This is a genomic window from Pseudomonas sp. TE4620, assembly GCF_056279045.1.
This window is the reverse complement of record NZ_JBWBQO010000001.1, coordinates 5,265,001-5,322,671: the sequence shown is the minus strand read 5'-3', so window position 1 is coordinate 5,322,671 and position 57,671 is coordinate 5,265,001. Positions and strand designations below refer to the sequence as shown.

The window sequence follows — 57,671 nt, the reverse complement described above, 5'->3', positions numbered from 1 at the left end:
GACGGCTGGGCCGCCGAAATGAACCGCTGGATGATGCGCAACATGCAGCCGGCCGAGCGCGACCTGCTGACCCAGCGCATCCTCGCCGCCTACGGCCAGCGCGGCAGCGGCAAGATCAGCAGCGACGACCTGGAAACCAGCGGCGCCTTCGAGATGCACATCAACGGCCGCAGCGAAAACCTGGTCAACCTGCCCGGCCCGATCGGCGTGCCGACCCTGACCAGCCTGGCTGGCGGCATCGCCCAGAATATCTTCGGCTTTATCGCTGAAAAGCAGCGCACCCAGGACTTCACCTGCATCTCCGGCATCACCGAAGAACAAGCGCGCTTCGAGTTCCCGGCCGACGTCAAGATCATCGCCGCGCCCAAGCCTGTGAGCCTCAAGGACAAACACTTCGACTACAGCGCCGACTATGCCCTGCAAGGCAACAGCCTGGTGATCAAACGCCGCCTGGACTTCCACAACCCGAAAGCGGTGTGCAGCGTGAAAGACTTCGAGAAGATGAAGCCAACCCTGGACGCCATGCTCAATGACCTGAACAGTCAGGTGATCGTGCAGAAGAGCTGAGGTACTGCGCCCTGCCGAATCCCTCGGGAGGTCAGCAGGGCGCCGTCGCTGTTACGCCAACGTCGAAGTCTTTGATAAACTCCGCCGCGCCCTGCGCTGCGCTGCGCAAGCGGAACTATCAAAAGGAATTGTCATGGCAATGGTTTTTTGCCGCGGTTGTGCCATGGAAATCCATGAAACGGCGCCCAGCTGCCCACAGTGCGGCGCCCCTCAGACTCCCTCTGCCACCACGCAACCTGCCGGCAAGCGCTTGTCCTGGATGGCAGCCAGCTCGCTGATCCTGTGCATCGCCTGTGTATTGACGCTGTTCGAACCAGCCAGCTGGGATCGTAACACCCTGTGGGGGATGGGCTTGTTTGCACTCACCGGGCTGGTCCTGGGCACGCTCAGCCTGGTCAAAAAAGAACCGCGAACCTACATGGCAATTACTGGCGCGGTGTTGTCAGGCATTTTGCTCATTTTGCTGATCTGGCTAGTCATGTAAGGGACAACACATGAATATGGTTTTTTGCCGTGGCTGCGCCAAGGAAATCCACAACAGCGCCGTGGCTTGCCCAGCCTGCGGTGCACCGCAACCTGCTGCAACCTTCACTGCAGCACCTGCGCCAGCCGGCATCTGGTACGTTGAACTACTGAAGAAATACGCCCTGTTCTCGGGTCGGTCACGCCGCCAGGAATACTGGCTGTTCATCCTGGTCACCTTCCTGGTGTACATGCTGGTGCCCTATCTCGACCGCGAGCTCCGTACCGGCACGCTCTTCGCTTACCTGTACAGCGTGGCGTTGCTGGTCCCGGGCATTGCCGTAGCCGTTCGGCGCATGCACGACACCGACCGTAGCGGTTGGTGGCTGCTGTTCCCGCTCGTCAACCTGATCTTCCTGTGCCAGGACAGCCAGCGTGGCCCGAACCGTTTCGGCCCAAACCCGAAAAACACCTGATCACGGCTTGATCGAGAGTCAAAGCAAAGCGGCCATCATTGGCCGCTTTGGCATTTTTGCGCCCATGACGTTTTTCAATCACATCGATGCCGCTTTCGCCCTTGCCCTGCAGCGATCTGTACACGATTCTTTAGCTATCTGCCGTCACCCACTCCCAGCATCGCAGAGGCCTCTATGAAAACCGTGGCACAGCTTCTAAAAACAAAAGCCCAGCAGCACCACCAGGTTCACACCATCGGCCCCGACCACATGGTGCTCGATGCGCTGCGGTTGATGGCCGAGAAGAACGTCGGTGCCCTGCCGGTGGTGCAGGATGGGTGTGTGGTGGGGATCGTCAGTGAGCGCGACTACGCGCGCAAGATGGTGCTCAAGGGCCGCAGTTCGGTGGGCACGCCGGTCAGTGCGATCATGAGTGCGCCGGTGATTACCGTCGACCCGCACCAGAACGTCGAGTACTGCATGAACATGATGACCAACAGTCACCTGCGCCACCTGCCGGTGGTCGAGAACGGCGAGCTGCTGGGCCTGCTGTCGATTGGCGACCTGGTCAAGGAAGCCATCGCCGAACAGGCCAACATGATTCTGCAACTAGAACAGTACATTCGCGGCGACTGATTCGCGGCACGCTCAGCGGTATTCGCCCTCCAGCTCATCGAGCTGGTGGTCGAAGCTGCGCAGGCGCGCTGACCAGGTGTACACCAGCACTTCCAGGTCGCGGTTGAGCACCGCGGCGCCGCGCCCGCTGCTCTGCTGCGAGTCGCACAAGTCCAGTTGATAACGCTCCCGGGCCATTGCAGTGGCAACCGTAGACAGCTCGCGGGCGTTGTCCAGCCAGTGGCGGCGGTGGTCATGGGTTTCGCGGTCGAGCTCGCGGCATTGGCGTTTCAGCGCTTCCAGGCTCTGCTCCAGCGGCGTGCCTTCAAGCTCGCCCATTACCTCTTGGAAGGTACGCCCGGGCTGCCAGTAACTGCCCCAGAAATAACGGTCGAAGACGGTTTCGACCCGGCGCAAGGCAACCTTGGTGTTCCAGATAGCCACCAAGGTTCGCCCTTGGGCCAACTGGCGTTTGCTCACCCGCAGTTGCTGCCAGGCAATCCACGCCAGCGCGGTCAGGGCCAGCGCCCCGATCACGCCCCCGGCGGCGTAAAGAAATACCAGAGCCTGACCCAACTGGTGGGTCTGTTTGATTCCATAGAAATAACCGACGGTCAGCAGCCCCAGGGCGGTCACGGCACACCAGAAACCGGCGGCATAGGGATCTTTCATTGGCGCTGTCCCCTTGTTGTTTTTCCTGAGCATAGCAACGCCATTCGCCGGTCGATGTGCCGCTCGGCGTTTATTTTTTCGGACGCCGCAGCGCCTCGTTCAGCTGGTCGAACGGCACGGCCCAGTCGGAGTCTTCGATAATGCTTTCCTTGAGAAATGCCCGCTGGCTCTCGGTCCAGAACGGTGCATCAACCAACTTTATTTCATTCTTGAGCGGCGAGTGGCTGGTGATGAACTGGTCAATGCCCTGGGGATCATCAGCCAGGCCCAGCTGTTTGAAGAGCTCCGAAAACGGATGAATATTTGATTCCATGCGTGACTCCTTGGGGCCAGGACGGGCATCCACGACGCCAGCCTGGCAGTGGGTTGATCATCAGCAAACCTCACGCACTTCGGCGTTCGGTACCAGTTTCAGGTATTGCGTCATGTTCATGTGGATCAGGTGATCGTGATCACCGGCCTCGACATAGATATCGCCCTGACGGGTCAGGGTCGGGTCGAGCAGCATCTTGATCGAGTAAGCATCGCCCAGTGCCGGAATGGCGCCACGCTCGCAGTCGCCGAACAGATGCGGCAGCCCGCTTTCATGGGTCATTTGCCAGGCGCCGGTGGCGCGCACCTTGCTCATGTCCAGGTGACGGTTGGCCGGTAGCACGGCCATCAGATAGTTGCCATGGCGGTCGTCGAGCATGACCGACTTGGCCACCCGCTCGGCGGGCACTCCAGCGGTACGGGCCGACTCAAGGCTGGTAGATGAGTGCGGGTGAGAAATGATGTCGTAGTCGCAGCCGGCCTTGTCCAGGCACTGCTGCAGGGTTTTTGCCATACGCATGATGCACCTCCGGATACAGCGCCCCCACTTCTGAAGTTTAGGCCGTGCTGCCGCAAGCAGCCGACTAAACTTATTGGACACGCACAGCCCGGGTGAATTCAGGTGATCGCTCGCTGGTGTCGGCACCTGCTGGTTTTATTGATGCTCGGCGCCCTGACGAGCGGTGTGGCTGCGCCCGGCAATCCGGTGCTGGTACTGAGTATCGACGACGCCATCGGCCCGGCCAGTGCCGACTACCTGATACGCGGCCTGGAGCAGGCCAAGACGCAGCAGGCGCAATTGGTGGTCATCCGCCTCGACACCCCGGGCGGGCTCGACAGCTCGATGCGCGCGATCATCAAGGCGATCCTCGCCAGCCCCGTACCAGTCGCTACCTTCGTCGCCCCCGGTGGCGCCCGGGCGGCCAGCGCCGGCACCTATATTCTCTACGCCAGCCATGTCGCAGCCATGGCCCCGGGCACCAACCTCGGCGCCGCCACGCCGGTGCAGATCGGCGGGATGCCAGGCCCGCCGAAAGACCCGGCTGCGCCCACCGGCGACAAGCCAGCACCGAGCAGCGAACAAGACACCCTGACCCGCAAGCAGATTAACGACGCTGCCGCCTATATTCGCGGTTTGGCGCAACTGCGCGGGCGCAATGCCGACTGGGCTGAACAGGCGGTACGCGAATCGGTCAGCCTGCCGGCCAACGAAGCCTTGCGCCTGAAAGTCATCGACCGCATCGCCAACGACCTGCCCGACCTGCTGCGCCAGCTCGATGGCAAAAGCCTCGAAGCCGCCGGCCAAGCCGTGCAGTTGCACACCGCCAACGTCAGCATCATCGAACGCGAGCCGGACTGGCGCACGCGCCTGCTGGCGGTGATCACCAACCCCAGCGTGGCGCTGATCCTGATCATGATCGGTATCTACGGGCTGATGTTCGAGTTCATGAGCCCGGGCTCCGGGGTCGGCGGGGTGATCGGTGGCATCTGTCTGCTGGTGGCCCTGTATGCCTTGCAGTTGTTGCCGGTGAGCTATGCCGGTGCGGCGCTGATCCTGCTTGGCATCGCCTTCATGATTGCCGAGGCGTTCCTGCCCAGTTTTGGCGTGGTCGGCTTTGGCGGCATCGTTGCCTTCGTGGTCGGCGCGGTGATCTTGATGGACACCGACGTGCCCGGCTTCGGCATCCCCCTGGCGCTGATCCTGACCCTCGCCCTGCTCTCGGCGCTGCTGCTCGGCGGCGTGCTGGGCATGGCCATGAAGGCGCGTCAGCGCGCGCTGGTCAGTGGCGATGCCGGGCTGGTGGGTAGCCTGGCGACGGTGATGGCGGTCAATGACAGCGACCCGTTCATCGGTTCGGTGCAGGCGCAGGGTGAACAGTGGCAGGCCCAGTGCCAGACGCCACTGCAGGTGGGGCAACGCGTCCGGGTGATGACACGCAAGGGCGTACTACTGGACGTCAGCGCCGAGGCACAACCACCGGCGCAAGGAGACTGAGATGTTTTTCGAACTGGGCTTTGGCGCCTTGCTGGCGCTGCTGGCGGTATTGTTGCTGTCGGCCTTTCGCATCCTGCGTGAATACGAGCGCGGGGTAGTGTTCCAGCTCGGGCGCTTCTGGCGGGTCAAAGGGCCGGGGCTGGTGCTGTTGATTCCGGGGATCCAGCAGATGGTCCGGGTCGACCTGCGCACCGTGGTGCTGGATGTGCCGCCACAGGATGTCATCACCCGCGACAACGTCTCGGTCAAGGTCAACGCGGTGCTGTACTTTCGCGTGCTCGACCCGCAGAAGGCGATCATCCAGGTCGAGGACTTTCTCATGGCCACCAGCCAACTGGCGCAGACTACCTTGCGCGCGGTGCTGGGCAAGCATGAGCTGGACGAACTGCTGGCCGAGCGCGAACGGCTGAACCTGGACATCCGCCAGGTGCTGGATGCGCAAACCGATGCCTGGGGCATCAAGGTGGCCAACGTCGAGATCAAGCATGTCGATCTCAACGAGTCGATGATCCGCGCCATTGCCCGCCAGGCTGAGGCTGAACGTGAGCGGCGGGCCAAGGTGATCCATGCCGAAGGTGAACTGCAAGCCTCGGAGAAACTGATGCAAGCGGCAGAAATGCTCGGCCGCCAGTCGGGGGCGATGCAGCTGCGCTACATGCAGACCCTGGGCAGCATTGCTGGCGACAAGTCGTCGACGATTGTCTTTCCGTTGCCGATAGAGATGCTTAAAGGGCTTGTGGATAAGTGACCCGCGATGCGAGCTACCAACCGCCACCCAACGCCAGGAACAAGCCGATCTGCCCCATAGCCACCTGGGTATTGGCCGCCGCCAGTTGCGCGCGCATCTCGGTGTAGGTGCGGGTCGCCTGCAGGTCCGCCAGGAACGACTCACGCCCGGCCTGGTAAAACCTATGGGTCTGGTCTGCCGCCAGTTGCGCCGAACGCTCGGCATCGGCCAAGGCATCGCGGCGCTCCAGCAAGGCGCTGTATTGCGCAAGGCTGGTCTGGGTTTCGCGAATGGCGTTGAGCACCACCCCGTCAAAATGCGCCAGCGCCGCCTGGGTCGAAGCTTGCGCCTCACGGATGCGCGCCCGCGAACCGTTGGTCGGTACATTCCAGGTCAGCAGCGGGCCGAAGCCCCAGCGGTTGGTCGCAGGTTTGCCGAGGTTTTCCAGGATACCGATGGTGCCCACCTGGGCACCGATGCTGATGTCCGGATACAACTGCCCGGTGGCTACGCCGATAGTCGCCGTGGCCGCGGCCAGGCTGCGTTCGGCCTGGCGGATATCCGGACGGCGCTTGAGCAGCGCGGCGCCATCGCCCACTGGCAGCACCTGGGCGATATGCGGCAGCTCGGCGCAATCGGCGGTTCCGGCCGGCAACTGGTTGAGCGGCTTGGCCAGCAGCATCGACAAGGTGTACAGGCCCGCTTCACGCGCAGCCTGGTAACGCGGCAGCTCGGCGCGCAAGGATTTGAACTGGGTTTGCGAGCGGGTCACCTGGGTTTCGTCACCACGCCCGGCATCGCGCAGGCGTTGGGTCAGGGTCACGCTCTGCTGCTGCAGGTCCAGGGACTCATGGGCGATATGGTATTCCTCGTTGGCCGCGCAGACCTGGGTGTAGGCACGTACCACGTCGGCCACCAGGGTGATGCGTGCGGTATCGGCGGCGGCCTGGGTCGCGTCGGCATTGGCCTGGGCGGCCTCGACGCCACGCTTGAGGGTGCCCCACAGGTCGAACTGGTAAGACGCGCTGATGATCGCCTCGCCGATGTTGGCCACCGGCACTTTCTCTGGTTGCAAAAAGGCTTCGCCAGACTCCTGCAAACGCTGGGCACCCAGCTTCACACCGCCGTTCAGGCCACCCTGGGCTTCGGCCTCTTCGACCTGGGCACGGGCCTTGGCGATGTTCGCCGCCGCCACACGCAGTTCGCTGTTGGCCGCCAGGGCCTGGCGCACCAGCTCATTGAGGCGTTCGTCCTGATACAGGTGCCACCAGTCTTTCGGCACGGGCGCCGAGACCACGCTGCTGGCGTCCTGGCGCAGTTGGCCCTGCAAGTCGGCGCGCTGGATCGCGGCATCCTCGGGCACGTTGTAGTCCGGCCCGACCATCTGGCAGGCCGACAGCAGCAGGCTCAAGCCGAGCAGTGACAGCCGTTTCATTGGCCCTTGTCCTCAAGGATCGACACCGTCGCCGTACGCCCGGCGATCATGCGAAAGTCTGCCGGCACCTCATCGAAGGCAATCCGCACAGGGATCCGCTGGGCCAGGCGCACCCAGCTGAACGCCGGGTTGACGTTGGGCAGCAGGTTGGCGCCGCTGCTGCGGTCGCGGTCCTCGATACCGGCGGCAATGCTCTGCACCCGCCCGCTCAGGCGGGTGTTGTCGCCGAGCACGCGGATATCCACAGCCTGGCCGATGTGAATGCCGGCCAGCTTGGTTTCTTCGAAGTAGCCATCGACGTGGTAGGAGTCGCTGTCGACCACCGACAGCACCGGCCGCCCGGCACTGACAAACTCGTGGGCACGCGGTGCGCGGTCGTTGAGGTAGCCATCAACCGGGCTGCGCACCACTGAACGGTCGAGGTTCAACTGCGCAGCATCCACCGCCACCTGGGCTTCGGCCAGGGCCGATTCGGCGCGGGCCTGGCGCGACTGGCTCTCTTCCAGTTGCTCGGCGGCCACCAGGTTACCCAGGCCACGATTACGCCGGGCTTCGCGCTGGGCCTGGGCCAGGGTTTCCTTGCGCTCGGCCAGGGTCGCCTGGGCCTGGCGCAGGGCCAGGTGGAAGCGGTCCTGGTCGATGGTGAACAGCACGTCGCCACGCTTGACCACCTGGTTGTCGCGTACCTCGACCTGCTGGATCAAACCGGAAACATCAGGGGCGATCTGGATCACGTCGGCGCGGATGTGCCCATCCCGGGTCCAGGGGGCGAACATGTAGTACATGACCATCTGCCAGACCAACACGGTCGCCAGCGTCACTACCAGCAGGGTCAGGACCACGCGGCCCAGGGTCAACAAGGGTTTTTTCATGGCAGCATCAGGTTTCGGCAAAAGTGATCGACCGTGCCGAGCAGCACGGCGTAAAGCGCAACGTTGAACAACGCCCGGTGCCAGACCAGGCGGTAGAAATGCACGCGGTTGAGCAACGCGTGCACACCGAGAAACAGCAAATAGGTGACGACCATCATCACCAGCAGCGTGGGCAGGAACACCCCGCTGATATCCAGATCTCCGATCACAGCGGCGCTCCATCGATGCCATAGGGCAGTTGTTGCTGATCGTCGGATGGCTCAAGCACCACCTCGACCCCCGGCAACAGCGCCAGGCGCAGGCCGCTCAAGGCGTGCAACAGGTGCACCCGGGCCTCGGCGCTGTCGGCCAGGTCGTTGAGGTTGAGGGCGCGACGGGCGCGCTCCATGCTCTGCAACAGCACCTCGGGCGCGTGCAGCCGACGGCGCGCGTCCAGGCAGGCCTGAAAGTGTTCGCCCACCTCTTCCACCACCCGCTCCAGCAACTGGCGCGGCTGCGCGCCGACCCGTGGCATATAGGCCAGCAGGTCGAGCAGGTTCAGGCCCACGCGCAGGTCTCGCAGGGCGGTGCCGGTGTCCTGGCCGGTCTGGGTCAGGCGCGGCAGTTGCTGCATCAGCCGGTCGAGCATCTGCACGCCCAGGTGCCGGTGCTCAGCCAGCGTGGCCGGCTGGGTCATGCCGACGATGTCGTGCCAGCTGAAACGGGTCAGGCGCTTGGCCGCAAGCTCAACGCCGAACGGGCGCACCACCAGGGTCCAGACGAAGGCGAACAGCAAGCCCACCGGCCCGGCCAGGTTGGCGTTGATGAAGGTCAGGAAGTTGGCGTCGTAGGCGCCCTGGATGCTGATGAACGAGGCGGTGTTGACGATAGTCAGCAAGGTGCCCAGGTAGAAGCGCGGCTGCACGGTCAGGGTGCCGACGCAGATGCACGGTATGGCGAAGGCCAGCACCAGCATCGGAAAGTCATGCAGGTTGGGCAGCACCAGAAACAGGTAAAGGCTGGCAAACAGCACCGACAGCGAAGTCCAGAAGAAGAACCGGTAGATCTGCGGCGCCGGATCGTCCATGGCGGCAAAGAAGCTGCAGGCCACGGCGGCGAGAATCACCGCGCTGCCGCCGTCGCCCCAGCCGAGCAAAATCCACAGGGTGGTGGCAACGATGATCGCGCTGACGGTGGAGAACACCGAGTAGAGCATCAGCCCCCGGTCGAAGAACGGCGTCAGCCGGCCCAGGCGCCAGTGCCGATACACCGCGCGCCAGGGCGAGAGGTCTTCGTTGCGGATGGCGTGCTGCAGGCTGCAACAGTCTTGCCACAGGTCGGCCCATTCAGCCAGGCGATAGAGCGCGTTGGACAGCAGCAGCGAGGCGCGCTCATCAAGGGCGGCGGCGCTCGGTTGCATATGTTCGATGTGCGCACGCAACGCCGACCAGCGTGCCGGCGATGGATCCTGCGCGGTGCCCTGCAGCCAGGCGCGGGCTTCGCTCAGCAATGGCTGCAGCTGTTCGCTCTGGACCGGGGCACGGCCTTCGAGGGCGAGCAAGGCGTCGTCGAGGGCATCGATCACCGGTAGCAGGTGGATCATTCGCCCACGTAGCTCGCGGGCATTCTTCACCGTTTGCGGCCGTGCGCCTTCATGGGACAACTGGCCGATCATCAGCTCCAGCGAGTTGAAGGTGGTGACCATCGAGACACGCAAGCCGCCGACTTTATCGGCAGTCGCCTCGCGGGCCAGGAAGGTATCGCTGTAGCGGATCGCCTCGTTGAACCAGTTGCCAGTGGCGCCAACCAGCACCGGGGTCAGGCGCCGTGGCCAGAAGATCGCTCCGACCACTGCCGCACAGACGATGCCCAGGCAGATCTCCTGGGCCCGCGACGAGGCAATGTCGAACACTGCCAGCGGGTCGTCGACCACCGGCAGGGCGATCATCGGCAGGGTGTAGCCGGCCAGCATCAACGCATAGCTGTTGGCGGTGCGCAGGTGCAGCGAGAGGAACAGCAAGGTGCCGGTCCACAGCGCCACGGCGACGGTCAAAAGCACTGGCGTCTGCACCAGCAGCGGCACCAGGAACACCGCCCCGGCAGCGCCGAGCAAGGTGCCCATGGCGCGATACAGGGCCTTGGAACTGGTGGGCCCGACGAACGGGCTGGAGACGATATACACCGTAGCCATGGCCCAGTAAGGCCGGGGCAGTTGCATGAGCAAGGCGATGTACAGGGCGATCATCGACGCGGCGAAGGTGCGCACCCCGTAGCACCAGTCGCGCGCCGGCGGCATCGAGCTGAAAAAACCGTTCACGTCGGCACGCCCGGGGTGCGCTGGGCAGCGTCTTCGAAGGCGCGCAGCACACGCAGGGTGGCCAGCAGGTCGGCTTCGTCGATGCCCTGTAGCACTTCGCGGCGCAGGCGCACCAGTTCGCCTTCGATGGCTTCGGCCAATACCCGACCGCTGGCGGTCAGGCTCAGAGCCTTGGCCCGGCGATCGACCGGATCTTCCGTACGGCAGACAAAACCTGCATTGCACAGCTGGTCGAGCAGGCGCACCAGCGACGGGCTTTCGAGCCCCGCCGCCTGGGCTACGGCGACCTGGTGCACGCCATCGCCCAGGCGCACGATCATCAGCAAAGGGACCGCGCAGGCGTCGGAAATGCCGTAGCCGGCCAGGGTCGCCTGGCAGATGCGCCGCCAGTGCCGGCCGGCCACCACCATGCCGCTGCTGATGTTGAGTTGCAGTGCGTCGAGGGTCATGAAGGGAGGTTCGTGGCTATATTCATAGTTTGCTAACTATCAATATTCTTCGATCACCGCCCCTGCCGTCAATAGTGGCTGACAAACGTCATGTTCAAGGTTGCAGTTGATCGTCCAGCTTCATGTTCAGCGCCAGCTTGCTGCCCAGGCTGATCGCCTGCTCGCGCCAGAACAGGTAACGCAGGGCGTTGTTGACCTCGCTGAAATGCACCGCCAGCTCTTCGGCAGCCTGCATCACTCCGGCCACGGCGGCCAGTTCCAGCCAGTACACGGCGGCCTTGCTGTCGACGTTGACCGTCAGCCCATGCAGCAGGCGATAGCCGACCTCGAAGCGGCAGCGTGCGTCACCGCGCTGGGCGCCGCGCAGGAACCAGCGGTAGGCCTGCTGCAGGTCGACCTGCCAGTCCTGGCTGTCGCTGTCACAGATTTCTTCTTCGTAGAGATCACCCAACGCCGCGGCGGCGTGTTCCAGGCCACGCTCGAACGCCTGCTGGTAGTACTCTGCCGCACTGGCATAGGCGACCTCCACTCCCTTGCCGAAGTAATGCTGCTGGCCGAGGTTGAACCAGGCTGCGGCACTGCCCTGCAGGGCCGCCATACGCAGCAGGTGCCCGGCCAGGGTCGGGTCGGCGCGCCAGTACTTGCCATTGAGCCAGATCCAGCCCAGGTCGTTGAGCGCGCCGACGTTGCCTTCCAGGGCCTGGGCGCGCAGGTCGTCGTACACCGCCTGCAGGTCGCTGGCTTCGTCCAGGCGGCTGATCAGGGCGAAACTCTCGCCCAGCACTGCCCGCTGGCTGGGCATGCCGACCCCGGCGTACAACCGCTGCAGGCGGCCAGGGCGGCCGGGCGCAGGGATGATCCGCTCGGGCAACAGGCGCTCAAGCAGTGGGTAGATGTTGCTTGCAGCTGACATGTTCGTCCTCATTGAACTACCCACAGATCCAACAGCGGGAGTGATGAGGCGTGATTCTGCGCACGGCCACGACAAAACCTGTCGCGAACGATTCAGTTAGGGCACTCAACTGCTTCATCCTTGATCTGGATACATAAATGGCTAATTGCCATATCACTGCGCTGGCGCCATGCTACAACCGCAAGCCTAGACAAGGACGCCACCTTTTGCCCTCCGCCACGACACGCGCCACCCTCAGCCGCCAATGGGAGTTGCTGCGCCAGTTGCCCAGCCGCTCACCGGGCATTACCAGTGCCGAGCTGGTTGGCCGCCTGCAGGACGCAGGATTCACCATCAGCAAGCGCAGCATCGAACGCGATCTCAACGAGCTTTCGCTGATTTTTCCGCTGGAGCGCAACGACAAGAGCATCCCGTACGGCTGGCACTGGGCAGCCAACGCCTGCATTGAATTGCGCGGTATCAGTGTCAGTGAGGCGCTGAGCCTGGCGCTGGTGGAAGAGGCGGTACGCCCGCTGTTGCCGGGGAGCATGCTCAAGGTGTTGGACCCGCGCTTCAGCCATGCCCGGCAGAAGCTCGAACACCTGTCGGGAGCGAACAAGGTGGCGCGCTGGCTGGACAAGGTCGCCAGCGTACGCCCGGACATGAACATGCAGGCCCCGGAAGTGCCCGACAGTATCCTCGAGACCGTGCAGCATGCGCTGCTTGAGGAATACCAGCTGCACTGCCAGTACTACTCGGCGCACAACGATAAGCTCAGCGAACTGACCCTCAACCCGCTGGCGTTGATTCAGCGCGGCCAGGTCAGCTACCTGATTGCCACCGCTGCGCCCTATACCGACATTCGCCAGTTCGCCGTGCATCGCTTTCGCAAACTGCGCATTCTCGACAGCCCCACCGAAGGCCTGCGCGCCTTCGACCTGCAAGCGTACCTGCGCAGCGACGCCCTGCAGTTCGGCGATACCGACAAGATCGAACTGCAGGCCTGGATCAGCGACAACCTCGCCCGCCTGGTGCGCGAGACGCCGCTGTCGGCCGATATGCACCTGACCCCGCTGGACGCCGGGCACCGCCTCAAAGCTACCGTCAGCAACAGCTGGCAGCTGCGCTGGTGGCTACTGAGCCAGGGTGACGGGCTGATCGTCGAGCAGCCCCTGAGCCTGCGCCAGCAAATTGCCGAAACCCTCAACAATGCTGCGGCGCAGTACCAAAGCGCCTGAGCCGCTCAGCGCTGCATGCCCCAGCGACGCACAGTGATGCGCTCCAGGGTGTTGAACACAAGGCTCTCGACCAGCAAGCCGATCAAGATCACCACCGCAAGGCCAGCGAACACCTTATCGGTGTACAGCTCGTTGCGGTTCTGGAAGATGTACCAGCCCAGCCCGCCCTTGCCGCTGGTGGCGCCGAACACCAGCTCGGCGGCGATCAGCGTGCGCCAGGCAAAGGCCCAGCCAATCTTCAGCCCCGAGAGGATCGACGGCAGCGCCGCCGGAATCAGGATATGCACGACCAGGCGCAAGCCGCGCAGGCCATAGTTGCGCCCGGCCATGCGCAGGGTCTCGGAGACGCCGAGAAAGCCGGCGTAGGTATTCAGCGCCAGGGCCCAGAGCACCGAGTGCACCAGCACAAAGATCAGGCTGTTGTCGCCCAGGCCGAACCACAGCAGCGCCAAGGGCAGCAAGGCAATCGCCGGCAAGGGGTTGAACATCGAGGTCAGGGTGCTGAGCAGGTCGCGGCCGAACTGGGTCGACACCGCCAGGCTGGTCAGGCCGAACGCAAGCACGATGCCCAGCAGGTAACCCTTGAGCAGCACCACCAGCGACACCCCAACCTTGGCCAGCAACTCGCCGCTGAGCAGGCCGTCGTACAGGGCCGCGGCGGTTTGTAAAAAGCTCGGCAGCAGCAGGTCGTTGCCCTGATAGCGGGCGATGGCTTCCCAGGCCAGAGCCAGCAGAATCAGGATCAGGCCCTTGCGCAGCCAGCCCTGTTGCCAGAGGCGCTGGCCGAGCGGCAATTGGCGCTCAAGCGGAACGCTGAGCAGCGGTTCGAGAACGACTTCGTATTCCTGACGCGGCGTAACAATCGTGGTCATGGCAAAACTCCCGGTCAGTAGGCAATGCGAATGTCGGCGAAACCCAACGCCGGGTCGTGCTCGACCTGGGCATCATCGTCGAACAGCAAGCGGTGGATACGCCGCGCCGAGGCCTGGAAATCACTGGCGCCAAGGCTTTGCAGGTTGTACTGGTGGCTGTGGATTTCAGCGCGTACCCGGCCCGGATGGGGCGACAGCAGGAGGATGCGGTTGCCGACCACCAGCGCCTCTTCGATCGAATGGGTAACGAACAACAGGGTGAAGCGCACCTCTTCCCAGAGCAGCAGCAGCTCTTCCTGCATCTTGCGCCGGGTCAAGGCGTCGAGGGCGGCGAAGGGTTCGTCCATCAGCAGGATCTTCGGCTGCATGGCCAGCGCCCGGGCAATCGCCACGCGGGCTTTCATGCCGCCCGACAGGGTATGCGGATAGGCATCGGCGAAACCCGCCAGACCGACCTTTTCCAGGTAGTGCAAGGCGCGCTGCTCAGCCTCCTTGCGCTTGAGCGTGCCCGAGGCGAGCAACGGGAACATCACGTTGTGCTTGACGGTTTTCCACGGCGGCAGCTGGTCGAATTCCTGGAACACCACGATGCGATCCGGGCCCGGGCCCTGCACGGCCTGGCCCTGCAGGCGGATCTGCCCTTCCCGGGGCTCGATGAAGCCGGCCACCGCCTTGAGCAGGGTCGACTTGCCGCAGCCCGAAGGCCCGAGCAGGACAAAGCGGTCGGCTTTGTCCACTTCGAAACTGACCTGGTGGGTAGCCCGCACCACGCGCTGCGTGGTGCGGTATTCAAGGCTTAGGTTATCTACCTGCAGCAGCGGCGGCGTGGCGACGCTGCTCAGCTTGCTGACCGTGTGGCCTGGCAATGGGGTGTTCATCCGGTCAGCTCCCTTGCAGCGGTTTCTCGTCCTGGAAGAAGTAGTCTTTCCAGGATTCGGGTTTGTGCTTGATCGCGCCCACGCGGTAGAGGAATTCGGCCAGCGGGTAGGTGTTTTTCGGCGTCACGCTGAACTCGTACTGCGGGTTGTCGATGATCTTCAGCAACGCCTCGCGGTCGATCTTGGCCTTGGTCACGCGAATGTAGGTGTCAGCTGCGGCTGCCTTGTCGTTCTGGGCAAACTCGGCGGCTTCAGCCAGGGCATCAACAAAGGCCTTGTAGGTCTTGGGGTTGTCGTTGCGGAATTTTTCGGTGGCGAACAGCACGGTCGGCGAGTTCGGGCCGAGCAGGTCGTAGGTGTTGAGCACCACGTGCACGTCCTTGTTGGCCAATACCTGGTCCTGGAACGGCGGGTTGGAGAAGTGCGCGTTGAGCTCGGTGCCGCCGGCCAGCAAGGCCGCAGTGGCATCCGGATGAGGGACGGCCAGGGTGTATTTGTCGAGGCGGTTGTATTCCTTGTCGCCCCACTGCTTGGCGGCGGCGTACTGCAAAAAGCGCGACTGCACCGAGACACCCACCGCCGGCAGGGCGATGCGGTCTTTCTCGCTGAAGTCGGCAATGGTCTTGACCTTGGGATTGCTGCTGACCAGGTAATAAGGGAAGTTACCCAGCGAAGCCACGGCTTTGACGTTCTGCCGGCCCTGGGTGCGGTCCCAGATGGTCAGCAGCGGGCCGACGCCGGCACCGGCGATGTCCACCGAGCCTGAGAGCAAGGCGTCGTTGATCGCAGCGCCGCCCGACAATTGCGTCCAGTCGACCTTGATGTCGATGCCCTGCGCCTTGCCGTGTTTTTCGATCAGGTTCTGATCGCGCACCACGTTGAGCAGCAAGTAAACGATGCCGAACTGCTCGGCAACGCGGATTTCACCTTCGGCCTGGGCCGTGGCCGGCGCCACCAGGCTGCCGGCGAGCAGGCTGGCACCCAGGCCGATACTGGCCGCCAGGCGGCTGATTGATTTGCGCATGCTGTACTCCTCGAAAGATCAGAACGGGGCATCGCCCTGGATGGTGGTGCGGTACAGCTTGCGGCGCAGGTGCGCAGGGCAGCCGCTGGCCAGGTGGATCAACGAGCGGTTGTCCCAGAACACCAGGTCATGGGGCTGCCATTGATGGCGGTAGATGTTCTGCTCGAGCACGCTGTGGGCGTAGAGCTCGGTCAGGATCTGCCGGCTTTCATCGTCGGGCAGGCCAACGATGCGGGTGGTGAAGCCTTCGCTGACAAACAGCGCCTTGCGGCCGTTTTCCGGGTGGGTGCGCACCACCGGGTGAATCACTTCCTGCACCTGCGCCAGTTGCTCGGCAGTCAGGGTCGGGCGCCAGTTGCCTTCGAACTTGGTCTCGCTGTAGCGAGCGGTATAGGAATGCGCGGCGCTGCGGCCTTCAACGGCTTTGCGCAGGGCCTCGGGCAGGCCGTCCCAGGCTTTGTGCATGTCGGCGAACAGGGTGTCGCCGCCTTCGCTGGGCAGCTCCTGGGCGTGCAGCATCGAGCCCAGGCTTGGCAGTTCCTTGTATGACAGGTCCGAGTGCCAGAACTTGCCGGCGTCGCCCAGGCCAATGTTCTGCCCGTTCTCAACGATGTTGGAGACGATGAGGATTTGCGGGTGGCCGCTGAGCAGGAACTGCTTGAGCACGTGGATCTGCAGCTCACCAAAACGGCGGCTGAAGGCGATCTGTTGTTCGGGGCTGATGCGCTGGTCGCGAAACACCAGCACATGGTGGTCGAGATGAGCCCGGTGGATCCGGGTGAAATCTTCGCCGCTGACGGGTTTGCTCAGGTCCAGGCCGATGATCTCGGCGCCGACGGCACCACTGAACGGCAGGATTTCGAAGGCTTGCTGCTGTGCGCTGTCGATGGACGACAAGGCGTTAGAGGCCGCTGACATGATTCACTCCCACGCAGAGCGCGCCCAAAGGTGCGCGCATCGATCAGAAACTCACGGTGTTCCGTGTTGGTTCGGTCGTGCGGCGCGCCGATTGGTCGGCAGGTACGCAGGGGATCGACTATAAAGTCATAAGAGGAAGAATTTAAATATCTTTAGTGCATAAGCATATGGTGAGGTTGCGGGCCTCTTCGCGGGGCAAGCCCGCCCCTACACACCCCTGTAGGAGCGGGCTTGCCCCGCGATGCTGTCAACGCTCGCGCAGCGCTTCGGCCCGGGCGCGGATGATCGGCTTGAGCAGGTAGCTCAGCACGCTCTTCTTGCCGGTGATGATGTCCACCGAAGCGACCATCCCCGGGATGATCAACAGCGGCTTCTCGTCGGTGCCCAGGTGGCTGCGCTCGGTGCGCAGCTTGATCACGTAGAAGGTGTTCTTGTCTTCGTCGGTGATGGTGTCGGCGCCGATCTGTTCGAGCTTGGCCTTGAGGCCGCCGTAGATGGTGAAGTCATAGGCGGTGAACTTGACCATCGCCTCCTGCCCCGGGTGCAGGAAGGCGATGTCTTGCGGGCGGATGCGCGCTTCGACCAGCAGGGTGTCGTCCAGCGGGACGATTTCGACCAGGTCGCTGCCCGGCTGGATTACACCGCCAACGGTGTTGACCAGCAGCTGCTTGACGATACCGCGCACCGGCGAGGTCACCAGGGTCCGGTTGACCCGGTCGTCCAGGGCCTTGCCGGTGGCCTGGGCCTTGCTCAGGTCGGTGCGCGCCTCGTTAAGCTGGGTCAGGGCTTCGCTGCGGAACTTGCCGCGGGTCTCGTCGATCTTGCGCTCGACTTCCTTGATCGCCGATTCGGCCCGCGGGATCGCCAGCGAGGTGGCATCCAGCTGGCCGCGGTTTTCAACCTCGGCACGCTTGAGGCGCAGCACTTCAACCTGGGAGATTGCGCCCTGGGCCACCAGCGGCTCGGACATGCTGATCTCCTGGCGCAGCAGCTGCAGGCTGTTGCGGTACTGGCCCTGCTTGGAACTGAACTCGCGCAGCTCTTGCTGGCGCTGTACCAGTTGCTCCTGCAGGCCGCCGATTTCGTCTTGCAGTTGCTGGCGACGGCTCTGGTACAGGGATTCTTCGTTGGCGGCCTGGCTTGGCGCAGCCTTGCGGATTTCTTCGTCGATCTTCAGCGGCCGGTCTTCAACCTCGGCGCTCAGGCGCTCGACGCGCAGGGCCATGGCCAGGCGATCAGCCTCAGTCTCGCCGACATTGGAGACAAAACGGGTGTCGTCCAGGCGCAGCAAGGGGTCGCCGACTTCGACGATCTCGCCTTCTTTGGCGTAGATCTGCGCGACGATGCCGCCTTCCAGGTTCTGGATCTTCTGCAGTTTCGACGACGGAATCGCCTTGCCTTCGCCACGGGTAACTTCGTCGATAATGGCGAAGTTGGCCCAGAGCCCGAGGAACAGGAAGAATCCGATTACCCCCCAGATGGTCAGGCGCACGATGCGCGGCGCATCTTCGATCAGCGCCTTGTTGACCTCGGGCAGCGGCTGGCCGCTGAGCGATTCGGAACCTTTGAAATACCTGCGCAGGCTGTCCTTGATCTGGCCCATATCCATCTTAAGCAACACTGATCTGCCCCTTCTTCAGCGCATCCATGACGGCGGCTTTCGGGCCATCCGCGACTATCTGCCCGCGATCGACAACTATCAGGCGGTCGACCAGTGACAACAGCGAAGCCCGGTGCGTCACCAGGACCACGGTCTTGTTCTCGATAACCGCTTGCAGGCGTTGCTTGAGGCGTTCTTCACCGGTGTTGTCCATGGCGCTGGTCGGTTCGTCGAGCAGCAGGATCTGCGGGTTGAGCAACAAGGCGCGGCCCAGGGCAACGTTCTGCCGCTGGCCACCGGAAAGATTCTGGCCACGCTCGCCGACCTGCAGCTCGTAACCTTGCGGGTGCAGCCGGGCGAATTCGTGAACCCCGGACAGCTCGGCCGCCTGCAGGACCATTTCGTCCTCGACATAGCGCGCACCGCTGACCAGGTTGTCGCGCAGGGTACCGGCCAGCAGTTGGATGTCCTGGGGCACGTAGCCGATGTTGTGGCGCAACTCGCTGACGTCGATCTGGCGGATGTCGACGCCATCGACCAGCAACGAGCCGGCATCGGCTTCATAGAGGCCGACGATGAGTTTGGCCAGCGAGCTCTTGCCCGAGCCGCTGCGACCGATGATGCCGATTTTCTCGCCGGGGCGGATCGACACATTGACGCCCTTGAGCGCCAGGTTCTGCTGGTTGGGATAAGTGAAATCGACGCCGCGAAACTCGATGGCGCCCTGCAGTACCTGACGGCTCAGCGGGCGCTCTTCGAAGTTGCGCTCTTGCGGCAGCTCCATCATCTGGTCGGTGGAGACCATGGTCACCTTGGCTTGCTGGTAACGGGTCAGCAAACCGGAAAGCTGGCCCAGCGGGCCGAGGGCCCGGCCACTGAGCATGTAGCAAGCGATCAGGCCGCCCATGCTCAGATTGCCGGCCATGATCTGGTAGACGCCAGCACAAATCAGCGCCACGCCGGCCAGTTGCTGGATCAGCAGGGTAATGTTCATCGCCAGGCCCGAGAGCACCTTGACCCGCAGCTCGAGGCGGCTGAGGGTGCCGATGGTCTGCTCCCACATGTACTGGCGTTCGCTTTCGGCGTTGTTGACCTTGACCGCATCGAGCCCGGCGAGGGTTTCGATCAGGCTCGACTGGCGCTCGGAGGCCAGGGCCATGGTCCGCTCCAGGGTCGCCACCAGCGGCTTTTGCAGGGCGTAGCCGATACCCAGGGCCAGCGGGAAGGCGATGATCGGAATCCACACCAGGTGCCCGCCAATGATGGCGATCACCAGCAGGATCAACAGGGTGAACGGCAGGTCGATGAGGCTGGTCAGGGTCAGCGAGGCAAGAAAATCGCGCAGGCCCTGGAATTCATGAATGTTCTGGGCAAAGCTGCCGACCCGTGCCGGCCGGTACTTCATGGCCATGCCGACGATGCGTTCGAACAGCGTCGCCGAGATGATCAGGTCGGTCTTCTTCCCGGCCAGGTCCAGGCACAAACTGCGCAGGCCCTTGAGAATCAGATCGAAGATGTAGGCACCGGAAATCCCCAGGGCCAGGACCCACAGGGTCGAGGTGGCCTGGTTGGGCACCACGCGGTCGTAGACGTTCATCACGAACAGCGGCGCGGCCAGGGCGATCAGGTTGATCACCAGGCTTGCGGCGATGGCGTCGATGTACAGCCAGCGGCTGCGCTTGAGGGTGTCACGGAACCACGAACGCGCACGCGGAATCAGGTTGCCGTGGTTGACGTCGAACTTGTGCTGCGGCTGGGCGAAGAACACCCGGCCACTGTAGTCGCTCAGCAACGCTTCGCGGCTGACGTGCACCTCGCCGCCGTCGCTCTCGCTGAGCAACAGGCGCGCGGTGTCCTCATTCTCCCAACCGAGCAACACCGTGCTGCGACCGTCCTTGAGCAGGAGCATCGCCGGCATGGCGATGCTCGGGATCTGCTCCAGCTTGCGTTGCAGCAAGCGCCCCTGCAGGCCGGCACGGGCCGCCGCACGCGGCAGCAGCTCCGGGCTCAGGCGCTGGGCCGGCAACGGCAGGCCGGTGGTCAGCATGGCCCGGCTGGCGGGCTTCTGGTGCAGCACGCAGAGAGACAGCAGGCTGTCCAGCAACGGATCGTCGTGCTGACTGCGTGGATCATGGCTGAGCTGGACTCGACTGACTTCTGATTCCACGCGGGCTCTCTTAACGGTTGCGGTTGGCTATAACAGTGAACCTCAGTTCATGCCTGGCAGGTTCACTTTCGGTTTAAGGTCGTTCTGCACCACGGAGGCCATCGGTGCGACAACACCCTGGCTCTTGAGCAGTTGACCAATGGTCGCTTTGATTCGGTACTGAGTAAACACTTGACTGTTCTTCACTTCAGCCAGACGGCGCTGGGCAGTGAAGAGTTCATTCTCGCTGTCGAGCAAGTCTAGCAAGGTACGTTCGCCCAGGCTGAACTGCTTCTGGTAGGCGCTGCGCACACTGTTGCTGTGATCGACGTATTGCTGGGCGATCGGCACCTGCGCATTGGCGTTGTCCATAGCGTTCCATGCCAGGCCGAGCTCCTCATTGAGCTGGCGCAAGGCATTGTTGCGAATGTCCAGCGCCTGGTTGGTCAGGTACGACTTCGATTCCAGGTCGGCCTTGTTGCTGCCGCCGGCATACAAGTTGAAACTCATACGCAGCATAGCCTGCCATTCGTTGTTGTGGCCGTTCATGCCATCCAGATCGTTATCGGCCGTCCGTCCGAGTTCTGCATCAAAACGCGGATAGAAAGTAGACTTTGCAGCCTCGTATTGCTTCTCCGCCGCGGCGATATCGGACTCTGCCGAACGCAGGATCGGGCTGCTCTCGACCATCTGCTGACGGGCTTCGTCGAGGTTGGCCGGCAACAGGTCGACAAACGGCGCAGGGCTGCTTAACTCGTCCGGCAACTGACCGACCACGCTCAGGTAGTTGGTCTTGGCATCGGCCAGGTTGGTCTGCTCGGTGATCAGGTTGTTGCGGGCCTGGGCCAGGCGCGCTTCGGCCTGGTCAAGGTCGGCCAGGCGGCCGACACCACGGGCAGTGCGCAGCTTGATCTGGTCATAGATGCGTTCGTGGCTGCGCAGGTTGTCTTCTGCCAGGCGGACCATCTCGCGACGGGTCAGGACGTCCAGGTAAACCTGGGCAACGGTCAACGCGGTGCGCTCGGAGGCGCCCAGCAGCGAGTAGGCGCGGGAGTTGACGGTGGCTTGCTGACGGCCAACTTCACTCGAGGTGGCAAAACCGTCGAAGACCATCTGCCGCAGGCGCACGCTCGACTCACCACGGTTGAGGGTTTCCCAGCGGTTGCCGGTGCTCGGGCTGTCGGTACCTTCACGGCCATAACCGGCGAGCACATCGACACGTGGCAGGTAACCACCCTTGGCGGCGCGCAGTTGGTAATCGGCAGCGATTCGGCTGTTGACCCCGGCCTGGATTTCCGGGTGTACCTCGAGGGCTTTCTGCATGGCCTCTGGCAGGCTCTGTGCTTGAACGAAACTGGTGGCGAGGACGAAAGGAAGAGCAGTGAACAGTGACGCGCGCATTTAACTTTTTTCCCAGGGACGTCTTGTCCCAAATCACAGCAGAAATCGTTGCTGCATTAGAAAATGGCAACCGGAATGACCTTATGTCGGAAACTTCCGAAGGGGTACTTGGTTCGTACGGAGGAAGAGTGGCAGCCGCTCAAATATCAATGTGACATTACGGTGCTGATTGTTTAGGATGGCAGCAGGAAGGTCAATACTTTGGCATAAACTTAATAGCCAACAGTTATCGACAATATATTGACGTCAAAAGCACCAAACATACTATTGAAACATTCCATCAGAAAGCGGCAATTCAGCGCCGGCTGGCATGGAAGCCAAATTGAACGGGTAGCCCGGAGAGTCCAATGAGCAGTGTTGTTGCCATCGTCAAAAGCATTGTTGGCCAAGTAATCGCCGTATCCCCAGAAGGGATTCAACGTGTACTCATCGAAGGTGACCGCCTGTTCGCTGGCGAGCAGGTGCTCACTGGCCTGGCCGGCGCCGTCACCCTGGAACTGGCCGACGGCCGCACCCTGGATCTGGGCCGTGACACCCAGTGGAGTGCCGAGGCCCCGGACAGCAGCACTGACCTGGCGGCAGCAACCGCCCAGGCTGCGCCTTCGGTCGAAGAGCTGCAGCAGGCCATCGCCGCCGGCGCTGACCCGACCACCGAACTCGAAGCCACCGCAGCAGGCCCGTCGGCCGCCGGTAGCGGCGGCGCGGCCGGTGGTGGCCATAGCTTCGTCATGCTCGACGCCACGGCAGGCTCGGTCGACCCGACCATTGGCTTCCCAACCGGCCCGATCGGCTTTGTCACCGGCGCTGCGACCCAGGAACTGGGCGGCCTGGACGATGCCAACAACCCCAACACCACCACGCCTACACGCGAATCCGGCCTGAGCCTGAGTGCCACGCCGTCGATCACCGAGGCGGGTGGCGTAATCATCTACACCGCCACCCTGGGCCAGCCACCGCTGACCGACCTGACCGTGACCCTGTCCAACGGCCAGGTCATCGTCATCAGCGCCGGGCAGACCAGCGGCAGCGTCAGCGTGACCATCCCGCCGAACGACACCGTGTACCTGGACGGCAGTGAGATCTCCGCGACCATCACCGGCACCACCGGCGGCGCGGGCCTGATCATCACCCCGGACACCACCCCGGCAGTGACCCAGATCACCGACACCATCGACACCACCACGGTCAGCCTGACGGCCAACCCGAGTGTCACCGAAGGCGGCGTGATCACCTACACCGCCACCCTGACCAACCCGGCGCAGACGCCGGTGACCGTCACCCTGTCCAACGGCAGCACCATCACCATCGGCGCCGGCCAGACCACCGGCACCGTTGATGTGCAGACGCCGCCGAACGACGTCTACAACAACGGCAGCAGCGTCAGCACCACCATCACTGGCGCCACTGGTGGCAACTTCGAGAACCTGGTACCGAACCCGAACCCGGCGGTCACCACCATCACCGACTCGATCGATGACACCGGCCTGAGCCTGAACGCCACCGGCAGCGTCGCCGAAGGCGGCTCGATCATCTACACCGCGACCCTGACCAACCCGGCCGGCACCCCGGTGACCGTGACCCTGAGCAACGGCGCGGTGATCACCATCGCCGCCGGCCAGACCGAAGGCAGCGTCACCGTGCCGGCGCCGAGCGATGACGTGTATGTCGATGCCGGCAACGTCAGCGTCAGCATCGACAAGGTCGATGGCGGCAACTTCGAAAACCTGGTGGTCAGCAACCAGCCGGCGGTCACCGAAGTTACCGACACCATCGATACTTCGACTGTCACCCTGACCGCGAACAGCAGTGTTGCTGAAGGCGGCGTGGTCACTTACACCGCTTCGGTTACTGCGCCGGTGACTGGCTCTGCGCTGGTTATTACTCTGGCCAATGGTCAGCAGATCACTATTCCTGTTGGTCAGAGCACTGGCTCGGTTGAGTTTGTTGCGCCGAACAACGTGCACACTACCAATCCGGACCTGACCAACAGCATCACTGGCACCACCGGCGGCAACTACGAGAAGCTGGACACTGCCGGTAATCCGGTGACTACCGTTACTGATGGTCCAGGTACTGACGACACTACCGGTCTTAAGCTGACCGCTACCGGCTCGGTTGCTGAAGGTGGTTCGATTGTTTATACCGCCACGCTGACCAACCCGGCTGGCACCGAAATGAAGGTGACCCTGAGCAATGGTGAAGTGATCACCATTGCTGCGGGGCAGACTGAAGGCAGCATTACCGTTGCTGCGCCTGCCGATGATGTCTACATCGACGCCGGTGAAGTCAGCGTCACTGTTACCGGCACCACTGGCGGCGACTTCGAAAAAGTTGCTGTAGATGGCACTCCGGCTGTAACGCAAGTTACTGACACCATTGATACTTCGACTGTCACTTTGACAGCGAACAGCAGTGTTGCTGAAGGCGGCGTAGTTACTTACACCGCTTCGGTGACTGCGCCGGTTACCGGTTCTGCGCTGGTTATTACTTTGGCCAATGGTCAGCAGATCACTATTCCTGTTGGTCAGAGCACTGGTTCGGTTGAGTTTGTTGCGCCGAACAACGTGCACACCACCAACCCGGACCTGACCAACAGCATCACCGGCACCACCGGCGGTAACTACGAGAAGCTGGACACTGCGGGCAACCCAGTGACCACCGTTACCGACGGTCCAGGTACTGACGACACTACCGGCCTGAAGCTGACCGCCACCGGCTCCGTCGCTGAAGGCGGCGAGATCGTCTACACCGCCACGCTGACCAACCCGGCTGGCACCGAAATGAAAGTCACCCTGAGCAACGGTGAAGTCATCACCATTGCCAAAGGCCAGACCGAAGGCAGCATTACCCTGCCGGCGCCGGCGGATGACGTGTACGTCGATGCCGGTGAAGTTAGCGTGACCATCACTGGCACCATTGGCGGCGATTTCGAGAAAGTCGAAGTCGACCCGGCTGCTGCCGTGACCGAAGTCACCGACACCATCGACACTTCGACCGTCACCCTGACCGCTACCCCAAGCGTCACTGAAGGCGGTGTCGTCACCTACACCGCTTCGGTTACTGCGCCAGTGACTGGCTCTGCGCTGGTTATTACTTTGGCCAATGGTCAGCAGATCACTATTCCTGTTGGTCAGAGCACTGGTTCGGTTGAGTTTGTTGCGCCGAACAACGTGCACACCACCAACCCGGACCTGACCAACAGCATCACCGGCACCACCGGCGGTAACTACGAGAAGCTGGACACTGCGGGCAACCCAGTGACCACCGTTACCGACGGTCCAGGTACTGACGACACTACCGGCCTGAAGCTGACCGCCACCGGCTCCGTCGCTGAAGGCGGCGAGATCGTCTACACCGCCACGCTGACCAACCCGGCTGGCACCGAAATGAAGGTCACTCTGAGCAACGGTGAAGTCATCACCATCGCCAAGGGCCAGACCGAAGGCAGCATCACTGTTCCGGCTCCTGAAGACGACGTGTACGTCGATGCTGGCGAAGTCAGCGTGACCATCACTGGCACCACTGGCGGCGATTTCGAGAAAGTCGAAGTCGACCCGGCTGCTGCCGTGACCGAAGTCACCGACACCATCGACACCAGCACCGTCACCCTGACCGCGACTCCAAGCGTCACCGAAGGCGGTGTCGTCACCTACACCGCTTCGGTTACTGCGCCAGTAACTGGTTCGAACCTGGTGATCACTCTGGCCAACGGTCAGCAAATCACCATCCCGGTCGGCCAAAGCTCGGGCACCGTGGACTTCGTTGCACCGAACAACGTGCACACCACCAACCCGGATCTGACCAACAGCATCACCGGCACCACCGGCGGTAACTACGAGAAGCTGGATACCGCTGGTAATCCGGTAACTACCGTTACTGATGGCCCAGGCACCGATGACACTACCGGTCTGAAACTCACCGCGACTGGCTCGGTTGAAGAAGGTGGTTCGATTGTTTACACCGCCACGCTGACCAACCCGGCGGGCACCGAAATGAAGGTCACCCTGAGCAATGGTGAAGTCATCACCATCGCCAAGGGCCAGACCGAAGGCAGCATCACCCTTCCGGCGCCGGCTGATGACGTGTACGTCGATGCCGGTGAAGTCAGCGTTACTGTGACTGGCACTACCGGTGGCGACTTCGAGAAGCTGGCTGTGGATAACACTCCAGCCGTGACCGAAGTCACCGACACCATCGATACTTCGACCGTCACTCTGACCGCGACTCCGAGCGTGACCGAAGGCGGCGTTGTCACCTATACCGCTTCGGTCACTGCGCCAGTGACCGGCTCTGCGTTGGTGATCAACCTGGCCAACGGCCAACAGATCACCATCCCAGTCGGCCAAAGCTCCGGCACCGTGGACTTCGTTGCACCAAACAACGTGCACACCACCAACCCGGATCTGACCAACAGCATCACCGGCACTTCGGGCGGTAACTACGAGAAGCTGGACACTGCAGGTAATCCGGTGACCACCGTTACTGATGGTCCAGGTACTGATGACACCACCGGTCTCAAGCTGACCGCGACGGGTTCGGTTGAAGAAGGTGGTTCGATTGTTTACACCGCCACCCTGACCAACCCAGCCGGCACCGAGATGAAAGTCACCCTGAGCAATGGTGAAGTCATCACCATTGCTGCGGGTCAGACTGAAGGCAGCATCACTGTTCCAGCTCCAGAAGACGACGTGTACGTCGATGCTGGCGAAGTCAGCGTGACCGTGACCGGTACCACCGGTGGCGACTTCGAGAAGCTGGCTGTGGATAACACCCCTGCTGTCACCGAAGTCACCGACACTATCGATACGTCGACCGTCACCCTGACTGCGACTCCGAGCGTGACTGAAGGCGGCGTTGTCACCTACACCGCTTCGGTTACTGCGCCAGTGACTGGCTCCGCGCTGGTGATCAACCTGGCCAACGGTCAGCAAATCACCATTCCAGTCGGCCAGAGCAGCGGCACCGTGGACTTCGTTGCACCGAACAACGTGCACACCACCAACCCGGATCTGACCAACAGCATCACCGGCACCACCGGTGGTAACTACGAGAAGCTGGACACGGCGGGCAACCCGGTGACCACCGTTACTGATGGTCCAGGTACCGATGACACTACCGGTCTCAAGCTGACTGCGACTGGTTCGGTTGAAGAAGGTGGTTCGATTGTTTACACCGCCACGCTGACCAACCCGGCGGGCACCGAAATGAAGGTCACCCTGAGCAATGGTGAAGTCATCACCATCGCCAAGGGCCAGACCGAAGGCAGCATCACCCTGCCGGCGCCGGCTGATGACGTGTACGTCGATGCCGGTGAAGTCAGCGTTACTGTGACTGGCACTACCGGTGGTGACTTCGAGAAGCTGGCTGTGGATAACACTCCAGCCGTCACCGAAGTGACTGACACCATCGATACTTCGACTGTCACTCTGACCGCTACCCCAAGCGTCACCGAAGGCGGTGTCGTCACCTATACCGCTTCGGTCACTGCGCCAGTGACCGGCTCTGCGTTGGTGATCAACCTGGCCAACGGCCAACAGATCACTATCCCTGTGGGTTCCAGCTCGGGCACCGTGGACTTCGTTGCACCGAACAACGTGCACACTACCAACCCGGACCTGACTAACAGCATCACCGGTACCACCGGAGGTAACTACGAGAAACTGGACACTGCGGGCAACCCGGTGACCACCGTTACTGATGGTCCAGGTACCGATGACACTACCGGTCTCAAGCTGACTGCGACTAGCTCGGTTGAAGAAGGTGGTTCGATTGTTTACACCGCCACACTGACCAACCCAGCCGGCACCGAGATGAAGGTGACCCTGAGCAATGGTGAAGTCATCACCATCGCCAAAGGCCAGACCGAAGGCAGCATCACCCTGCCGGCGCCGGCGGATGACGTGTACATCGACGCCGGTGAAGTCAGTGTCACTGTGACCGGTACCACCGGTGGCGACTTCGAGAAGCTGGCTGTGGATAACACTCCAGCCGTGACCGAAGTCACCGACACCATCGATACTTCGACCGTCACTCTGACCGCGACTCCGAGCGTGACCGAAGGCGGCGTTGTCACCTACACTGCTTCCGTTACTGCGCCAGTGACCGGTTCTGCGCTGGTCATCAACCTGGCCAACGGCCAACAGATCACCATCCCGGTCGGCTCCAGCTCGGGTACCGTGGACTTCGTTGCACCGAACAACGTGCACACCACCAACCCGGATCTGACCAACAGCATCACCGGTACCACCGGTGGTAACTACGAGAAGCTGGATACAGCCGGCAACCCGGTGACCACCGTTACCGACGGACCTGGCACCGATGACACTACCGGCCTGAAGCTGACCGCCACCGGCTCCGTCGCTGAAGGCGGCGACATCATCTACACCGCTACGCTGACCAATCCAGCTGGCACCGAGATGAAAGTCACCCTGAGCAATGGTGAAGTCATCACCATCGCCAAGGGCCAGACCGAAGGCAGCATCACCCTGCCGGCGCCGGCTGATGACGTGTACGTCGATGCCGGTGAAGTCAGCGTTACTGTGACTGGCACTACCGGTGGTGACTTCGAGAAACTGGCTGTGGATAACACTCCAGCCGTCACCGAAGTGACTGACACCATCGACACCAGCACCGTCACTCTGACCGCTACTCCAAGCGTTACCGAAGGCGGCGTGGTTACCTATACCGCCTCGGTTACTGCTCCAGTGACCGGTTCTGCGTTGGTCATCAACCTGGCCAACGGCCAACAGATCACCATCCCTGTGGGTTCCAGCTCGGGCACCGTGGACTTCGTTGCACCGAACAACGTGCACACCACCAACCCGGACCTGACTAACAGCATCACCGGTACCACCGGAGGTAACTACGAGAAACTGGACACTGCGGGCAACCCGGTGACCACCGTTACTGATGGTCCAGGTACCGATGACACTACCGGTCTCAAGCTGACTGCGACTAGCTCGGTTGAAGAAGGTGGTTCGATTGTTTACACCGCCACCCTGACCAACCCAGCCGGCACCGAGATGAAAGTCACCCTGAGCAATGGTGAAGTCATCACCATCGCCAAGGGCCAGACCGAAGGCAGCATTACCCTGCCTGCGCCGGCGGATGACGTGTACGTCGATGCCGGTGAAGTTAGCGTGACCATCACTGGCACCATTGGCGGCGATTTCGAGAAAGTCGAAGTCGACCCGGCTGCTGCCGTGACCGAAGTCACCGACACCATCGACACTTCGACCGTCACCCTGACCGCTACCCCAAGCGTCACTGAAGGCGGTGTCGTCACCTATACCGCTTCGGTCACTGCGCCAGTGACCGGCTCTGCGTTGGTCATCAACCTGGCCAACGGCCAACAGATCACTATCCCGGTCGGCCAAAGCTCCGGCACCGTGGACTTCGTTGCACCAAACAACGTGCACACCACCAATCCGGACCTGACCAACAGCATCACCAGCACCACCGGTGGTAATTACGAGAAGCTGGACACTGCGGGCAACCCAGTGACCACCGTCACCGACGGTCCAGGCACCGATGACACTACTGGTCTGAAACTCACCGCGACTGGCTCGGTTGAAGAGGGTGGTTCGATTGTTTACACCGCCACCCTGACCAATCCGGCTGGCACCGAAATGAAGGTCACCCTGAGCAATGGTGAAGTCATCACCATCGCCAAAGGCCAGACCGAAGGCAGCATCACCCTGCCGGCGCCGGAAGACGACGTGTACGTCGATGCGGGCGAAGTCAGCGTCACTGTCACTGGTACTACCGGCGGCGACTTCGAGAAACTGGCTGTGGATAACACCCCGGCCGTAACCGAAGTGACTGACACCATCGATACGTCGACTGTCACCCTGACTGCGACGCCAAGCGTTACCGAAGGCGGCGTGGTTACCTATACCGCCTCGGTTACTGCTCCAGTGACCGGTTCTGCGTTGGTCATCAACCTGGCCAACGGCCAACAGATCACCATCCCTGTGGGTTCCAGCTCGGGCACCGTGGACTTCGTTGCACCGAACAACGTGCACACTACCAACCCGGACCTGACTAACAGCATCACCGGTACCACCGGAGGTAACTACGAGAAACTGGACACTGCGGGCAACCCGGTGACCACCGTTACTGATGGTCCAGGTACCGATGACACTACCGGTCTCAAGCTGACTGCGACTAGCTCGGTTGAAGAAGGTGGTTCGATTGTTTACACCGCCACCCTGACCAACCCAGCCGGCACCGAGATGAAAGTCACCCTGAGCAATGGTGAAGTCATCACCATTGCTGCGGGTCAGACTGAAGGCAGCATCACTGTTCCAGCTCCAGAAGACGACGTGTACGTCGATGCTGGCGAAGTCAGCGTGACCGTGACCGGTACCACCGGTGGCGACTTCGAGAAGCTGGCTGTGGATAACACCCCTGCTGTCACCGAAGTCACCGACACTATCGATACGTCGACCGTCACCCTGACTGCGACTCCGAGCGTGACTGAAGGCGGCGTTGTCACCTACACCGCTTCGGTTACTGCGCCAGTGACTGGCTCCGCGCTGGTGATCAACCTGGCCAACGGTCAGCAAATCACCATTCCAGTCGGCCAGAGCAGCGGCACCGTGGACTTCGTTGCACCGAACAACGTGCACACCACCAACCCGGATCTGACCAACAGCATCACCGGCACCACCGGTGGTAACTACGAGAAGCTGGACACGGCGGGCAACCCGGTCACCACCGTCACCGACGGCCCAGGCACCGATGACACTACCGGTCTGAAACTCACCGCGACTGGCTCGGTTGAAGAAGGCGGTTCGATTGTTTACACCGCCACGCTGACCAACCCGGCGGGCACCGAGATGAAAGTCACCCTGAGCAATGGTGAAGTGATCACCATCGCCAAGGGCCAGACCGAAGGCAGCATTACCCTGCCTGCGCCGGCGGATGACGTGTACGTCGATGCCGGTGAAGTTAGCGTGACCATCACTGGCACCATTGGCGGCGATTTCGAGAAAGTCGAAGTCGACCCGGCTGCTGCCGTGACCGAAGTCACCGACACCATCGACACTTCGACCGTCACCCTGACCGCTACCCCAAGCGTCACTGAAGGCGGTGTCGTCACCTATACCGCTTCGGTCACTGCGCCAGTGACCGGCTCTGCGTTGGTGATCAACCTGGCCAACGGCCAACAGATCACTATCCCGGTCGGCCAAAGCTCCGGCACCGTGGACTTCGTTGCACCAAACAACGTGCACACCACCAATCCGGACCTGACCAACAGCATCACCAGCACCACCGGTGGTAATTACGAGAAGCTGGACACTGCGGGCAACCCAGTGACCACCGTCACCGACGGTCCAGGCACCGATGACACTACTGGTCTGAAACTCACCGCGACTGGCTCGGTTGAAGAGGGTGGTTCGATTGTTTACACCGCCACCCTGACCAATCCGGCTGGCACCGAAATGAAGGTCACCCTGAGCAATGGTGAAGTCATCACCATCGCCAAAGGCCAGACCGAAGGCAGCATCACCCTGCCGGCGCCGGAAGACGACGTGTACGTCGATGCGGGCGAAGTCAGCGTCACTGTCACTGGTACTACCGGCGGCGACTTCGAGAAACTGGCTGTGGATAACACCCCTGCTGTCACCGAAGTGACTGACACCATCGATACTTCGACTGTCACCCTGACTGCGACGCCAAGCGTCACCGAAGGTGGCGTGGTCACCTACACCGCTTCGGTTACTGCGCCAGTGACTGGCTCCGCGCTGGTGATCAACCTGGCCAACGGTCAGCAAATCACCATTCCAGTCGGCCAGAGCAGCGGCACCGTGGACTTCGTTGCACCGAACAACGTGCACACCACCAACCCGGACCTGACTAACAGCATCACCGGTACCACTGGTGGTAACTACGAGAAACTGGATACCGCAGGTAATCCGGTGACCACCGTTACTGATGGTCCAGGTACTGATGACACTACCGGTCTCAAGCTGACCGCCACCGGCTCCGTCGCTGAAGGCGGCGACATCGTCTACACCGCTACGCTGACTAACCCAGCGGGCACCGAAATGAAGGTGACCCTGAGCAATGGTGAAGTCATCACCATCGCCAAGGGCCAGACCGAGGGCAGCATTACCCTGCCTGCGCCGGCGGATGACGTGTACGTCGATGCCGGTGAAGTTAGTGTGACCATCACTGGCACTACTGGCGGCGATTTCGAGAAAGTCGAAGTCGATCCGGCTGCCGCTGTAACTGAAGTCACCGATACCATCGACACCAGCACCGTCACCCTGACCGCGACTCCAAGCGTCACCGAAGGCGGCGTGGTTACCTACACCGCTTCGGTTACTGCGCCAGTAACTGGTTCGAACCTGGTGATCACTCTGGCCAACGGTCAGCAAATCACCATCCCGGTCGGCCAAAGCAGCGGCACCGTGGACTTCGTTGCACCAAACAACGTGCACACCACCAACCCGGACCTGACCAACAGCATCACCGGCACCACCGGTGGTAACTACGAGAAACTGGATACCGCTGGTAATCCGGTTACTACCGTTACTGATGGCCCAGGCACTGACGACACCACTGGCCTGAAGCTGACTGCCACCGGCTCCGTCGCTGAAGGCGGCGACATCATCTACACCGCCACGCTGACCAACCCGGCGGGCACCGAGATGAAAGTCACCCTGAGCAACGGTGAAGTGATCACCATTGCTGCGGGTCAGACTGAAGGCAGCATCACTGTTCCAGCTCCAGAAGACGACGTGTACGTCGATGCTGGCGAAGTCAGCGTGACCGTGACCGGTACCACCGGCGGCGACTTCGAGAAGCTGGCTGTGGATAACACCCCAGCCGTCACCGAAGTGACTGACACTATCGATACGTCGACTGTCACTTTGACCGCGACTCCAAGCGTTACCGAAGGCGGCGTGGTTACCTATACCGCCTCGGTTACTGCTCCGGTGACCGGCTCTGCACTGGTGATCAACCTGGCCAACGGTCAGCAAATCACCATCCCTGTAGGTTCCAGCACCGGCACCGTGGACTTCGTTGCACCAAACAACGTGCACACCACCAACCCAGACCTGACCAACAGCATCACCGGCACCACCGGCGGTAACTACGAGAAGCTGGACACTGCGGGCAACCCGGTGACCACCGTCACCGACGGTCCAGGCACCGACGACACCACCAGCCTCAAGCTGACCGCGACTCCAACGGTCAATGAAGGCGGGTCGATCACTTACACCGCGACGCTGACCAATCCGGCCGGCACCGAGATGAAGGTCACCCTGAGCAACGGTGAAGTCATCACCATCGCCAAGGGGCAAACAGAAGGCAAGATCACCATCGATGCCCCAAGCGACGATGTGTACATCGACGCCGATAAGCTGAGCGTGACGGTCACTGGCACCACCGGTGGCGATTTCGAACAGCTGACCGTGAGCAACGTACCGGCAGTGACCAACGTCACTGACACCATCGACACCAGCACCGTGACCCTGACCGCCAGCACCAACAGCGTGGTCGAAGGCGGCGTGGTCACCTACACCGCCAAAGTCAGCGCGCCTGTAACCGGCTCCGACCTGGTCATCAGCCTGGCCAACGGCCAGAAGATCACCATCCCTGTAGGTTCCAGCACCGGCACCGTGGACTACGTTGCGCCAAACAACGTACACACCACCAACCCTGCCCTGACCAACAGCATCACCGGTACCACCGGCGGTAACTACGAGAAGCTCGATAGCGCCGGCAACACCACCGTCACCGTCACCGATGGCCCGGGTACCAAGGACAACACCGGCCTGTCGCTGACGGCTACCGACACCGTGGCAGAAGGCGGCAAGATCACCTACGTGGCCAAGCTGACCAACCCGGCCGGCACCGAAATGAAGGTCACTTTGAGCAACGGTGAAGTCATCACCATCGCCAAGGGCCAGACCGAAGGCAAGATCACCATCGATGCCCCGAGCGACGATGTCTACATCGACGCCGGCAAGCTGAGCGTGACCGTCACCAGCACCACCGGTGGCGATTTCGAACAGCTGACCGTGAGCAACGTACCGGCAGTGACCAACGTCACTGACACCATCGACACCAGCACCGTGACCCTGACCGCCAGCACCAACAGCGTGGTCGAAGGCGGCGTAGTGACCTACACCGCCAAAGTCAGCGCGCCGGTTACCGGCTCCGACCTGGTCATCAGCCTGGCCAACGGCCAGAAGATCACCATCCCTGTAGGTTCCAGCACCGGCACCGTGGACTACGTTGCACCGAACAACGTGCACACCACCAATCCGACCCTGACCAACAGCATCACCGGCACCACCGGTGGCAACTACGAGAAACTGGTCAGCACTGGCAACACCAGCACCACCGTCACCGACGGCCCGGGCACCAAGGACTCCACCAGCCTGATCCTGACCGCGACGCCGACCGTGGCTGAAGGTGGCTCGATCACTTACGTGGCCAAGCTGAGCAACCCGGCGGGCACCGAGATGAAAGTGACCCTGAGCAACGGTGAGACCATCACCATTGCCAAGGGCCAGACCGAGGGCAAGGTAACCATCGCCGCCCCTGGCGATGATGTGTACATCGATGCCGGTAGCGTCAGTGCGAAAATCACTGGCAGCACCGGTGGTGACTTCGAAGAACTGAAGATCGACGGCTCGTCCGCCGTGACCAGCGTCACCGACACCATCGACACCACCAACCTGACCCTGAGCGCCACGCCATCGGTTGCCGAAGGTGGCAACATCATCTACACCGCGACCTTGAGCAACAAGGCGCAGACCGCGGTCACCGTGACCCTGAGCAACGGTGCGACGATCACCATCGAGGCCGGCAAGACCACCGGCACTGCCAGCGTGCCTGCGCCAGCGGATGACGTGTACATCGATGCCGGCAGTGTCAACGCGACCATTACCGGCGCCAGCGGTGGCAACTTCGAAGACCTGGCAATCAGCAAGCAGCCAGCTGTCACCCAGGTGACCGATACCATCGACACCACCACCGTCAGCATCACCGGCACCACCTCGGTGGCCGAAGGTGACTCGGCCAACTACACCCTGACCCTGACCAACAAGGCGCAAACCGATGTGGTCATCAAGCTGACCTATACCGGTACCGCCACCAATGGTGCGGACTACACCGGCGTGGCCACCGTGGTGATCAAGGCCGGTAGCAACACCGGTACCTTCAGCGTGCCGATCATCCGTGACGGCATTGCCGAGAGCGCCGAGAACTTCACCGTGAAGATCGACTCGGCCACTGGCGGCAACTTCGAGAACCTGGCGATCAGCGGCAGCGCTGGCAGTGTCACCACCACCATTGTCAGCAACGAGGCACCGGTTGCCGCGGGCGGCGCCGTGACGGGTACCGAAGACACCGACCTGGTGCTGAGCTGGGCCAACTTCGGCATCACCGATGCCGACACCCCGGCAGCCAACCTGGGCCTGACCATCACCAAACTGCCTGCCGACGGCGTGCTGCAGTACAAAGATGGCAACGTCTGGAAAACCCTGACTGAAGCCGACGCTGGCAAGGTCTTCAGCAAGGCCGACATCGACGCTGGCAAGCTGAAGTTCGTGCCGGATCGCAACGAGTCGGGCATCGATGCCAACGGCGGCACCGGCGTCGGCAACAAAGAAGCCGACTACGCACAGATCAAGTACAAGCCAACCGACGGCCAGGGCCTGGGCAACGAAGCCACCATCAAGGTCGATATCACCCCGGTGGCCGACAAGCCTGACCTGAACATCGGCAGCAACAACGTCAACTCGATTGGCCTGGTCAAAGAGACCTGGAACAGCCTCAACGGCCTGGGCACCAACGGCAACGGCATCACCGGCGATGCGCTGAAAACTGTGTTCGACAACTCGGGCAAGGCCAACAGCAGCTCGCAGGTCACCAACGCCCAGTCGGACGCCAGCGTCGTCGGCGGTTCGGGCTCGAAGACCTCCGGCCTGATCTACCTCGAAGCGGGCAAGACCTACAGCTTCAGCGGTGTCGGCGATGACAGCCTGCTGATCACCATCGGCGGCAAGAATGTGGCCCAGGCGACCTGGGGCGCAGGCGGTGCGATCAGTGGTTCGTTCAAGCCGACCATCAGCGGCTACTACACCCTGGACATCTACCACGCCAACCAGAGCGGCCCGGGCAGCTATGACGTCAACCTGTCGGTCAACGGCAGCACCCCGGTTGACCTGAGCAACGCCAACATCCCGATGTACCCGGGCGTGAACGAGCTGACCAACGCCGGCGTTACCGTTGGCGAGCTGCACGGTGCCAACGGCGAGGGTTACTACCAGGGCTACAAGCTCAATGAAGGCGCCGAGAACGGCACCGTCAAGCTGGTCGGTATCGCCACCAACCTCACCGACACCGATGGCTCGGAAACCCTCAACGTCAAGCTCGGCGGTATTCCGGCAGGCTCGGTGCTCAGCGATGGCGCCGGCCACACTGTCACCGTCGGCAAGGGCGAAGTCGATGTCACCGGCTGGAACCTCAACGGCCTGAGCATCAAGCCGCCAGCCTACTACCAGGGCCAGTTCGATGTGACCGTCACTTCGCGGGCAACCGAGAAGGCCAACGGCAGCACCGACTTCACCCAGGGCACCATCAAGGTCACCGTTTACCCGGATACCTACACCACCAGCAACCTGACGGCCGAGAACGACAGCCGCGAGCTTGGCACCGGCAACGACATCGTCGTCGCCGACGTCAACGGCCTGCACGTGGTACCGGGGCAGGACTACAACCTGGCGTTCATCGTCGATACCTCCGGCAGTATGAAAGCCGCCGGTGTCGACGATGCGCAAAAGTCCCTGCAGTCGGTGTTCGACACCCTGGCCAACAGCGTCAAGGGTGCGCAGTCGGGTACCGTGAACATCCTGCTGGTGGACTTCTCCAGCCAGGTGAACAAGTCAGTCTCGGTCAACCTGTCCGATGCCGGCTCGCTGCAAGCGCTGAAAGATGCGCTCAAGGCCATGTACTCCGACGGCGGCACCAACTATGAGGACGCCTTCAAGACCACGGCCAACTGGTTCCAGACCCTGAAGAATGCCGGCAACACCGGTAGCAACCAGACGTTCTTCATTACCGACGGCCAACCGACCTTCCACCAGGCCAACGAGCAAGGCAACCCGCAGCTGGCCAACTCCGGCTGGACCCTGGACAGCTTCCTCCAGGCGATCAACTACAAGCCTGGCGATACGCTGAACCGCTACCAGCTGGACAGCAACAACCGGGTCAGTATCGACGCCGACGGTAACCTCAATGCCCAGTACAAGTACTACGGCAGCTGGTACACCTCGACCTCGGGCACCATTCGTGCCCAGGGCGACGGCACCTTCGAGCTGTCCAGCCGTTCCGGTTGGGGCAATGGCACCAGCAACGACACCTGGAACAACTCGCTGGACGGCTTCAAGATCCTCAGCGGGCTGTCCAGCGTTGAAGCCATCGGCCTCAACAGTGGCGTCAACGTCAACGACCTCAAGCCGTTCGACAGTGACGGCAAGCCGCAGACCAACATCGACCCGAGCAAGCTGGCCGAGGCGATCCTCGGACACACCGAGGCCACCAAGCCGGGCAACGATACGGTCAGCGGCGGCGACGGCCACGACATCCTGTTCGGCGACCTGGTCAGCTTCGACTCGATCGCCGGCAACGGTGTCGAGGCCATGCAGGCCTACGTGGCCGGCAAGCTGGGCGTAGCCCTGGGTGACGTCGATGGCCGTGTGCTGCACCAGTACATCAGCGAGCACGTCAGCGAGTTCGATGTGTCGCGCAGCAACGATGGCGCCGACATCCTCATCGGTGGCGACGGCAACGACATTCTCTTCGGCCAGGGTGGCAACGACTACCTCGATGGCGGCAAGGGCAATGACATCCTGCTCGGTGGTACCGGCAACGACACACTGCTGGGCGGTGAAGGCAACGACATCCTCATCGGCGGCAAGGGCGATGACATCCTGATCGGTGGCAGCGGTGCCGACACCTTCGTGTGGAAGGCCGGCGACACCGGCAAGGACGTGATCAAGGACTTCAAGGCTGCCGAAGGCGACCGTCTGGACCTGAGCGACCTGCTCCAGGGCGAGAAGGCCAGCACCATCGACAACTACCTGAAGATCACCACGGTCAACGGTGAGTCGACGCTGCAGGTCAGCTCCGAAGGCAAGCTCAATGCCACAGGTGGCCTGGCCAATGCCGATGTGACGATCAAGCTGGAAGGCGTCAACTGGGCCAATACCACGATCAACTCGCTGGTAACCGGTGCCGACCCGACCATCAAGATCGACCACTCCAACAGCTGATCCACGGCCTGCGCCAGCCCTCCCGGGGCTGGCGCGGTGCTGCGGACTTTGCCTGCACCGTATTCACAGCGCATACTCGCTCGCCGGGGCTAGACGCCCGGCCAGCTTGGCCTATGCTGCTGACTGCGGATACGGACTGACATTCAGAGGGATACCCCATGTTCTACGTGCAACGCGATGCACAGGGCCAACTGGTCCGGGTAGAGGCCGCACCCTACGCCGAATACACGGAGATGCTCCCGGCCGACCATGCCGAGGTCCAGGAGTGGTTTGCCGACGACGTGGTCGAGAACAGCCTCAAGCAGCTCAAACAGAGTGACCTGGACATGATCCGGGTGCTTGAGGACTTGATCGAAGTGCTGACCACCAAAGGCGTGATCAGCATCACCGACCTGCCGCCCGGCGCCCAGGCCAAACTGCTCAGCCGCTCCAATGCCCGCCAGGTGCTGGGCGGGCTGACCAACCTGATCGACGACAGTGAAGAAAACGGCGGCCTGATCTGACCGCTGCAGGCCCGTTGCGGGCCTGCACGTCCTGCTCAACGCCAGGGTGCCGGCTCGCCGACCAGGCGTCCCTGAACCCCCTGAATACCCATCTCGCGCAATACCTTGAGCTCACCTTCAGTCTCGACCCGCTCGGCGATCAGCGGCAAGTCGATGCTGTGCGCTGCGCGCTGGATCGCTTCAATGAACAGGCGCTTGTGCCGTTCGTGGTCGATGGCGCGAATGTAACTGCCATCGATCTTGAGGTAGGCCAGGCCCAGGTGCGCCAGGTTGCCGATCATGCTGAAGCGCCCACCAAAGCGCTGCAGGCTGAGGCTGAAGCCCAGGGCCCGCAGGCGCCGGGTGAGTTGCTCGAGCACGGCCTGTTCCGGCAGTTGCTCTTCGCCGATCTCCAGGGTCAGGCGCGGGCCGAGCACGGCGTTCTGGGCAAGCAGGTCATAGACCCGCTGCAATGCCTTGGGGTCAGCCAGGGTTGCGGCCGACAGGTTCAGCGCCAGGGCTTCCTTGTGGCTGTGCATGTGCTTGAGCACTTGCTCAAGCATCAGCACATCGAGCCGCGCCGACCAGCCAAAACGCTCCAGCCACGGCAGGAAGCGCCCGGCGGCAATGGCCTGGCCCTGGGTATCGAGCACCCGCGAAATGACCTTGTAATGCAACACGCGCTCCGGCGCTTCACAGGCCACTACCGGCTGGAAAAACAACTGGAAACGCCCTTGCTGCAGTGCTTCATCCAGCAAGGAATGCCAGGCGTGGTGGGTATCGGCGGCTTGCGGCGCGGTGCCTTGCTCCAGGCACACCCAGCCCGGCTCCAGCTGGCTCTCGGCGCGGGCCAGGGCCTCGTCGGCGAGCTTGAGCAAGGCCTGCGGATCGTCGCCCGGGCTGTAGGGCGCCATGCCGATGCAGGCAACCGGGGTGACATCGCTGGCGCCGGTGTCGGCCAGGCTCTGCAGGGTCACTTCCAGGGCCTGGGCCAGCTGGATCGCCTCTTCGTGCACCAGCCCCGGCGCCAGCACGGCAAATTCGCCGCCGCGGCTGCGGGTGATCAGGTTGTTGGTTTCCGGGTAGTTGGCGCAAGTGCGTTGCAGTTGCTGGCCGACCGCCTGTAGCAACTGGTCGGTTCGCTGGCCGCCCAGGCGCTGGTTGAGCCCGGCCAGGTCCTTGACCCGCAGCAACAGCAGGTAGCCCGGGCGCGCCTCTTCGAGGTTGCTGACCAAGGCGTTGAGCTGCATCTCGAAATAGCGGCGGTTGGCAAGGCCGGTGAGGCTGTCCTGATACGACTCGACCCGCAGCTTTTCACTGCGCTCGGCCTGCTCCTGGAAAAGCGCCTTGAGCTTTTCGACCATCTGGTTCATGGCCTGCACAACCCGGCGCAGCTCAGGGGTACGCGGCAAATCCGGCAGGCTGAGGAACTCACGCCGGGCAATGGCGTGGGACTGCGCCACCATGTAGTCCAGCGGCTTGAGCTGGCGACGCAGCAGCAAGGCGCCAAGCACCGCACTCAGGGCGCCACACAGCAACAGCCAGCCGAGGCTGCCCAGCGCACTCTGCCAGAGCTTGGCCAGGGCGAACATCGGATGGCTGACCACCTCGACCCGCGCCGCCTGCTGCCAGCCGCGGCTGACGATGGCATCGCCACCGGCCGCCTCCAGGCCGATCAGGCGGATGAACCAGGCCGGCACACCGTTGGGGTCGGGTTCGGCGTGGCGCTCGACCAGCAGGGCGTTGGACGCCGTGTCGATGACCTTGATGCTCGAATAGTAACCACTGTCGAAGATCGAGCTGACCATCAGCTCGACCATCGCCGGGTCGTCGATGTTCGGCGTCAGCGACAGCGCCAGCGCCGTGGCGGCGTCCTGGGCATGGGAGCGCAACTGGTTGACGTACTGGCTGCGTGAGCTCTCCAGGCTGACCATGAAGCTGCCGCTGAAGGCGACTACCAGGAACAGGCAGATGGCAAGCAGCAATTGTTTGAACAGTGACATCTGTGCTCCTTCAGTAAGCCGGCTCGGCGGGGAAGCCTTCGGCCTGCATCTTCTTCAATAGATCCTGCCAGCGCGACAAGCGCTTGGTGTCGCCGACCTTCTTGTTACCACCCGCACCGGTCAGCCACAGGCCTTCACCGTTGAAGGAATACACCGGCAGCAGGTCAGGACGCTGGCTGGCGGGCTTGATCGCATCGATCAGGCTGTCGAGTACCAACGGCATGGCCTCCGGGCTTGAATAATAGGTCAGGACCATGTGCGCGCGGTTCTGGCGCAGGGCCTTGACGTAGGTAATGCGCAGTTTTTCTGCCGGAACCCCGAGGCGCCGCAGGCTGAAGTACTTGGCGATAGCATAGTCTTCGCAGTCACCGGCGCCCTTGATCAGTGACTGTACCGGGGTTGCCCAGTAGTCCACTTCGCGCCACAGGTCGATGTCTTCGACATACCGCAGCTGCTGGTTGAAGAACTGGTTGACCACTTTCAGGCGTTCGGCCTCGCTGCCCTGCTTCTGGGTCGCCAGCAGGTTCTGCCAGGCATCAATGCGGTCCTGGCCAGGCCCCAGCGGGCCATACAACGACTGGGCACGGCGGCTGATCTGGGAGAAGTCCCAATCCGCGTGCAGGCCGCCCAGTAACAGGCAGCCGAGCACCACGGCCAGGCCGAGCCGGCGCAGGGTCAATTGAACAGCCCAACGTATCGCCAATGCGAATAATCCGCGCAGACCTGTGGAAAAACGCCGATGGTGCGGCCTCGACCCGGAAAAAACAATGGCACCTTACAATCATTGCGCCAGCAATCCGTTGACCACGGGCAACCCCCTGTCTGGCGAGGGCTGCAACCCGGCTTCCCTTGAACAAAAACTTCCTTCACGATAGCAAGCGCGCGGCCGTTGATTGCTGTTTACTTAATAAATAAGGGTTGGCGAACGCCGCTATTTGACAAGTATCCCTCCCCTAACTAGTGTTGCTGGATATTGGATCCAATTATTTCACTTCGACTTCAGGCAAAAACAGCGTGGCCGGAAAAACCAGACCCCTGAGCGAAATCCTGGGTGGCGAACAAGTGCCGCCACACCTGGCGCGTAGCGTGATTGAAGAGCGGCTGCGCAGTGCCATCCTCGATGGCCGCCTGCCCCCTGGGCTGGCCTTGCGCCAACAGGAGCTGGCAACCTTGTTCGGTGTCAGCCGCATGCCGGTCCGCGAGGCCTTGCGCCAGCTCGAAGCGCAATCGCTGTTGCAGGTGGTGGCACACAAGGGCGCGGTGGTTGCGCCATTGATCGGCGAAGACGCCGTCGATACCTATGCCTTGCGGGTCATTCTGGAGTCCGAAGCACTACGCCAGTCGATCCCGCTGCTCGATGCCGACGACATTGCCCGGGCGCGCAACTACATCACCCAGCTTGAAACCGAAACCCGGCATGCCGAGATCGGGCGCCTCAACCGCCTGTTCCACATGAGCCTGTACAGCAAGGCACCGAACCAGAAGCTGCTGCGCCTGATTGAAAACGAGCTCAACGAAGAAGAGCGCTTCCTGCGCTTCCACCTGTCATCGATGGGCCTGGGCAAGCTGACCCAGGACGATCACATCGGGCTGGTGGACGCCGCAAACGACAAGTCGGTTGAAGATGCCATCAGGATTCTCGAGCGCCACCTGAACAACGGGGCAAAAGCGATCAAGGCCTACCTGAACAGACCACCGGCAGAGTGAACCCACCGCCATCGCCGGCAATCCCGGCCATTGGCAGCTATTGCGCTCGGGGCACCCCTTGAGCGAAAGGAAAGGCAGTGCACGCTCCTACACTTCAGCGCAGAACCGTATCGGGCTCTGCCCAGCCGCCGCAGATCCGCCTGATCTGCCTTGCCTGCAGCCAGGATCATCTGAGCCAGTACCGTGCCTGGTCGGTGGCGCTCAACGACCATATCGAACTGGTGACCGTCAACGTGCTGGCCTACGGCGACCCGATCCGTTCACTGCCCTTGCACGGCAACCCCACCCTGATCGACTCGCTGATCGAGCGCTTGCAGGTGTACCTGCGTAAACCCCACGCCCTGTTCGGCCAGGGTGCCGGGGCGCAATTGGCCCTGGCTCTGGCCCGGCACACCGAGCAACTGCACCCGGGGCAAACCCGCCACCTGTTTGTCGCCACCAGCGACAGCCCGCAGGCAGACCCGGCCGAAGCGGCCGCCGGGCTCAGCGTGCCGGTCACTGCGCTGTATCCGTCAGGATCGCTGCCGCGCATGCTCGGCTGGCACGACCACAGCGGCCGGGAGATCGAGCTGATCGAACTGCCCGACGCCGCGGGCGATGCGCCGCAACTCAACCAGCGGCTGATTCAAATCATCAACACCCACCTGGGCCTGCTCAGCCTCTGAGCCCTGCAAACGCAGGGATACCCTGCCCTCCAAGGGCGCGCCCGCGCCGCTGATTTGTCTCTTGCTGTTTCAGCCAGCCATGGCGGCTCTTGCATTTTCGGCACACTCTTACCCGCGCAGCGACCGCTGATCGCCCTCAGGCGGGCCAGGTCGTCTGCTTATCGCACACCTGTAGAAGGAGCCGCGCGCCGGGCAAGGACCGATATCGATCAGCTGCCCTCAAGAGTCAATCAGGTCCGACTTTTATTGTTTCAGTGCTCCGAGTGAGGCATTCACTCATGCAGTTTCAATTCTGACACTTGGTTGCCGGAAGGAGCACTTACATGCCAATAAAACTAACTATAAAAGTTTTATTCCGCCCACTTACACTTTAAAAACAATCACTACAAATATAATTAACAAAGTTGTTGCCGAATACTTAAAAGTTGTTCTAACTTTTTAATGGCACGGGCCACCTCAACCGCCAAGTGCCCGTTCACCGAAGAAAACGATGCCAACTGCATCGATACGTCTGCCATTGCGCTGTTATCGAATAATTCAGTCGAGGCCCCTGCTCGGCCGCTGAAAACTTCGCCGCCGCCGATGAAAAGACATTAACCGGATGTTAGCCAGTGACCAGGAAACCCCATGAATACATTGACTTCGCTTCTTATCGCCCGCAAAGCCGAACTTGCCGCACACCCGATCTTTACTGAAATCGATTGTTTGCCGGTATTGCAACGGTTCATGGAAACCCATGTCTTCGCCGTCTGGGATTTCATGTCGCTGACCAAGCGCCTGCAGCAGGAGCTGACCTGTATCCAGTTGCCCTGGCTGCCACCGCTTGACCCGCACGCCGCACGCCTGATCAACGAAATCGTTCTTGGCGAGGAGTCCGACGACCGCCCCGGCCAGGGCCACTACAGTCATTTCGAGCTGTACCTGGACGCCATGCGCGAGGTCGGCGCCAGCACAGCGGCGATCGAGCGCTTCGTCAGCCTGCAGCGTGAAGGCGTGGGTTACGCCAGTGCCCTGCAGCGTGCAGGCGCCAGCGAGGCAGCCCGGCAGTTCGTCTGCCACACGCTGGAAACCGCCCTGGGCGCACCGGCCCATGGTGTCGCAGCAGCCTTTCTGCATGGCCGCGAAAGCGTCATCCCGACCATGTTCCAGCGCATCCTCGATGACTGGGGTATCAGCGGCGAACAGGCGCCCACCTTCCGTTACTACCTGCAGCGGCACATCGAGGTCGATTCCGAAGACCACGGCCCGGCCGCCGAGGCCTTGCTGGCAAGGCTGGTCAAAGGCGACCCGGTGCAACAACGCCAGGTGCTCGAAGCCGCCATTGCCGCCGTCGACAGCCGCATTGCCCTGTGGGACCGCTTGCGCCTGTCGATGCGTGAAAACGTCGTGGAGACCAGCGCATGAACGCCCTCGACTACACCTCCTGTGCCGAGGCCTGGGAGAGCCGGGCGACCATCCGCACCCGGCCACGACGCCTGGTCGAGGATGATCAGCGCCTGATCTACCCGCTCAGCCGCCAGCCGCTGGTGCTCAGCGAAACCTTTGTCCGCGCGTGCCCGCAGCAGCGCGATTTCGCCCTGGCCCAGAGCCTCTACAAGTTCATCAACGACGTGGTGATTTTCGAGACCGAGATCGTCGATCACACCGCCCGGCGGATCGCCAAGGACCGCTTCGCCATTCGCTTTCCGTTCGCCTGCCGCTATGACGCCATGACCGTGGTGGTCGATGAGGACTACCACGCCCTGGTGGCCATGGACTTCATGCACCAGACCATCGCCCTCACCGGCATCGAGCCGATTGCCCTGCCCCGGGAGATCGAGCTGAGCCGGGCGATACCCGCAGCCCTGGCGCTGGCACCGGAACATCTGCGCGACGCCCTTGAGCTGATTTGCGTAGGTATTGCCGAGAACACCCTGACGGACGACGTCGCCGCCTTTGCCCGCGATGACACGGTCAAGCCCTCGGTCAAGGGGCTAATGGCCGACCACCTGCTCGACGAGGGGCGCCACTCGACCTTCTGGGCGCGGTTGGTACGCATCTACTGGCACAGCGCGCCGGAGGCGGATCGCCGGTGCATTGCCGACATCCTCCCGGTGTTCCTCGCCCAGTACCTGACCAACGACATCCAGAAAACCTTCGATTTCAGCCTGATCGAGCACCTGCCGATCAGCGAGACCGCGCGCCAAGCATTGCGCCAGGAGGTAACGGCGATGGCCTACCCGATCGATCACCGGCATCCGCTGCTGGGCAACATCCTGCGCCTGTTCCGCGCCAGCTCGATGCTCGATTCGCCTTGCGTACAACAGGCCCTGGCGCATTACCTGCCCGAACCAAGGAGAGCGCCATGAGACGCCTGCAAATCTGTCTGATCGGCACAAGCCCGGCATTGGCCCTGCTGCACCAGGAACTGCTCGACCATGGGCACGCGCTGTACCTGGCCGATAGCACCGCAGCCTTGCAGCATCGCCCGTGGCCCCGGCCACAGCTGCTCATCGATGATGGCAGCCTGGCGCTGAGTGCCAGCGATTGGCACAGGCTCGGCGACTGCGCGTTGTTGAGCCTGCGCCTGGGGCTCAACCTGCACAGCACTGGCGAACTGCCGACACTTGAGCTGTTGTGCTGGACCGGCACAGCCACCGCGCAGCGGTTGATCGAGCGCCAGCCGCTGGCAGCGGAGGTGTCCGGCAATGGCCAGCAACTGCGCCGGAAGACCATCGACAGCCTGCAGCAAACCCTCGCGCTGCACGTCAGCCGTTTCTCGCGAAACCCCGACTACCTGCAGCAGGCAGCCGCCATCAGCCCCGGGCAGGAGGACCAGCAACAAGGTCTTGGCTGGCTGGAGCAACTGGCCTGGCTGCATCGCTACAACCAGCACGACAGCCTGCCATTGCTGGCAACTGGCGAAGTAGCGCTGATCGAGCGCCTGCAGCAGAGCCTGCAACTTCATGCCGAACGCCCGGCGCTGAACCTCAACGGCCAGCGCATCAGCTATGCCCGACTGCACGCCCAGGCGGTCGCCATCCAGCAATTGATAGCCGGCTTGGCTATTGACGCCGACCCGCCAGTGATTGGCGTTTGCATGGGCAAATCCGCAGCGCTCTACGCCAGCCTGCTCGCGGTATTCGGCTATGGGGCGGTGTACTTGCCGCTGGATCCTGCGCACCCCGCCGAGCGTCTGCGTTACATCCTCAAGAACGCCGGCGCCAGCCTGTTGCTGCATGACGGTCAAGTCCCAGTGGATGACTTGGCTGTGAAAAGCCTCGACCTGCGCCAGGTGCCCGCAGCGTTGGCGCAGCCGTTGCCGTCATTACTGCGCCAGCGACCGGCGCCAGACGCCCCGTGCGTGGCGATCTACACCTCGGGCACCACCGGCCAGCCCAAGGGCGTGCTGCTCAGCCAGCGTAACCTCAGCCACTTCCAGGCCTGGTACAGCGCTCACGTGCAACTCGATGAGCACAGCCGGGCATTGCAGTTTTCGACCATCGGCTTCGATGCCTCGCTGCTGGACATCCTGCCCACCTGGGTCGCCGGCGGCGAACTGGTGGTGCCCACGCAAGACCAGCGCCGCGACCCGGCTCAATTGCTGGCGCTGATGCGCGAACAGCACGTCACCCACGCCTTCCTGCCGCCAGCACTGCTGAGCATCCTGCCGCGCGATCAAACCCTGGAGTTGAAGCACCTGGTCACCGGTGGCGACGTCTGTGAACCGGAGGTGATTGCACGCCTGGCCGGGCAGTGCCAACTGCACAACATCTATGGCCCGACCGAGACCACGGTACTGGCCACCACCCGGGTATTCAACACTGGCGACAACAACCGCAACCTGGGCTGCCCGATCGCCAACACGCGGGTGCTGATCCTCGACGAAAACCTGCAACCGGTGATCGAAAACTGCCCCGGTGAGTTGTATATCGCAGGGCCGGGCGTGGGCTTGGGCTATCTGAACAATCCTGCCCTGAGCAACGAGCGCTTCCTCAACCTCAGCCCAGGCGACAGCAGCCTGTTGCGCGTGTATCGCACCGGCGATATCGGCAAATGGACGGCCGAGGGTATCGAGCTTTGTGGCCGGCGCGACAACCAGGTGAAGATTCGCGGCTTTCGCGTCGAGCCCGAAGAGATCGAGCACTGCCTGCGCAGCAGCGGCCTGTTCCGCCAGGTGGCGGTGATCATCGATGCCCAGCGGCGGATCCTGGCGTTCTGCGCGCAAGCCACCGGTGATGACAGCGAAGCGGCGCTGCGCCAGCACGCCGAGCAAAGGCTGCCCGACTACATGCGCCCGGGTTTCTATCAGCAACTGGCGCAGATGCCCTACACCGCCAACGGCAAAGTTGACCGCCAGGCGCTGGCGGCACTGCCGCTGGGTTTGGCGCCGAGCCGGCATCACTTCGGTCCGCTAACCCCGGTCGAAGCGCAGCTGGTTGGCCTGTGGAGCACGCTGCTGGAACTGCCCGAGCAGGACATTTCCACCGACGCCAGCTTCTTCAGCCTCGGTGGCCATTCGATCCTGCTGTCGCGCCTGTTGCTGGCCATTCGCGAACAGTTCGGCCGCGGCATTGCGATCAACCGCTTTATCGAGATGCCGACAGTGCAACGCCTGGCCACCCTGGTCAGCGGTGAGCAGGCACAGCTGCCTGGCCTCGACCCGCAAGCTGAACGCGACGCCTGCCGCGAACTGGGCTTGCAGGTGCTGCCAGTGGCGCAACTGGGCGATGTGCACAAGGTGATCGTCACCGGCGCCAACAGCTTTCTTGGCGTGCACCTGGTCGAAGCGCTGCTGCAATGGGGCGCCAGCGAAGTGGCCTGCCTGGTGCGCGCCAACGCCAGTCAGTCAGCCGAGCAACGCTTTAGCGCGGCGCTGGTAGAGAACGGCTTGCATGGGCTGGACATGAGCCGGGTGAAAGTCTTCGCCGCCGACCTGCGCCAGCCGCGCCTGGGCCTCGCCGAAGCCGACTACAACTACCTCGACAGCGAGTACGGCGCGCTGTTGCACAACGCCGCGCAGGTCAACCATGTGCTGGATTACCAGAGCCTCGCCGCCGACAACGTCGAGCCGCTGTTCGAGTGCCTGCGCCTGTGCGAAGGCCGGCGCAAGAAGGTCTTCAATTTCATCTCGACCCTGTCGGCGTGCAGCGCCATCGACGCCGACGGCCAGGTCCTCGAACAAGACCCGGCCGCCACCCCGCCGATCTATATCCGCAACGGCTACAACCTGAGCAAATGGGTGGGCGAGCGCATTCTTCAGCGCGCCCGCGCCCAGGGCGTGTGGGTCAACCTGTACCGCCCTGGCAACATCACCTTCGACAGCCGCAATGGCATCTGCCAGCCCCAACGCAACCGGTTGATGCTGATGCTCAAAGGCTCGCTGCAACTCGGCCAGGTGCCGGCGCTGGAGCTCAACTTCGACCTGATGCCGGTGGACTTTCTGGCCCGCTTCATCGCCTTCCACAGCAGCCGCTACCAGCCCGAACGGGCGGTGTTCAACCTGCACAACCCCGAGCCTTTGAGCTGGCGCGATTACGTCTCGGTGTTCCGCGACAGCGGCAGGCCATTCGAGCTGGTCAGCGTTGAGCAGTGGCAGCGGCAGTTGCAGCGGGTCGACCGCGACAACGCCCTGTTCGATGTGCTGGGTTTCTACCTGGACGGCTTTGAGGAAGACATCGGCGACATCTCGCGAATCCAGCACGACAACGCCCGCGCCGGCGTCCAGCGCATGGGCGCCCGTTACCCGCGCAAAACCCCGCAGCTGCTGCAACGCGGCTGCCAGTACCTGCACGACATCGCCTTCATCTGAGCAGCTTCAACCCAACCAGGAGAGACACCATGCAAGCACTCCAACCCGACACACTTATCCACAACCCCGAAGGCTGCCACGTAGTGGCCAGCGTCGAGATCGCCAGCGCTGCCGCCAGCGTCTGGAACATCGTCGGCAACTTTGCCGGCTTCCCGGTGTTCATCCCGGCCCTGGAGCACATCGAGATGACCGGTAGCGGCGTACGCTCGGTGCGCAAGAAGCTGTTCAAGGACGGCAACGTGGTCATCGAGCAGCTCAACAGCCGCGACGACCAGGCCATGTACATGACCTGGAGCCTGATCTACACCAGCCTGAACATCGGCAACCTGTGGGCGGCGATGCAGGTCGAGGCTCTGGGCGAGCGTCAGGCGCGGGCGACCTGGACCATCCAGGCCGAGCCATGGCAAGGCGGCAGCGAGGCAATGCCTGGCTTTCAGGCGTTTTTGCAGGGGTTTGCCGATGAGGCAATGAACAATGTGAAGAATTTGCTGAGTTAAACCCGATCGCGGGGCAAGCCCGCTCCGGCAAGAGCGAGCTTGCCCTGATCAACAGTTGCAAAATATTCCAAGGATGCCAACAATGAGACTAATTATCATTTATGACCCCTTCAGCAGCGCACCTTCATGCCCTCTCGAGAGTCCGTGCACACGCTTTACAGCCATCACCACGGCTGGCTGAACACCTGGCTGCGCAGCAAGCTGGGCAACGCCGCCGATGCCGCGGACCTGGCCCAGGACACTTTCGTGCGCCTGTTGCAGCGGCGTGAACTGTTGGAGCTGAACGCCCCCCGGGCATTCCTGCGTACCATCGCTCGCGGCCTGGTGATCGACCACTGGCGCCGTGAGGAGCTGCAGCGCGCCTACCTCGAAGCCCTGGCGCATCTGCCAGAGGCCGAAGTGCCTTCGCTTGAAACCCGCGAACTGCTGCTGGAGCTGCTTGAGCGCATCGCGCAGATGCTCGACGGCCTCAAGCCGAAAGTGCGTCGCGCGTTTCTCCTGGCCCAGTGCGAAGGCTTGAGCCACAAGGACATTGCCGAACAGATGGGCGTGTCGCTGCGTTCGGTCGAACGCTACGTGGCCGATGCGCTCTATCATTGCTACCTGCTGCGCTACGAGTCAGAGGCGTAAGCCGTCATGACCACCCTCAACCCCGGCCCGCGCGTGGTCAAGCAAGCCATCCACTGGATGCTCAAGCTGCGCGAAAGCGGCCACAACGCGCGGCTGCAGCAGCAATGCGAACAGTGGCGTGCAACCCATCAGGAGCACGAGCTGGCCTGGCAACGAGTGCAGTCGCTGCAGCAGGAACTCAACCTGCGCGCCGTGCCAGGGGCCAGTGTGGCCTTGCAGACCCTTGAGAACAGCAGCCAGCGCCTGCAACGACGCCAGGCCCTGAAGCTGCTCAGCGGCGTGCTGGTGCTCGGCTCGGCGACCTGGCTGGGTAAGGACCTGCAGCTAATCAGCCCCTGGACTGCGGATTTCGCCAGCGCCACCGGCCAGCGTCGCAGCGTGCGCCTGCCCGATGGCTCGCTGCTGCAACTGAACACCAACAGCGCCGCAGACCTTGCCTTTGAGGCCGATCAGCGCCTGATTCGTCTCAAGCACGGCGAGTTGATGCTGACCTGCGCCAAAGACACAAGCACCCCGGCTCGACCGTTGCTGGTCAGCACCCGCGAAGCCTTGCTGCAAGGCTTCGACGGCCGCTTCGTGGTGCGCCAGGACGACGACTGCACCCGCGTCAGCGTCAGCCAGGGCAGCGTCGCCATCCACTCGCCAGGCCCGATGCAATGGATTCACGCCGGCCAGAGCTATCGCCTCGATGCCCGCGGCGCGACCCTGCTGCACAATCAGGACATGGATGCCGGCGCCTGGGCCGAAGGGCTGATCGTCACCCGCGACATGCGCCTGGGTGATTTTCTCGCTGAAGTCGGGCGCTATCGCCATGGCTATGTCAGCTGCGCCGACGACATTGCCGACTTGCGCCTGTCAGGTGTGTTCCGCCTTGCAGACACCGACAAGCTGTTGCAACTGCTGCCACAGACACTGCCGATCAAGGTCAGCTATCGCACCCGCTGGTGGGTGCGCCTGGAACGGCTGGCGTGAAGTGATTTTTTTTTGGCGGGTTTTACCCACGAGTCCGGCTAGGACAGTAAGCGACTCTTTCTGCCCTTACCGACTCTACGGATGCTCCCCATGCGTAATGCTTCGCCCCTGTTGCGGCTCAACAAGAAGAATGATTTTCAACCTTCCTTAGATTCTGCCTGTTCCAGTGTCCTCGGCAAGGCCATCCGCGCCGCGCTGCTCGGCACCGCCCTGGGCATCACTGCGGTGCCGGCAATGACACTTGCATCACCAGCAGGCAGTGTCAGCCAGCAGTACAACATCCCTGCCGGCTCTCTGGATGAGGTGCTCAACCAGTTCGCCCGCCAGGCTCAGATCACCCTGTCGAGCACCCCGCAAATGACCCAAGGCCTGCAGTCGCCGGGCCTGCAAGGCAGCTACGCCACCGACCAGGCGCTGCGCCAGTTGCTCAACGGTTCGGGCCTGGAGGCCCTCAGCCAGGATGGCGGCAGCTATGTGCTGCGGGCTCAGGCACAGGACGCAGCGCTGTCGTTGCCAAGCACCGAAGTGCGTGAGTTCGCCCTGGGTAACGCCCTGGGCAGCATGGAAGGCTACAACGCCACTCACAGCCAGGTTGCGACCAAGACCAGTGCGCCGATCCTGGAAACCTCGCAGTCTGTATCGGTGGTGACCCGTCAGCAAATGGACGACCAGGGCTCGCAGACCGTGGCCCAGGCCATGCGCTACACCCCGGGCGTGCTGACCAACCCTTATGGTGCGACACACCGCTACGACTACGTAGCCATGCGCGGGCTTCAACGACGGCTCTGTGGATAACATCTACCTGGACGGCCTCAAGTCCATGGGTGACAGCGGCACCTACAGCACCATGCAGGTCGATCCGTACTTTCTTGAGCGCGTGGACATCCTCAAGGGGCCATCTTCGGTGCTCTATGGCCGCAGCTCACCCGGCGGCCTGGTCGCCCTGACCAGCAAGAAGCCACTGTACGAGGCCTACCATCAGGTACAGGCCACCGTTGGCACCCAGGGCCAGCGTGGTGTCGGTTTCGACTTCAGCGGCCCGCTGGATGACGACAAGCGCATCGCCTACCGTCTGGTGGGCCTGGCCGATCAGTCCGACACCCAGTTCGACCACAACGAGGAAAAACGCTTCGCCCTGGCCCCGACTGTCAGCATCAATTTCAGCGAAGACACCTCGCTGACCCTGCAGGCCTACCTGCAGCACGACCCCGACGGCGGCTATCACGGCGGCGTGCCGGCCGATGGCGCGCTGCACCAGCGCAATGGCCAGCGCATCTCCGATCACTTCTTCGAAGGCGAGCCGGGTGTCGACCGCTACGAGCGCGACCAGCAGTCGTTCGGCTATCAGTTCGAGCATCGCTTCAACGACGTCTTCACCGCGCGGCAGAACTTCCGCTACCTGGACTCGACGGTGAAAATGGACCAGGTGTATGCCTGGGGCTGGACCACACCGACCAGCAACGAGCTGAACCGCTACTACACCGGCGGCGATGAAAAGCTCCACGCGTACATCATCGACAACATGCTCCAGGCCGAATACTTCACCGGCAGTGCCAAGCACACCACCCTGCTGGGCCTGGACTATCAGCGGCGCAAAACCGTGGTCGACTGGCGCAGTGGCTCGCTGGCGCCGATCAACGCCTTCGACCCGCAGTACGGCAACTCGAAAATCACCTACTACAACCCCACCAGCTACCTGCGTCGGCTGCAGCAGACCGGCGTGTACCTGCAGGACCTGATCGAGCTCGACCAGTGGCGCTTCTCCCTGGGCCTGCGTCAGGACTGGGTGAAGACCTCGGACGAGAACCGTATCGCCGAAGCCAGCCGCCCGCTGGGCACCAGGATCAGCGACCAGCGCACCAAACTGACCGGCCGCGCCGGCGTGCTGTACCTGTTCGAAAACGGCATTGCGCCGTACATCAGCTATTCCGAGTCGTTCAACCCCAACTCCTACGCCGACCAGGCCGGCAATCCGCTGGCGCCGACCGAGGGCACCCAGTGGGAAGCCGGCATCAAGTACCAGCCACCGGGCACTGACAACCTGTTTACCGCTTCGGTGTTCCGCATCGAGCAGGAGAACCTGGCCTCCAAGCTGCCGCAGGAAGAGTTCTATCGTCCTGTAGGCCAGGTCCGTTCCCAGGGCCTGGAGCTGGAAGCCCACATGCAGGTCACCGACAACCTGAAAGTCCTCGGCAGCTACACCTTCACCGACATCGAGTACGCCAAGTCGATGCCAAGCACGCTGTTCGGCAGCGACCTCGACAACAAGGGCAACTCGCCAACCCAGGCACCGCGACACATGGCCTCGCTGTGGGCTGACTACAACTTCCGCCAGGGCGCCCTCGACGGCCTGCGCCTGGGCGGCGGTGTGCGTTATGTCGGCTACAGCTGGGTGGATGCCGAGAACACCATGAAGGTGCCCTCCTACACCCTGTTCGACGCGTCGGTTGGCTATGACCTGGGCAAGGTCGGGCTCAAGGGCGTGGATGTGCGGCTCAATGCCAACAACCTCACCAATGAGAGCTACATCGCCTCCTGTGCCAGCCTGAGTTACTGCTACATGGGCGAAGAGCGCAATGTCAGCGCCACGGTCAGCTACCAGTTCTGACCTCACCTGTATGAACGCCAAAGCCAGCACCTGATTCCGGGGGCTGGCTTTGTTGTATCTGGCGACTTATTCCGGACCTTTACCCATGCGTCAGCTTTACGTACTGCTTCACCGCTACCTTGGCCTGATCACTGCGCTGTTTTTGGCCATGGCGGGCCTAACCGGCAGCGTCCTGGCCTTTCATCACGAACTGGATGAATGGCTCAACCCGTCCTTCTATGAAGCGCCCACCGTGGGTGAACGCCGGCAACCCGGGGTGCTTGTGGATAAGTTGCAGGCCGAGCATCCGCGCCTGCAAGTCTGGTACATGGAATACCCGAACGAGCCCGGGCATGCGGCGCTGCTGGCCATGGTGCCGCGCAATGACCCAGCCAGCGGCGAGCCCTATGCCGAGAAGAACACGGTGTTCTATCTCGACCCCGTCAGTGGGTTGACCCTGGGCCAGCGCTACTGGGGTGAATGCTGTTTCTCCCGCGAGAACTTCATGCCGTTCATGCTCGAGCTGCATTACAGCCTGACCCTGCCCGGCAACTGGGGGATTCTGCTGATGGGTGTGGTGGCGATCATGTGGGTAATCGACTGCTTTATCGCCGTGCTGCTGACCTTGCCTCGTGGGCGGCCGTTCTGGGGCAAGTGGGCGAAAGCCTGGAAGATCAAGGGTGGCCATGCCTATCGGCTGAACATGGATATCCACAGGGCGGGCGGTTTGTGGTTGTGGCTGTTGCTGCTGCCGATTGCGATCAGCAGCGTGGCGATGAACCTGCCGGCCCAGGTGTTCAAACCGGCGGTGTCACTGTTTTCACCGATTGAGCCAAGCGTCTATGAAGCCCGTGGCGGGTTACCCAAGGAACAACTGGGGGTGACCCAGCTGAACTATCAACAGGCCTACCAGCTGGCGCAGCAGGAAGGTCAGCGGCTGGGGCTAACGGCACCGATCGGTGAGCTGTACTACAGCTTCGAGTACAACTTCTATGGTGCGGGGTTTGGCCAGCACGATACCGATGCCCAGGGTAAGTCCTGGTTGTTCTTCCACGGCACTGACGGGCATTTGCTGGGCAAGGAGATTGCCGGGCAAGGCACCTTGGGGGAACGCTTTTACCGCTTGCAGTTACCCATACATGGCGGGCGCATCATCGGCATGGCCGGCCAGGTGTTGATTGCAGTGTTGGGAGTGATGATTGCGGTGCTGTCGCTGACCGGGGTGTATATCTGGTGGCGCAAGTTGCAGGCGCGGCGCAGTGGCAAGGTGCGAAGAGCTGGGTAAGTCAGCGGCTGTTCTGGGGCTGCTATGCAGCCCATCGCTGGCAAGGCCAGCTCCCGACAGGTCCCTGAAAGACAAAACCCCTGTCTGCAGGGCAGACAGGGGTTTCGGAATGAATCTTGACGATGACCTACTCTCACATGGGGAAACCCCACACTACCATCGGCGATGCATCGTTTCACTGCTGAGTTCGGGATGGGATCAGGTGGTTCCAATGCTCTATGGTCGTCAAGAAATTCTGTGTGCCGATCCGTCTGTTGCGACGTGCCAGCGAATTCTTGATGCTTCTACCTTAAAGACAAAACCCCTACCTGCATATGCAGATAGGGGTTTCGGAATTTAATCTTGACGATGACCTACTCTCACATGGGGAAACCCCACACTACCATCGGCGATGCATCGTTTCACTGCTGAGTTCGGGATGGGATCAGGTGGTTCCAATGCTCTATGGTCGTCAAGAAATTCTGTTGCCAGAAGGTCTTGTTAGACACTCCAGCGAATCGGGTATGTGATGTTTGTGAGTTACAAATCTTCGGCTGTGCAGTCTTCACAACACCGCAATCTGGCTTTCGCTCAAATTGCTTGGGTGTTATATGGTCAAGCCTCACGGGCAATTAGTATTGGTTAGCTCAACGCCTCACAGCGCTTACACACCCAACCTATCAACGTCGTAGTCTTCGACGGCCCTTCAGGGAGCTCAAGGCTCCAGTGAGATCTCATCTTGAGGCAAGTTTCCCGCTTAGATGCTTTCAGCGGTTATCTCTTCCGAACATAGCTACCCGGCAATGCCACTGGCGTGACAACCGGAACACCAGAGGTTCGTCCACTCCGGTCCTCTCGTACTAGGAGCAGCCCCTCTCAAATCTCAAACGTCCACGGCAGATAGGGACCGAACTGTCTCACGACGTTCTAAACCCAGCTCGCGTACCACTTTAAATGGCGAACAGCCATACCCTTGGGACCGGCTTCAGCCCCAGGATGTGATGAGCCGACATCGAGGTGCCAAACACCGCCGTCGATATGAACTCTTGGGCGGTATCAGCCTGTTATCCCCGGAGTACCTTTTATCCGTTGAGCGATGGCCCTTCCATACAGAACCACCGGATCACTAAGACCTACTTTCGTACCTGCTCGACGTGTCTGTCTCGCAGTCAAGCGCGCTTTTGCCTTTATACTCTACGACCGATTTCCGACCGGTCTGAGCGCACCTTCGTACTCCTCCGTTACTCTTTAGGAGGAGACCGCCCCAGTCAAACTACCCACCATACACTGTCCTCGATCCGGATAACGGACCTGAGTTAGAACCTCAAAGTTGCCAGGGTGGTATTTCAAGGATGGCTCCACGCGAACTGGCGTCCACGCTTCAAAGCCTCCCACCTATCCTACACAAGCAAATTCAAAGTCCAGTGCAAAGCTATAGTAAAGGTTCACGGGGTCTTTCCGTCTAGCCGCGGATACACTGCATCTTCACAGCGATTTCAATTTCACTGAGTCTCGGGTGGAGACAGCGCCGCCATCGTTACGCCATTCGTGCAGGTCGGAACTTACCCGACAAGGAATTTCGCTACCTTAGGACCGTTATAGTTACGGCCGCCGTTTACCGGGGCTTCGATCAAGAGCTTCGCGTTAGCTAACCCCATCAATTAACCTTCCGGCACCGGGCAGGCGTCACACCCTATACGTCCACTTTCGTGTTTGCAGAGTGCTGTGTTTTTAATAAACAGTCGCAGCGGCCTGGTATCTTCGACCGGCATGGGCTTACGGAGCAAGTCCTTCACCCTCACCGGCGCACCTTCTCCCGAAGTTACGGTGCCATTTTGCCTAGTTCCTTCACCCGAGTTCTCTCAAGCGCCTTGGTATTCTCTACCCAACCACCTGTGTCGGTTTGGGGTACGGTTCCTGGTTATCTGAAGCTTAGAAGCTTTTCTTGGAAGCATGGCATCAACCACTTCGTCGCCTAATGGCAACTCGTCATCAGCTCTCGGCCTTAAGATCCCGGATTTACCTAAGATCTCAGCCTACCACCTTAAACTTGGACAACCAACGCCAAGCTGGCCTAGCCTTCTCCGTCCCTCCATCGCAATAACCAGAAGTACAGGAATATTAACCTGTTTTCCATCGACTACGCTTTTCAGCCTCGCCTTAGGGACCGACTAACCCTGCGTCGATTAACGTTGCGCAGGAAACCTTGGTCTTTCGGCGTGGGAGTTTTTCACTCCCATTGTCGTTACTCATGTCAGCATTCGCACTTCTGATACCTCCAGCAAGCTTCTCAACTCACCTTCACAGGCTTACAGAACGCTCCTCTACCGCATCACCTAAGTGATACCCGTAGCTTCGGTGTATGGTTTGAGCCCCGTTACATCTTCCGCGCAGGCCGACTCGACTAGTGAGCTATTACGCTTTCTTTAAAGGGTGGCTGCTTCTAAGCCAACCTCCTAGCTGTCTAAGCCTTCCCACATCGTTTCCCACTTAACCATAACTTTGGGACCTTAGCTGACGGTCTGGGTTGTTTCCCTTTTCACGACGGACGTTAGCACCCGCCGTGTGTCTCCCATGCTCGGCACTTGTAGGTATTCGGAGTTTGCATCGGTTTGGTAAGTCGGGATGACCCCCTAGCCGAAACAGTGCTCTACCCCCTACAGTGATACATGAGGCGCTACCTAAATAGCTTTCGAGGAGAACCAGCTATCTCCGAGCTTGATTAGCCTTTCACTCCGATCCACAGGTCATCCGCTAACTTTTCAACGGTAGTCGGTTCGGTCCTCCAGTCAGTGTTACCTAACCTTCAACCTGCCCATGGATAGATCGCCCGGTTTCGGGTCTATACCCAGCGACTAAACGCCCTATTAAGACTCGCTTTCGCTACGCCTCCCCTATTCGGTTAAGCTCGCCACTGAATATAAGTCGCTGACCCATTATACAAAAGG

The 57,671-nt window shown here is 61.9% G+C and carries 36 protein-coding genes, 3 rRNA genes and 1 pseudogene (2 of these 40 only partly in view); 19 read left to right on the top strand and 21 right to left on the bottom strand.

Features of this window, described 5'->3' with window-relative positions:
- The 4 genes from ACZ9A3_RS24725 to ACZ9A3_RS24710 all read left to right on the top strand — a co-directional run.
- Positions 1-567, top strand: partial view of a DUF3857 domain-containing transglutaminase family protein gene (locus tag ACZ9A3_RS24725; RefSeq protein WP_093377423.1) — the 3' portion only. 1,290 nt of this gene lie to the left of the window's left edge; 567 of the gene's 1,857 nt are visible here — the last part of the coding sequence; its start codon lies beyond the left edge, outside the window; it ends in the stop codon at positions 565-567.
- Positions 568-700: 133 nt separating this feature from the next.
- Positions 701-1,051 carry a DUF4190 domain-containing protein gene (locus ACZ9A3_RS24720; protein ID WP_476253219.1) on the top strand — a complete coding sequence of 117 codons (351 nt, stop codon included), beginning with the start codon at positions 701-703 and terminating at the stop codon, positions 1,049-1,051.
- A gap of 10 nt (positions 1,052-1,061) precedes the next feature.
- Positions 1,062-1,505 (top strand): DUF805 domain-containing protein, encoded by a 444-nt coding sequence (locus tag ACZ9A3_RS24715; RefSeq protein ID WP_093377433.1) that lies wholly within the window; start codon positions 1,062-1,064, stop codon positions 1,503-1,505.
- 174 nt (positions 1,506-1,679) lie between these two features.
- A complete protein-coding gene (locus tag ACZ9A3_RS24710; protein ID WP_093377437.1) occupies positions 1,680-2,120 on the top strand; it encodes a CBS domain-containing protein in 441 nt (146 codons plus the stop codon).
- A gap of 12 nt (positions 2,121-2,132) precedes the next feature.
- Here the strand turns inward: ACZ9A3_RS24710 and ACZ9A3_RS24705 are convergent, their stop codons facing one another.
- From ACZ9A3_RS24705 to ACZ9A3_RS24695, 3 genes are all read right to left on the bottom strand, one after another.
- Positions 2,133-2,771, bottom strand: coding sequence for a hypothetical protein (locus ACZ9A3_RS24705; RefSeq protein WP_045201740.1), 639 nt, complete (start codon positions 2,769-2,771; stop codon positions 2,133-2,135).
- A gap of 70 nt (positions 2,772-2,841) precedes the next feature.
- On the bottom strand, positions 2,842-3,084 hold the full coding sequence (locus ACZ9A3_RS24700) for a DUF2789 domain-containing protein (RefSeq protein ID WP_093377442.1): 243 nt from the start codon (positions 3,082-3,084) through the stop codon (positions 2,842-2,844).
- Between the two features lie 60 nt (positions 3,085-3,144).
- Positions 3,145-3,603, bottom strand: a complete 459-nt coding sequence (locus ACZ9A3_RS24695; RefSeq protein WP_045201736.1) for an aminoacyl-tRNA deacylase — start codon at positions 3,601-3,603, stop codon at positions 3,145-3,147.
- A gap of 102 nt (positions 3,604-3,705) precedes the next feature.
- Between ACZ9A3_RS24695 and ACZ9A3_RS24690 the strand changes: the two genes are divergently transcribed.
- Both ACZ9A3_RS24690 and ACZ9A3_RS24685 read left to right on the top strand, forming a co-directional pair.
- Positions 3,706-5,079: an NfeD family protein gene (locus ACZ9A3_RS24690; protein WP_213602770.1), complete on the top strand. Its 1,374-nt coding sequence runs from the start codon at positions 3,706-3,708 to the stop codon at positions 5,077-5,079.
- A gap of 1 nt (position 5,080) precedes the next feature.
- Entirely contained in the window at positions 5,081-5,827 is a 747-nt protein-coding gene (locus ACZ9A3_RS24685) for a slipin family protein (RefSeq protein ID WP_038997749.1), read from the top strand.
- A 13-nt stretch (positions 5,828-5,840) separates the two neighbouring features.
- Here the strand turns inward: ACZ9A3_RS24685 and ACZ9A3_RS24680 are convergent, their stop codons facing one another.
- From ACZ9A3_RS24680 to ACZ9A3_RS24655, 6 genes are all read right to left on the bottom strand, one after another.
- On the bottom strand, positions 5,841-7,241 hold the full coding sequence (locus tag ACZ9A3_RS24680) for an efflux transporter outer membrane subunit (RefSeq protein WP_093377451.1): 1,401 nt from the start codon (positions 7,239-7,241) through the stop codon (positions 5,841-5,843).
- Positions 7,238-8,113, bottom strand: a complete 876-nt coding sequence (locus ACZ9A3_RS24675; RefSeq protein ID WP_093377456.1) for an efflux RND transporter periplasmic adaptor subunit — start codon at positions 8,111-8,113, stop codon at positions 7,238-7,240. Before ACZ9A3_RS24675 ends, ACZ9A3_RS24680 begins: the two co-directional genes overlap by 4 nt.
- Positions 8,110-8,322: a DUF1656 domain-containing protein gene (locus tag ACZ9A3_RS24670; protein ID WP_045201729.1), complete on the bottom strand. Its 213-nt coding sequence runs from the start codon at positions 8,320-8,322 to the stop codon at positions 8,110-8,112. The genes ACZ9A3_RS24675 and ACZ9A3_RS24670 overlap by 4 nt, the downstream gene beginning before the upstream one ends.
- The gene (locus tag ACZ9A3_RS24665) at positions 8,319-10,409 is read right to left on the bottom strand and encodes an FUSC family protein (protein WP_476253218.1); all 2,091 of its coding nucleotides are present in this window, start codon (positions 10,407-10,409) and stop codon (positions 8,319-8,321) included. The genes ACZ9A3_RS24670 and ACZ9A3_RS24665 overlap by 4 nt, the downstream gene beginning before the upstream one ends.
- The gene (locus ACZ9A3_RS24660; protein ID WP_476253217.1) at positions 10,406-10,858 is read right to left on the bottom strand and encodes a MarR family winged helix-turn-helix transcriptional regulator; all 453 of its coding nucleotides are present in this window, start codon (positions 10,856-10,858) and stop codon (positions 10,406-10,408) included. Before ACZ9A3_RS24660 ends, ACZ9A3_RS24665 begins: the two co-directional genes overlap by 4 nt.
- A 94-nt stretch (positions 10,859-10,952) precedes the next feature.
- Positions 10,953-11,771, bottom strand: a complete 819-nt coding sequence (locus tag ACZ9A3_RS24655) for a tetratricopeptide repeat protein (protein WP_045201722.1) — start codon at positions 11,769-11,771, stop codon at positions 10,953-10,955.
- 206 nt (positions 11,772-11,977) lie between these two features.
- Here ACZ9A3_RS24655 and ACZ9A3_RS24650 point away from each other — a divergent pair, with 206 nt between their 5' ends.
- Positions 11,978-12,988, top strand: a complete 1,011-nt coding sequence (locus tag ACZ9A3_RS24650) for a helix-turn-helix transcriptional regulator (protein ID WP_045201720.1) — start codon at positions 11,978-11,980, stop codon at positions 12,986-12,988.
- 5 nt (positions 12,989-12,993) lie between these two features.
- Here ACZ9A3_RS24650 and ACZ9A3_RS24645 read toward each other — a convergent pair whose 3' ends face one another.
- The 7 genes from ACZ9A3_RS24645 to ACZ9A3_RS24615 form a co-directional block, all read right to left on the bottom strand.
- Positions 12,994-13,860 carry an ABC transporter permease gene (locus ACZ9A3_RS24645; RefSeq protein ID WP_093377466.1) on the bottom strand — a complete coding sequence of 289 codons (867 nt, stop codon included), beginning with the start codon at positions 13,858-13,860 and terminating at the stop codon, positions 12,994-12,996.
- Positions 13,861-13,874: 14 nt separating this feature from the next.
- The gene (locus ACZ9A3_RS24640) at positions 13,875-14,738 is read right to left on the bottom strand and encodes an ABC transporter ATP-binding protein (protein WP_093377471.1); all 864 of its coding nucleotides are present in this window, start codon (positions 14,736-14,738) and stop codon (positions 13,875-13,877) included.
- Positions 14,739-14,742: 4 nt separating this feature from the next.
- Complete coding sequence (locus ACZ9A3_RS24635) at positions 14,743-15,762, bottom strand: ABC transporter substrate-binding protein (RefSeq protein WP_045201713.1); 1,020 nt, start codon at positions 15,760-15,762, stop codon at positions 14,743-14,745.
- An 18-nt stretch (positions 15,763-15,780) separates the two neighbouring features.
- Positions 15,781-16,680: a TauD/TfdA dioxygenase family protein gene (locus ACZ9A3_RS24630; protein ID WP_045201711.1), complete on the bottom strand. Its 900-nt coding sequence runs from the start codon at positions 16,678-16,680 to the stop codon at positions 15,781-15,783.
- A gap of 247 nt (positions 16,681-16,927) precedes the next feature.
- Positions 16,928-18,289, bottom strand: coding sequence for an HlyD family type I secretion periplasmic adaptor subunit (locus ACZ9A3_RS24625; RefSeq protein ID WP_176794307.1), 1,362 nt, complete (start codon positions 18,287-18,289; stop codon positions 16,928-16,930).
- 1 nt (position 18,290) lies between these two features.
- A complete protein-coding gene (locus ACZ9A3_RS24620; protein WP_045201708.1) occupies positions 18,291-20,447 on the bottom strand; it encodes a type I secretion system permease/ATPase in 2,157 nt (718 codons plus the stop codon).
- A 42-nt stretch (positions 20,448-20,489) separates the two neighbouring features.
- Positions 20,490-21,827: a TolC family outer membrane protein gene (locus tag ACZ9A3_RS24615; RefSeq protein ID WP_045201706.1), complete on the bottom strand. Its 1,338-nt coding sequence runs from the start codon at positions 21,825-21,827 to the stop codon at positions 20,490-20,492.
- Positions 21,828-22,174: 347 nt separating this feature from the next.
- On the opposite strand from ACZ9A3_RS24615, the gene ACZ9A3_RS24610 reads away from it, so the two are divergent.
- A complete protein-coding gene (locus ACZ9A3_RS24610) occupies positions 22,175-38,125 on the top strand; it encodes a retention module-containing protein (RefSeq protein ID WP_476253216.1) in 15,951 nt (5,316 codons plus the stop codon).
- Positions 38,126-38,283: 158 nt separating this feature from the next.
- Positions 38,284-38,628: a hypothetical protein gene (locus ACZ9A3_RS24605; protein ID WP_045197926.1), complete on the top strand. Its 345-nt coding sequence runs from the start codon at positions 38,284-38,286 to the stop codon at positions 38,626-38,628.
- A 35-nt stretch (positions 38,629-38,663) separates the two neighbouring features.
- On the opposite strand, the gene lapD is transcribed toward ACZ9A3_RS24605, so the two are convergent.
- Together lapD and lapG are read right to left on the bottom strand one after the other, a co-directional pair.
- Complete coding sequence (gene lapD / locus ACZ9A3_RS24600; protein WP_123564718.1) at positions 38,664-40,610, bottom strand: cyclic di-GMP receptor LapD; 1,947 nt, start codon at positions 40,608-40,610, stop codon at positions 38,664-38,666.
- Positions 40,611-40,620: 10 nt separating this feature from the next.
- Positions 40,621-41,313 carry a cysteine protease LapG gene (gene lapG, locus ACZ9A3_RS24595; protein ID WP_093377486.1) on the bottom strand — a complete coding sequence of 231 codons (693 nt, stop codon included), beginning with the start codon at positions 41,311-41,313 and terminating at the stop codon, positions 40,621-40,623.
- 311 nt (positions 41,314-41,624) lie between these two features.
- On the opposite strand from lapG, the gene ACZ9A3_RS24590 reads away from it, so the two are divergent.
- The 10 genes and pseudogenes from ACZ9A3_RS24590 (at position 41,625) to ACZ9A3_RS24545 (ending at position 54,744) form a co-directional block, all read left to right on the top strand.
- Positions 41,625-42,317 (top strand): GntR family transcriptional regulator, encoded by a 693-nt coding sequence (locus ACZ9A3_RS24590; protein ID WP_045197932.1) that lies wholly within the window; start codon positions 41,625-41,627, stop codon positions 42,315-42,317.
- Positions 42,318-42,394: 77 nt separating this feature from the next.
- Complete coding sequence (locus ACZ9A3_RS24585; RefSeq protein WP_123564717.1) at positions 42,395-42,982, top strand: thioesterase domain-containing protein; 588 nt, start codon at positions 42,395-42,397, stop codon at positions 42,980-42,982.
- A gap of 627 nt (positions 42,983-43,609) precedes the next feature.
- Positions 43,610-44,386, top strand: a complete 777-nt coding sequence (locus ACZ9A3_RS24580; protein ID WP_093377496.1) for a DUF3050 domain-containing protein — start codon at positions 43,610-43,612, stop codon at positions 44,384-44,386.
- Positions 44,383-45,330 carry a diiron oxygenase gene (locus tag ACZ9A3_RS24575; RefSeq protein ID WP_476253215.1) on the top strand — a complete coding sequence of 316 codons (948 nt, stop codon included), beginning with the start codon at positions 44,383-44,385 and terminating at the stop codon, positions 45,328-45,330. The genes ACZ9A3_RS24580 and ACZ9A3_RS24575 overlap by 4 nt, the downstream gene beginning before the upstream one ends.
- A complete protein-coding gene (locus ACZ9A3_RS24570) occupies positions 45,327-48,773 on the top strand; it encodes an amino acid adenylation domain-containing protein (protein WP_476253214.1) in 3,447 nt (1,148 codons plus the stop codon). Before ACZ9A3_RS24575 ends, ACZ9A3_RS24570 begins: the two co-directional genes overlap by 4 nt.
- Positions 48,774-48,802: 29 nt before the next feature.
- A complete protein-coding gene (locus ACZ9A3_RS24565) occupies positions 48,803-49,270 on the top strand; it encodes an SRPBCC family protein (protein WP_476253213.1) in 468 nt (155 codons plus the stop codon).
- A 126-nt stretch (positions 49,271-49,396) separates the two neighbouring features.
- Positions 49,397-49,900, top strand: coding sequence for a sigma-70 family RNA polymerase sigma factor (locus ACZ9A3_RS24560; RefSeq protein WP_093377508.1), 504 nt, complete (start codon positions 49,397-49,399; stop codon positions 49,898-49,900).
- 6 nt (positions 49,901-49,906) lie between these two features.
- Positions 49,907-50,872 carry a FecR domain-containing protein gene (locus tag ACZ9A3_RS24555; protein ID WP_213602784.1) on the top strand — a complete coding sequence of 322 codons (966 nt, stop codon included), beginning with the start codon at positions 49,907-49,909 and terminating at the stop codon, positions 50,870-50,872.
- 90 nt (positions 50,873-50,962) lie between these two features.
- Positions 50,963-53,480 (top strand): annotated as a pseudogene (locus tag ACZ9A3_RS24550) (TonB-dependent siderophore receptor).
- Positions 53,481-53,565: 85 nt separating this feature from the next.
- The gene (locus ACZ9A3_RS24545) at positions 53,566-54,744 is read left to right on the top strand and encodes a PepSY-associated TM helix domain-containing protein (RefSeq protein WP_476253212.1); all 1,179 of its coding nucleotides are present in this window, start codon (positions 53,566-53,568) and stop codon (positions 54,742-54,744) included.
- Between the two features lie 114 nt (positions 54,745-54,858).
- Here the strand turns inward: ACZ9A3_RS24545 and rrf (ACZ9A3_RS24540) are convergent.
- From rrf (ACZ9A3_RS24540) to ACZ9A3_RS24530, 3 genes are all read right to left on the bottom strand, one after another.
- Positions 54,859-54,974 (bottom strand): 5S ribosomal RNA (rrf, locus tag ACZ9A3_RS24540).
- Positions 54,975-55,084: 110 nt separating this feature from the next.
- Positions 55,085-55,200: ribosomal RNA gene (rrf, locus tag ACZ9A3_RS24535) — 5S ribosomal RNA — on the bottom strand.
- A 134-nt stretch (positions 55,201-55,334) separates the two neighbouring features.
- Positions 55,335-57,671: ribosomal RNA gene (locus tag ACZ9A3_RS24530) — 23S ribosomal RNA — on the bottom strand; it runs 553 nt beyond the window's last position.

Bases quoted from the DNA above. Each gene is read 5' to 3' on its own strand.
- ACZ9A3_RS24605 (WP_045197926.1), top strand. From the start codon at position 38,284: ATGTTCTACGTGCAACGCGATGCACAGGGCCAACTGGTCCGGGTAGAG.
- ACZ9A3_RS24570 (WP_476253214.1), top strand. From the start codon at position 45,327: ATGAGACGCCTGCAAATCTGTCTGATCGGCACAAGCCCGGCATTGGCC.
- ACZ9A3_RS24555 (WP_213602784.1), top strand. From the start codon at position 49,907: ATGACCACCCTCAACCCCGGCCCGCGCGTGGTCAAGCAAGCCATCCAC.
- ACZ9A3_RS24705 (WP_045201740.1), bottom strand. From the start codon at position 2,771: ATGAAAGATCCCTATGCCGCCGGTTTCTGGTGTGCCGTGACCGCCCTG.
- ACZ9A3_RS24545 (WP_476253212.1), top strand. From the start codon at position 53,566: ATGCGTCAGCTTTACGTACTGCTTCACCGCTACCTTGGCCTGATCACT.
- ACZ9A3_RS24680 (WP_093377451.1), bottom strand. From the start codon at position 7,241: ATGAAACGGCTGTCACTGCTCGGCTTGAGCCTGCTGCTGTCGGCCTGC.
- ACZ9A3_RS24645 (WP_093377466.1), bottom strand. From the start codon at position 13,860: ATGACCACGATTGTTACGCCGCGTCAGGAATACGAAGTCGTTCTCGAA.
- ACZ9A3_RS24675 (WP_093377456.1), bottom strand. From the start codon at position 8,113: ATGAAAAAACCCTTGTTGACCCTGGGCCGCGTGGTCCTGACCCTGCTG.
- ACZ9A3_RS24565 (WP_476253213.1), top strand. From the start codon at position 48,803: ATGCAAGCACTCCAACCCGACACACTTATCCACAACCCCGAAGGCTGC.
- ACZ9A3_RS24560 (WP_093377508.1), top strand. From the start codon at position 49,397: ATGCCCTCTCGAGAGTCCGTGCACACGCTTTACAGCCATCACCACGGC.
- ACZ9A3_RS24655 (WP_045201722.1), bottom strand. From the start codon at position 11,771: ATGTCAGCTGCAAGCAACATCTACCCACTGCTTGAGCGCCTGTTGCCC.
- ACZ9A3_RS24660 (WP_476253217.1), bottom strand. From the start codon at position 10,858: ATGACCCTCGACGCACTGCAACTCAACATCAGCAGCGGCATGGTGGTG.
- ACZ9A3_RS24695 (WP_045201736.1), bottom strand. From the start codon at position 3,603: ATGCGTATGGCAAAAACCCTGCAGCAGTGCCTGGACAAGGCCGGCTGC.
- ACZ9A3_RS24580 (WP_093377496.1), top strand. From the start codon at position 43,610: ATGAATACATTGACTTCGCTTCTTATCGCCCGCAAAGCCGAACTTGCC.
- ACZ9A3_RS24625 (WP_176794307.1), bottom strand. From the start codon at position 18,289: ATGGATATGGGCCAGATCAAGGACAGCCTGCGCAGGTATTTCAAAGGT.
- ACZ9A3_RS24635 (WP_045201713.1), bottom strand. From the start codon at position 15,762: ATGCGCAAATCAATCAGCCGCCTGGCGGCCAGTATCGGCCTGGGTGCC.
- ACZ9A3_RS24710 (WP_093377437.1), top strand. From the start codon at position 1,680: ATGAAAACCGTGGCACAGCTTCTAAAAACAAAAGCCCAGCAGCACCAC.
- ACZ9A3_RS24720 (WP_476253219.1), top strand. From the start codon at position 701: ATGGCAATGGTTTTTTGCCGCGGTTGTGCCATGGAAATCCATGAAACG.
- ACZ9A3_RS24700 (WP_093377442.1), bottom strand. From the start codon at position 3,084: ATGGAATCAAATATTCATCCGTTTTCGGAGCTCTTCAAACAGCTGGGC.
- lapD (WP_123564718.1), bottom strand. From the start codon at position 40,610: ATGTCACTGTTCAAACAATTGCTGCTTGCCATCTGCCTGTTCCTGGTA.
- ACZ9A3_RS24630 (WP_045201711.1), bottom strand. From the start codon at position 16,680: ATGTCAGCGGCCTCTAACGCCTTGTCGTCCATCGACAGCGCACAGCAG.
- ACZ9A3_RS24615 (WP_045201706.1), bottom strand. From the start codon at position 21,827: ATGCGCGCGTCACTGTTCACTGCTCTTCCTTTCGTCCTCGCCACCAGT.
- ACZ9A3_RS24715 (WP_093377433.1), top strand. From the start codon at position 1,062: ATGAATATGGTTTTTTGCCGTGGCTGCGCCAAGGAAATCCACAACAGC.
- ACZ9A3_RS24640 (WP_093377471.1), bottom strand. From the start codon at position 14,738: ATGAACACCCCATTGCCAGGCCACACGGTCAGCAAGCTGAGCAGCGTC.
- ACZ9A3_RS24685 (WP_038997749.1), top strand. From the start codon at position 5,081: ATGTTTTTCGAACTGGGCTTTGGCGCCTTGCTGGCGCTGCTGGCGGTA.
- ACZ9A3_RS24575 (WP_476253215.1), top strand. From the start codon at position 44,383: ATGAACGCCCTCGACTACACCTCCTGTGCCGAGGCCTGGGAGAGCCGG.
- ACZ9A3_RS24610 (WP_476253216.1), top strand. From the start codon at position 22,175: ATGAGCAGTGTTGTTGCCATCGTCAAAAGCATTGTTGGCCAAGTAATC.